This is a genomic window from Ewingella sp. AOP8-B2-18 (assembly GCF_052376015.1).
Taxonomy (GTDB): Bacteria; Pseudomonadota; Gammaproteobacteria; order Enterobacterales; family Enterobacteriaceae; genus Ewingella; species Ewingella allii.
Genome location: NZ_JBQSVB010000005.1, coordinates 285367 through 342713 on the forward strand (window position 1 = coordinate 285367; position 57347 = coordinate 342713).

53 protein-coding genes and 1 pseudogene (2 of these 54 only partly in view) are annotated in these 57347 nt (G+C 56.0%); 38 read left to right on the plus strand and 16 right to left on the minus strand.

Annotation, left to right across the window (positions count from 1 at the left end; all coding sequences use genetic code 11):
• The 11 genes and pseudogenes from pilM to trpS form a co-directional block, all read left to right on the plus strand.
• Nucleotides 1–621 carry the 3' portion of a pilus assembly protein PilM gene (gene pilM, locus ACT3RR_RS12895; RefSeq protein ID WP_353503599.1) on the plus strand. 240 nt of this gene lie to the left of the window's left edge, so only the last 621 of its 861 coding nucleotides appear in the window; the start codon falls outside the window, past its left edge; it ends in the stop codon at nt 619–621.
• Nucleotides 609–1154, plus strand: coding sequence for a PilN domain-containing protein (locus ACT3RR_RS12900; protein ID WP_496200449.1), 546 nt, complete (start codon nt 609–611; stop codon nt 1152–1154). The genes pilM and ACT3RR_RS12900 overlap by 13 nt, the downstream gene beginning before the upstream one ends.
• A 15-nt stretch (nt 1155–1169) precedes the next feature.
• Entirely contained in the window at nt 1170–2033 is an 864-nt protein-coding gene (locus ACT3RR_RS12905) for a hypothetical protein (protein WP_496200450.1), read from the plus strand.
• Nucleotides 2034–2070: 37 nt separating this feature from the next.
• The gene (gene hofQ, locus ACT3RR_RS12910; protein WP_396131881.1) at nt 2071–3342 is read left to right on the plus strand and encodes a DNA uptake porin HofQ; all 1272 of its coding nucleotides are present in this window, start codon (nt 2071–2073) and stop codon (nt 3340–3342) included.
• A gap of 344 nt (nt 3343–3686) precedes the next feature.
• Nucleotides 3687–4208: a shikimate kinase AroK gene (gene aroK, locus ACT3RR_RS12915; RefSeq protein ID WP_034793822.1), complete on the plus strand. Its 522-nt coding sequence runs from the start codon at nt 3687–3689 to the stop codon at nt 4206–4208.
• 57 nt (nt 4209–4265) lie between these two features.
• Nucleotides 4266–5348, plus strand: coding sequence for a 3-dehydroquinate synthase (aroB, locus tag ACT3RR_RS12920; RefSeq protein WP_034793819.1), 1083 nt, complete (start codon nt 4266–4268; stop codon nt 5346–5348).
• 141 nt (nt 5349–5489) lie between these two features.
• Nucleotides 5490–6530, plus strand: coding sequence for an SPOR domain-containing protein (locus tag ACT3RR_RS12925; RefSeq protein ID WP_496200451.1), 1041 nt, complete (start codon nt 5490–5492; stop codon nt 6528–6530).
• A gap of 80 nt (nt 6531–6610) precedes the next feature.
• Nucleotides 6611–7423: an adenine-specific DNA-methyltransferase gene (gene dam / locus ACT3RR_RS12930; protein ID WP_496200452.1), complete on the plus strand. Its 813-nt coding sequence runs from the start codon at nt 6611–6613 to the stop codon at nt 7421–7423.
• Between the two features lie 61 nt (nt 7424–7484).
• A complete protein-coding gene (rpe, locus tag ACT3RR_RS12935; RefSeq protein ID WP_100936412.1) occupies nt 7485–8174 on the plus strand; it encodes a ribulose-phosphate 3-epimerase in 690 nt (229 codons plus the stop codon).
• Nucleotides 8167–8879, plus strand: a pseudogene (locus ACT3RR_RS12940) (phosphoglycolate phosphatase). Before rpe ends, ACT3RR_RS12940 begins: the two are co-directional and overlap by 8 nt.
• Before the next feature lie 2 nt (nt 8880–8881).
• On the plus strand, nt 8882–9895 hold the full coding sequence (gene trpS, locus ACT3RR_RS12945; protein ID WP_496200453.1) for a tryptophan--tRNA ligase: 1014 nt from the start codon (nt 8882–8884) through the stop codon (nt 9893–9895).
• 57 nt (nt 9896–9952) lie between these two features.
• Here the strand turns inward: trpS and ACT3RR_RS12950 are convergent, their stop codons facing one another.
• From ACT3RR_RS12950 to nirB, 5 genes are all read right to left on the minus strand, one after another.
• On the minus strand, nt 9953–11665 hold the full coding sequence (locus ACT3RR_RS12950; protein WP_496200454.1) for a ShlB/FhaC/HecB family hemolysin secretion/activation protein: 1713 nt from the start codon (nt 11663–11665) through the stop codon (nt 9953–9955).
• 108 nt (nt 11666–11773) lie between these two features.
• Nucleotides 11774–12937, minus strand: a complete 1164-nt coding sequence (locus tag ACT3RR_RS12955) for a collagen-like triple helix repeat-containing protein (protein WP_496200455.1) — start codon at nt 12935–12937, stop codon at nt 11774–11776.
• A gap of 120 nt (nt 12938–13057) precedes the next feature.
• Complete coding sequence (cysG, locus tag ACT3RR_RS12960; protein ID WP_496200456.1) at nt 13058–14455, minus strand: siroheme synthase CysG; 1398 nt, start codon at nt 14453–14455, stop codon at nt 13058–13060.
• Nucleotides 14456–14469: 14 nt separating this feature from the next.
• The gene (gene nirD / locus ACT3RR_RS12965) at nt 14470–14796 is read right to left on the minus strand and encodes a nitrite reductase small subunit NirD (protein WP_278877117.1); all 327 of its coding nucleotides are present in this window, start codon (nt 14794–14796) and stop codon (nt 14470–14472) included.
• Nucleotides 14793–17345, minus strand: a complete 2553-nt coding sequence (gene nirB, locus ACT3RR_RS12970; protein ID WP_496200457.1) for a nitrite reductase large subunit NirB — start codon at nt 17343–17345, stop codon at nt 14793–14795. Before nirB ends, nirD begins: the two co-directional genes overlap by 4 nt.
• Before the next feature lie 277 nt (nt 17346–17622).
• On the opposite strand from nirB, the gene ACT3RR_RS12975 reads away from it, so the two are divergent.
• Nucleotides 17623–18906 carry a cytosine deaminase gene (locus ACT3RR_RS12975; protein WP_496200458.1) on the plus strand — a complete coding sequence of 428 codons (1284 nt, stop codon included), beginning with the start codon at nt 17623–17625 and terminating at the stop codon, nt 18904–18906.
• Here ACT3RR_RS12975 and ACT3RR_RS12980 read toward each other — a convergent pair.
• From ACT3RR_RS12980 to ACT3RR_RS12990, 3 genes are read right to left on the minus strand one after another with little or no spacing between them, the layout of a single operon-like run.
• Nucleotides 18903–19913: a LacI family DNA-binding transcriptional regulator gene (locus tag ACT3RR_RS12980; protein WP_496200459.1), complete on the minus strand. Its 1011-nt coding sequence runs from the start codon at nt 19911–19913 to the stop codon at nt 18903–18905. The genes ACT3RR_RS12975 and ACT3RR_RS12980 overlap by 4 nt on opposite strands.
• Before the next feature lie 38 nt (nt 19914–19951).
• A complete protein-coding gene (locus tag ACT3RR_RS12985; protein WP_496200460.1) occupies nt 19952–21259 on the minus strand; it encodes a 6-phospho-beta-glucosidase in 1308 nt (435 codons plus the stop codon).
• Nucleotides 21246–21569 carry a PTS sugar transporter subunit IIB gene (locus ACT3RR_RS12990; protein WP_485903054.1) on the minus strand — a complete coding sequence of 108 codons (324 nt, stop codon included), beginning with the start codon at nt 21567–21569 and terminating at the stop codon, nt 21246–21248. The genes ACT3RR_RS12985 and ACT3RR_RS12990 overlap by 14 nt, the downstream gene beginning before the upstream one ends.
• A gap of 332 nt (nt 21570–21901) precedes the next feature.
• Between ACT3RR_RS12990 and ppiA the strand changes: the two genes are divergently transcribed.
• The 10 genes from ppiA (at nt 21902) to argD (ending at nt 32030) form a co-directional block, all read left to right on the plus strand.
• Entirely contained in the window at nt 21902–22471 is a 570-nt protein-coding gene (gene ppiA, locus ACT3RR_RS12995; RefSeq protein WP_034793783.1) for a peptidylprolyl isomerase A, read from the plus strand.
• 141 nt (nt 22472–22612) lie between these two features.
• Nucleotides 22613–24136 (plus strand): helicase HerA-like domain-containing protein, encoded by a 1524-nt coding sequence (locus ACT3RR_RS13000; RefSeq protein WP_496200461.1) that lies wholly within the window; start codon nt 22613–22615, stop codon nt 24134–24136.
• A 134-nt stretch (nt 24137–24270) separates the two neighbouring features.
• On the plus strand, nt 24271–24441 hold the full coding sequence (locus ACT3RR_RS13005) for a YhfG family protein (protein ID WP_353503586.1): 171 nt from the start codon (nt 24271–24273) through the stop codon (nt 24439–24441).
• Complete coding sequence (locus tag ACT3RR_RS13010) at nt 24431–25033, plus strand: putative adenosine monophosphate-protein transferase Fic (protein ID WP_496200462.1); 603 nt, start codon at nt 24431–24433, stop codon at nt 25031–25033. Before ACT3RR_RS13005 ends, ACT3RR_RS13010 begins: the two co-directional genes overlap by 11 nt.
• Nucleotides 25034–25448: 415 nt before the next feature.
• Nucleotides 25449–25682 (plus strand): hypothetical protein, encoded by a 234-nt coding sequence (locus ACT3RR_RS13015; protein WP_353503584.1) that lies wholly within the window; start codon nt 25449–25451, stop codon nt 25680–25682.
• 39 nt (nt 25683–25721) lie between these two features.
• Entirely contained in the window at nt 25722–25958 is a 237-nt protein-coding gene (locus ACT3RR_RS13020; protein ID WP_353503583.1) for a hypothetical protein, read from the plus strand.
• A gap of 523 nt (nt 25959–26481) precedes the next feature.
• Nucleotides 26482–27777 carry an HlyD family secretion protein gene (locus ACT3RR_RS13025; protein WP_496200463.1) on the plus strand — a complete coding sequence of 432 codons (1296 nt, stop codon included), beginning with the start codon at nt 26482–26484 and terminating at the stop codon, nt 27775–27777.
• On the plus strand, nt 27767–29884 hold the full coding sequence (locus tag ACT3RR_RS13030) for a peptidase domain-containing ABC transporter (protein WP_496200464.1): 2118 nt from the start codon (nt 27767–27769) through the stop codon (nt 29882–29884). Before ACT3RR_RS13025 ends, ACT3RR_RS13030 begins: the two co-directional genes overlap by 11 nt.
• 175 nt (nt 29885–30059) lie before the next feature.
• Entirely contained in the window at nt 30060–30635 is a 576-nt protein-coding gene (locus ACT3RR_RS13035; protein ID WP_496200465.1) for an aminodeoxychorismate synthase component II, read from the plus strand.
• 177 nt (nt 30636–30812) lie between these two features.
• Nucleotides 30813–32030 carry a bifunctional acetylornithine/succinyldiaminopimelate transaminase gene (gene argD, locus ACT3RR_RS13040; RefSeq protein ID WP_437342043.1) on the plus strand — a complete coding sequence of 406 codons (1218 nt, stop codon included), beginning with the start codon at nt 30813–30815 and terminating at the stop codon, nt 32028–32030.
• A gap of 419 nt (nt 32031–32449) precedes the next feature.
• Here argD and ACT3RR_RS13045 read toward each other — a convergent pair whose 3' ends face one another.
• A complete protein-coding gene (locus tag ACT3RR_RS13045) occupies nt 32450–34528 on the minus strand; it encodes a YccS/YhfK family putative transporter (RefSeq protein WP_496200488.1) in 2079 nt (692 codons plus the stop codon).
• A gap of 97 nt (nt 34529–34625) precedes the next feature.
• Nucleotides 34626–35258 carry a cAMP-activated global transcriptional regulator CRP gene (gene crp, locus ACT3RR_RS13050; protein WP_034793770.1) on the minus strand — a complete coding sequence of 211 codons (633 nt, stop codon included), beginning with the start codon at nt 35256–35258 and terminating at the stop codon, nt 34626–34628.
• A 364-nt stretch (nt 35259–35622) separates the two neighbouring features.
• Between crp and ACT3RR_RS13055 the strand changes: the two genes are divergently transcribed.
• Nucleotides 35623–36030 carry an OsmC family protein gene (locus ACT3RR_RS13055; protein WP_185689089.1) on the plus strand — a complete coding sequence of 136 codons (408 nt, stop codon included), beginning with the start codon at nt 35623–35625 and terminating at the stop codon, nt 36028–36030.
• A gap of 3 nt (nt 36031–36033) precedes the next feature.
• On the opposite strand, the gene ACT3RR_RS13060 is transcribed toward ACT3RR_RS13055, so the two are convergent.
• Nucleotides 36034–36939 carry a LysR substrate-binding domain-containing protein gene (locus tag ACT3RR_RS13060; protein ID WP_496200466.1) on the minus strand — a complete coding sequence of 302 codons (906 nt, stop codon included), beginning with the start codon at nt 36937–36939 and terminating at the stop codon, nt 36034–36036.
• 192 nt (nt 36940–37131) lie between these two features.
• Here ACT3RR_RS13060 and ACT3RR_RS13065 point away from each other — a divergent pair, with 192 nt between their 5' ends.
• Together ACT3RR_RS13065 and ACT3RR_RS13070 are read left to right on the plus strand one after the other, a co-directional pair.
• Entirely contained in the window at nt 37132–38328 is a 1197-nt protein-coding gene (locus tag ACT3RR_RS13065; RefSeq protein WP_496200467.1) for an MFS transporter, read from the plus strand.
• 21 nt (nt 38329–38349) lie between these two features.
• Complete coding sequence (locus ACT3RR_RS13070; protein WP_496200468.1) at nt 38350–39537, plus strand: amidohydrolase; 1188 nt, start codon at nt 38350–38352, stop codon at nt 39535–39537.
• Between the two features lie 6 nt (nt 39538–39543).
• Here ACT3RR_RS13070 and ACT3RR_RS13075 read toward each other — a convergent pair whose 3' ends face one another.
• Nucleotides 39544–40413 (minus strand): phosphoribulokinase, encoded by an 870-nt coding sequence (locus tag ACT3RR_RS13075; protein WP_034793756.1) that lies wholly within the window; start codon nt 40411–40413, stop codon nt 39544–39546.
• Nucleotides 40414–40705: 292 nt separating this feature from the next.
• On the opposite strand from ACT3RR_RS13075, the gene ACT3RR_RS13080 reads away from it, so the two are divergent.
• Nucleotides 40706–41524: a creatininase family protein gene (locus ACT3RR_RS13080; RefSeq protein WP_496200469.1), complete on the plus strand. Its 819-nt coding sequence runs from the start codon at nt 40706–40708 to the stop codon at nt 41522–41524.
• Nucleotides 41525–41552: 28 nt separating this feature from the next.
• Here the strand turns inward: ACT3RR_RS13080 and ACT3RR_RS13085 are convergent, their stop codons facing one another.
• Nucleotides 41553–42452, minus strand: coding sequence for a LysR family transcriptional regulator (locus ACT3RR_RS13085; RefSeq protein WP_100936390.1), 900 nt, complete (start codon nt 42450–42452; stop codon nt 41553–41555).
• A gap of 120 nt (nt 42453–42572) precedes the next feature.
• Here ACT3RR_RS13085 and ACT3RR_RS13090 point away from each other — a divergent pair, with 120 nt between their 5' ends.
• The 7 genes from ACT3RR_RS13090 to ACT3RR_RS13120 are packed head-to-tail and all read left to right on the plus strand — an operon-like array spanning nt 42573 to nt 49866.
• The gene (locus ACT3RR_RS13090) at nt 42573–43595 is read left to right on the plus strand and encodes a BMP family protein (RefSeq protein WP_496200470.1); all 1023 of its coding nucleotides are present in this window, start codon (nt 42573–42575) and stop codon (nt 43593–43595) included.
• A 17-nt stretch (nt 43596–43612) separates the two neighbouring features.
• Nucleotides 43613–45181 (plus strand): ABC transporter ATP-binding protein, encoded by a 1569-nt coding sequence (locus tag ACT3RR_RS13095; protein ID WP_496200471.1) that lies wholly within the window; start codon nt 43613–43615, stop codon nt 45179–45181.
• The gene (locus tag ACT3RR_RS13100) at nt 45178–46296 is read left to right on the plus strand and encodes an ABC transporter permease (protein ID WP_496200472.1); all 1119 of its coding nucleotides are present in this window, start codon (nt 45178–45180) and stop codon (nt 46294–46296) included. The genes ACT3RR_RS13095 and ACT3RR_RS13100 overlap by 4 nt, the downstream gene beginning before the upstream one ends.
• Entirely contained in the window at nt 46293–47231 is a 939-nt protein-coding gene (locus tag ACT3RR_RS13105; RefSeq protein WP_486031577.1) for an ABC transporter permease, read from the plus strand. Before ACT3RR_RS13100 ends, ACT3RR_RS13105 begins: the two co-directional genes overlap by 4 nt.
• Nucleotides 47232–47236: 5 nt before the next feature.
• A complete protein-coding gene (locus tag ACT3RR_RS13110; protein ID WP_496200473.1) occupies nt 47237–47680 on the plus strand; it encodes a cupin domain-containing protein in 444 nt (147 codons plus the stop codon).
• Nucleotides 47677–48459, plus strand: coding sequence for a cysteine hydrolase family protein (locus ACT3RR_RS13115; RefSeq protein ID WP_353503569.1), 783 nt, complete (start codon nt 47677–47679; stop codon nt 48457–48459). Before ACT3RR_RS13110 ends, ACT3RR_RS13115 begins: the two co-directional genes overlap by 4 nt.
• A gap of 15 nt (nt 48460–48474) precedes the next feature.
• On the plus strand, nt 48475–49866 hold the full coding sequence (locus ACT3RR_RS13120) for an amidohydrolase family protein (protein ID WP_496200474.1): 1392 nt from the start codon (nt 48475–48477) through the stop codon (nt 49864–49866).
• Between the two features lie 5 nt (nt 49867–49871).
• On the opposite strand, the gene ACT3RR_RS13125 is transcribed toward ACT3RR_RS13120, so the two are convergent.
• Together ACT3RR_RS13125 and ACT3RR_RS13130 are read right to left on the minus strand one after the other, a co-directional pair.
• Nucleotides 49872–50120, minus strand: a complete 249-nt coding sequence (locus ACT3RR_RS13125; RefSeq protein ID WP_185689099.1) for a YheU family protein — start codon at nt 50118–50120, stop codon at nt 49872–49874.
• A 17-nt stretch (nt 50121–50137) separates the two neighbouring features.
• Entirely contained in the window at nt 50138–51145 is a 1008-nt protein-coding gene (locus ACT3RR_RS13130) for a hydrolase (protein ID WP_496200475.1), read from the minus strand.
• A gap of 101 nt (nt 51146–51246) precedes the next feature.
• Between ACT3RR_RS13130 and ACT3RR_RS13135 the strand changes: the two genes are divergently transcribed.
• The 5 genes from ACT3RR_RS13135 (at nt 51247) to tauD (ending at nt 55494) form a co-directional block, all read left to right on the plus strand.
• The gene (locus ACT3RR_RS13135) at nt 51247–51849 is read left to right on the plus strand and encodes a LysE family translocator (protein ID WP_496200476.1); all 603 of its coding nucleotides are present in this window, start codon (nt 51247–51249) and stop codon (nt 51847–51849) included.
• A gap of 184 nt (nt 51850–52033) precedes the next feature.
• A complete protein-coding gene (gene tauA / locus ACT3RR_RS13140; protein WP_496200477.1) occupies nt 52034–53035 on the plus strand; it encodes a taurine ABC transporter substrate-binding protein in 1002 nt (333 codons plus the stop codon).
• A 10-nt stretch (nt 53036–53045) separates the two neighbouring features.
• The gene (tauB, locus tag ACT3RR_RS13145; protein ID WP_496200478.1) at nt 53046–53813 is read left to right on the plus strand and encodes a taurine ABC transporter ATP-binding subunit; all 768 of its coding nucleotides are present in this window, start codon (nt 53046–53048) and stop codon (nt 53811–53813) included.
• Entirely contained in the window at nt 53810–54649 is an 840-nt protein-coding gene (tauC, locus tag ACT3RR_RS13150) for a taurine ABC transporter permease TauC (protein ID WP_353503563.1), read from the plus strand. Before tauB ends, tauC begins: the two co-directional genes overlap by 4 nt.
• The gene (gene tauD / locus ACT3RR_RS13155; RefSeq protein ID WP_496200479.1) at nt 54646–55494 is read left to right on the plus strand and encodes a taurine dioxygenase; all 849 of its coding nucleotides are present in this window, start codon (nt 54646–54648) and stop codon (nt 55492–55494) included. Before tauC ends, tauD begins: the two co-directional genes overlap by 4 nt.
• 74 nt (nt 55495–55568) lie before the next feature.
• Here the strand turns inward: tauD and ACT3RR_RS13160 are convergent, their stop codons facing one another.
• Nucleotides 55569–57347: the 3' portion of an ABC transporter ATP-binding protein gene (locus ACT3RR_RS13160; protein ID WP_496200480.1), read on the minus strand. The gene runs 141 nt beyond the window's last position; only the last 1779 of its 1920 coding nucleotides appear in the window; the start codon falls outside the window, past its right edge; it ends in the stop codon at nt 55569–55571.

A 57347-nucleotide genomic window follows, 5' to 3' on the forward strand; every position in this document is an offset into this window, starting at 1 on the left:
GTTATGCAGCACAGCCTCCCCCAGCCTGATGTCCGGCTGTCTGGCGCCGCACGCAGCGCTTTTATCTTTGCCAGTGGAGCAAAACACTTCCCGCTCAGCGTTGAGCAACTGGTGATGGACTACCGCGCCGCGCCGATGGACGCGCAAAACATCATTGTCACGGCGGCCCGCCGCGAAGAGCTGCAGCAGTGGCAGCGTTTTCTGGCTGCATCTCATCTCACGCCGGAAGTGGTGGAGCTGGCGCCCTGTGCTCTGCAATTGGCGGCAAGCGTCGCGGGGGAAAGCGCGGAAAAACTGCTGCTGCACCGGCTTGATGAAGGCTGGCTGTGGGCGTCGCCACACGGGCTGCCTTTCCAATTTGGCGTGTTTGACGCGCAGGAAGTCAAAGATATCAGCCAACTCGCTAGTCTGGCAAAAGAGCAGTACCGGGCCGCAAAACTCTGCGATGAACAGCTGCTGTTCAGCAGTCCGAGGGTTGAAGAGTTGCCGCAAGGTGTCGGCTCTTGGTCGCCTTTTCGCGCATTGACCCAGTTTTCCCCGCCGCTGCCCGCTAATCCTGCGGCATTCGCGCTGGCGATGGGCTTAGCCCTTAGAGCGAGGGATAACGGATGTTGCAGGTAAATTTACTGCCCTGGCGCGCCCAACAGAGGCAACAGCAACAACGCTTTTGGCTCTTCCTCACGGTGCTGACCCTGATGTTGACTCTGCTGGTGGCGGCAGTGGGGTGGTGGCTTGTCCAGCGTGATCTGGCTGAGCAGAGGGTGGCGGCGCAACAGTTGAGTGAGTGGCAAAAACGTTTAGGCACCCAGCTTAAGAAGGTGGATGTGGCCCGGCTGCAATTACAGTCGCTACAGCTAACCGCCAGCCAGCGCCAGCAGCGCTACGAGAAGAATGCCTCTTATCTGCAACTGCTCGGGCTATTGTCGCAGCATATTCCCGACGGCCTGTGGCTCACTCAGCTTAACGAGGGCGCGAGCGGCGTGCTCAGACTACAAGGCGAGTCAAGGGTTTATCACAGCGTGATGGCTTTCTCTCAGGCATTGAGGGAGGAGCTGCTACTCGCCGATGTCCGGCTGCTGGATATGCAGCGCCAGCCCAATCACAACCTGCAGTTCTTGATGCAGCTGCGCCTTGCGGTTCCGCAACGCGACTAAATAAAGGAGAAGGTGATGAACCACGCCTTACTCAGTGCCTTTGACCGCGCGCTGGACCAGCCGGTTTGGAATCGAATACTTATGCTGGCCCTGCTCAGCGGCGCGTGCGGCGCACTCCTCTACTTCTTGCTGTTGAGCTCCTCTTTGCAGCAACGCCAGGAAGGGCAACAGCAAAACGCTGACTTACAGCAGGCAATCTTACAGCAACAGACCAACTTGCTGACTCAGCCCGCGCTGGCGGTGCTTTTGCAGCAACAAAGGCCGCTTCTTGCCAGCCGCGAGTTTCAACCTATTACCCTGTTAGAGCAGATAACCGCGCCACTGCGCGAGTCGAAAAGCATCTTAGTTAAATGGCTGCCAGAGGAGAGTGGCGTTTCCCCCCCGCAAGATGAACCCGAAGCGGAGCGGGGCAGTTTGTCGGTAAAGGCCAGCTTTAACGACCTAATGAGGCTGATGAGTGAGCTGGCCGATGGTCCAAACTCGCCGAGCTTAGATCAGTTAAATCTGCAGGCAGGGAGCGGGCAACTGGATGTCAGGTTCTCTTTAACCGCAGAAAGTTTTAAACCCAAGGCGCTAACAGGGATGAAGAGCTGGGAGAACATCGTTCGCGATCCCTTCGCTGCCGCGACATCAGCCTCCTGCCTGGACCCGGTTCACAGCTTTAAGGGGGTGCTGCTGGCGGGGATTATCGGCAGCGGCGAGCAGCGCCAGGGATGGCTGATGTGGCCGGGCGCGGGTTGGCAAAAGGCTTCGCCCGGATGGCGCGACGGCGCGTCGGGCTGGCAGGTGGATGCTGTCACGCCGGGCAGCGTGCTGTTTGATTTAGACCATCCGCCCTGCGCCACACAACGATTTAAGCTTCAGTTAGGCAGCCAGTAAAGCTGCCGCTCATTCTATGCCAAGGAAAGGAATAATAATGAATCGAGTAAAAGGCGTTCTTGGAATGACATTCCTCTGTTTCGCGCTATTTATCAGTTTGTGGAGCCGGGCGAGCGCCGCTGCGCCCATTACGCTGGAATTTCAAAACGCACCGCTGACCGTCATCCTGCAAGCGTTGGCAGATCATCAGCAAATGAACCTGGTCACTGCGCCGGGTGTGCAGGGGAATTTAAGCGTCAGGCTGGCCGACGTCCCCTGGCAGCAGGCGCTGGATATTATTTTGCAGATGGGCAAGGTCAGCAGCCATCGGCAGGGAAACGTGTTGATGGTTACACCTACTCCCGATCCCGCGCTGCTGCGCCTCAAGAGGGAAGAAGAGAGCGAAAATGAGCTGCGCCAAAGGCCGCTCATCAGCATGACGCTGCCTCTACATTATGCCGACGCGACGGAGACGGCGGCGAGCCTGAATGCGCAGAAAGGCTCGCTGCTCTCAGAAAGGGGGCGGGCATCGGCGGATATTCGCACCAACACGATTTTGATTCGCGACACCCAGCAAGCGCTGGACACCGTCGCACCCTGGGTCAGGGAGATGGATTTGCCTTTGCAGCAGGTGCAGTTGGCGGCGCACATTGTCACCATGAACAGCGAAAGCCTGCGCGAACTCGGGGTGCGCTGGGGGTTTAGCGGCGACGCTGCCGTCACCAAGTCGGTCAGGATGAATAGCTTCAATATGGGGTTGCCGGTGGATAATCCGGCCTTTACTGCGGGGTTCAATCTGGCGCACATCAGCGGCCGGATACTGGATTTGGAGCTGACCGCGCTGGAGCAGGAAAATCAGGTGGATATCATCGCCAGCCCGCGCCTGCTGACAGCCCACATGCAAACCGCCAGCATCAAGCAGGGAAGTGAGATCCCATACCAAGTCTCCAGCGGCGGCCGGGGGCGCACGTCTATTGAATTCAAAGAGGCCGTGTTGGGCATGGAGGTGACGCCTAAAATTCAGCGCAACGGCAATATCACCCTGGCCTTACACATCAGCCAAAATATGCCGGGCAAAACGGTGAAACAGGCCGAGGGCGAGGCGCTGGCCATTGATAAACAAGAGATAAAAACTCAAGTCACTGTTAAAGACGGCGAAACCGTGGTGCTGGGGGGCATTTTCCAACGACACAATCAGAGCGCGCAAAACAAAGTTCCTCTGCTTGGCGACATCCCGGTGGTGGGATCTTTATTCAAACATCAGGCAAAAAACCAGAAACGACGCGAACTGGTGATTTTTATTACTCCCACCTTAATTAACAGCCAATAGGTACCCGTTGCTATAATAAAAACAGAGAAATAGTGCTGAGCTTATACAACTTTTTGCGTCCTGAAAGGCTTCTGAGTTTGACGCTGCCGTCGATTTAGCTTACAAGGGTTACCGAATTGAGCACCGTGATTTTTAATGACTGCTGACACGCCGATAAAAAACGTACGGTTTCCCTCCCGCGGCGCGCGATGCGATTTATTCGGTTGCCAAACTACCAAGAGTGTTGAGATAATTTTTGTCTGATCTCGCACTATCGCTCATGAGGTTTCAGTTTAGGTCCCGCCGCTAATTTGATTGGCGGGGCGGGTTATCATCAACGAATTGTCTTAGTAATACCGAAAAACATGGCAGAGAAACGCAATATCTTTCTGGTTGGGCCTATGGGTGCCGGCAAAAGCACTATTGGTCGACAGTTAGCTCAGCAACTCAATATGGAGTTTTTCGACTCCGATCACGAAATTGAGCGACGTACCGGGGCTGATGTAGGCTGGGTATTTGATTTAGAAGGCGAAGACGGATTCCGCGACCGCGAAGAAAAAGTGATCAACGAACTCACAGAAAAACAAGGCATCGTTCTGGCGACCGGTGGGGGTTCTGTTAAATCACGCGAAACCCGCAACCGTTTATCAGCGCGTGGCGTTGTCGTCTATCTTGAAACTACCATCGAAAAACAATTGGCGCGTACACAACGCGACAAAAAACGTCCATTGTTACAGGTGAGTTCACCTCCACGCGAAGTGCTTGAAGCACTGGCGAAAGAACGTAACCCACTGTACGAAGAAATTGCGGATGTGACTATCCGTACTGATGATCAAAGCGCCAAGGTCGTTGCTAACCAAATCATTAACATGTTGGAAAGCAATTAATTTTTGGCATTCTGTTATTGCCTGAAGGTGTAAGTTAAGAAGGTCACTGAGCGCGAAATGGAGAGGATTACCGTAACCTTAGGGGAGCGTAGCTACCCAATTACGATTGCTGCCGGATTGTTCCACGATCCGGCTTCTTTTATGCCTGTAAAGGCAGGTGATCAGGTCATGCTGGTGACAAACCAGACTCTGGCACCTCTCTATCTGGACTCTGTTCGTTCAGTGCTGGAGCAGGCAGGCGTTCGTGTTGATCAGGTGATACTGCCTGATGGTGAACAATACAAATCCCTGTCTGTTCTTAATGATGTTTTCTCAGCCCTGCTGGAAAAACCTCATGGTCGCGATACCACGCTTATTGCCCTTGGTGGCGGCGTGGTGGGCGACTTGACCGGCTTTGCTGCCGCCAGTTATCAGCGTGGGGTACGCTTTATTCAGGTGCCTACCACGTTGCTATCTCAGGTCGATTCTTCCGTTGGTGGCAAAACTGCCGTCAACCATCCGCTGGGCAAAAACATGATCGGCGCGTTCTATCAACCCGCTTCGGTTGTGGTCGATCTCGACTGCCTGCGTACCCTGCCTGCCCGTGAGATGTCCTCCGGTCTGGCTGAGGTCATAAAATACGGCATTATTCTTGATGCCGACTTCTTCGATTGGCTTGAAGACAATATGGATGCCCTGTTAGCGCTGGATATGAACGCGCTGGCTTACTGTATCCGTCGTTGCTGCGAGATCAAAGCTGACGTGGTTGCCGCCGACGAGCGCGAAAGTGGTATGCGCGCTTTGCTCAATCTTGGCCATACTTACGGGCATGCGATTGAAGCTGAAATGGGTTACGGCAACTGGTTGCACGGTGAAGCCGTCGCGGCTGGCATGGTCATGGCGTGTTATACCGCGCATCGTTTAGGCCAATTTACTCTGGCTGACATTGCCCGAGTGAAAAATCTGCTCGTGCGTGCCGGACTGCCGGTTACCGGTCCTCAGGAAATGCCTGCTGAAGCCTATTTGCCGCACATGATGCGCGACAAGAAAGTCTTGGCAGGTGAGCTGCGTCTGGTGTTGCCGAAAGCGATTGGTCAGTCTGAAGTTCGCTCCGGTGTGTCTCATGAAATGGTGCTGGCATCGATTGAGGATTGTCGGTAACGCCTCTGCCTGTGTGCTGCGTGTCACAGGCTTGCGCCTACCCTTTACCCCTTTGCCAGCAAAGCGTTATATTTATCAGTCAGGATAGTTGCTCCGCATAAGGTCGCATTTGCTGGCCTTTAGCCGGGTTGGAGGTTTTAGATGGATGATTTAACACCGGAAGACGATCTCAAGCCAGACACAAGCGATCGCCGCCCAACGCGCTCACGCAAACCGCCTTCTTCTGGACCTAAACTTGCCGTATCACGCCAACATGTGATGATTGGTGTCGGCATTCTGGTACTGCTGTTACTGATTGTCGGTATTGGTTCTGCCCTCAAAGCCCCAACCAAGCATGAAGCTTCGCAAGTCAATAATGGACCGAAAGACATCAACTTGTCGGGTTCAGGCAATGACGCAGCGGCGCCGACTCAGCCTACTGAGCAAGCTCAACAAAATGCAGCCTCCGCGAGCGGTGACGCACAGCCGAAAAGTATCGGCCTGCCTCCTATTTCCTCTACGCCAACTGAAGCTCAGCCTCAGCCCGATAACGGCCAGGCCAAAGAGCGTGTTGATTTGCCGGGAGATATGTCTGACGCGCTCTCTTCTCAGCAAGGTCAGGTTAACTCTGCCGCGCAGGATGGCATTAACGCCGGAGCACAGTCGCTGACTTCATTGCCGACAGCGCCAGCCACCGTTGATGGTGCTGCCAAAGGCACTGCGCCAGTCGCGCCGCGTAACACGCAGCAGCAGACTACGCACAAAGCTGCGCAGCCAAAAGCCACGCACACTGCGCCAGCCCATGCCAATAAGCCTGCGGCTAGCAAGCCAGCGGCGACTAAACCGGCAGCGACAGCGTCTCATCCGGCGAAAGAAACAACTAAACCTGTTGCCACGGCCAGTGCGCCAGCGACGGGCAGCGGCGGCGCGATTAAATCCGCACCGGGCAGCCACTTTACGTTGCAGCTGAGCGGGGCTTCACAGTCCAACTCCCTGAACGCCTTCGCTAAACAGCAGGGCCTGAAAAACTATCTGGTTTATCAGACTTCGCGTGATGGTAAGCCTTGGTATGTTCTGGTGAGCGGCAACTATGCTTCTTCTGCAGAAGCTAAGAGCGCAATTTCTCGTTTGCCAGCTGAAGTTCAAGCCAAAAAACCGTGGGTTAAGCCTGTACATCAAGTACAGCAAGACCTGAAAAAATGAATCTGATCTCAACGCGATTTGCTGTCTAAAAACAGGGTACAATCCGCGGCTGTGAATTGTATAAGTAGCTAACTGACGGCATGAAGAAAAACCGCGCTTTTTTGAAATGGGCTGGTGGCAAATACCCGCTGGTCGATGACATCAAACGTCATCTTCCAGCAGGTGATTGTTTAATAGAGCCTTTTGTTGGTGCGGGGTCGGTGTTTCTTAACACCGACTATAAATCGTACATTCTGGCTGACATCAACAGCGACCTGATTAACCTCTACAACATTGTTAAATCGCGTACCGCAGAATTCGTGCGCGATGCTCGCGTGCTTTTCTCTCCTGAATTCAACCAATCAGAACGTTTCTACGCCTTGAGAGAAGAATTCAACCTGACGAGTGATATCTACCGTCGCTCGGTGTTGTTCCTGTATCTCAACCGCCATTGTTACAACGGGCTGTGTCGCTATAATCTTAGCGGTGCGTTCAATGTGCCTTTTGGTCGTTATAAGAAGCCCTATTTCCCGGAAGCGGAACTCTACTGGTTTGCCGAAAAAGCACAGAATGCACAGTTTGTTTGCGAGCATTACCAGCCAACTCTGCTGAAGGCGGTTTCCGGATCGGTGGTGTATTGTGACCCTCCGTACGCGCCGTTATCGGCCACGGCTAATTTTACGGCTTACCATACCAACAGTTTCAGCATGGCAGATCAGCAGAATCTGGCCCGTCTGGCGCATCAGTTATCTTCAGAGCGCGACGTGCCGGTGTTGATCTCCAACCATGAAACGCCACTCACGTTGGAGTGGTACGCCGGAGCGAAGCTGCATCGGGTTTCTGCCCGCCGGACTATCAGCAGCAATGTATCGCAACGCAGTAAAGTGAATGAGCTGTTAGCGCTTTATCGCTGATCTTTCTCGTTGATATAAAACCGATTATTTCTGTAAACCTATAAGTAGTTTGGAGAAGCGGATGAAAAAGTTTTTAATTGCCCCATCTATTCTTTCGGCTGACTTTGCGCGTTTGGGCGAAGACACTGTGAAAGCACTGGAAGCTGGCGGTGACGTCGTTCACTTTGACGTCATGGATAACCACTACGTGCCTAACCTGACCATCGGACCTTTGGTCTGCCAGTCGCTGCATAATTACCTACAGAAATCCGGCATCAACGCGCCAATTGATGTTCACCTGATGGTTAAGCCAGTTGATCGCCTGATCCCTGACTTTGCCGCGGCCGGTGCCACTTATATCTCTTTCCATCCGGAAGCGTCTGAGCACGTCGACCGCACTATCCAGCTGATCAAAGAGCACGGCTGTAAAGCCGGTCTGGTGTTCAACCCGGCGACCTCTCTGAGCTACCTCGATTACGTGATGGACAAACTCGACGTGATCCTGCTGATGTCCGTCAACCCAGGCTTCGGCGGCCAGTCGTTTATTCCGGGCACCCTCGACAAACTGCGCCAGGTGCGCAAACTGATCGACGACAGCGGCTATGACATCCGTTTGGAAATTGACGGTGGCGTGAAAGCTGAAAACATTGGTGAGATTGCCGCAGCGGGCGCTGACATGTTTGTCGCCGGTTCTGCCATCTTCAACCAGCCTGACTACCGCACGGTGATTGACCATATGCGCAGCGAACTGGCGAAGGTTTCCCATGACTGATTCTCTGCCCGCAGGCGTTATGACACTTAAAGGCGCTGCTTTTGATCTCGACGGCACCTTGGTAGACAGCGCGCCGGGACTGGCAGATGCGGTAGATATGGCCCTGAAAGATATGGGTTTACCCGCTGCTGGCGTTGAGCGTATCAGCACCTGGATTGGCAACGGCGCTGATGTCATGGTGGAACGCGCCGTGCGCTGGGCCGAGGGAGATATGTCTCCTGCGGCTTTGCAGTGTGTGCGGGATAAATTCGACCACTACTACGCCGACACCGCCGCCGGTGGCAGCCGCCTCTACCCACAGGTTAAAGAGACACTGGCCGCCTTGCACGCGCAGGGCCTGCCGTTGGGTCTTATCACCAACAAGCCGACGCCGTTTGTCGCGCCACTGCTGGCATCGCTGGGCATCGAAAGCTATTTTTCGGTGGTGATCGGCGGTGATGATGTTGTACAAAAGAAACCGCACCCCGCGCCGATTTACCTGATGCTAGCGCAGCTTGGTTTACGCGCTAGCGAACTGGTTTTTGTCGGGGATTCGCGTAATGATATTCAGGCGGCTCAGGCTGCCGGTTGCCGCTGCGTTGGTTTAACGTACGGCTACAACTACGGTGAAAGCATCGCGCTGAGCAAGCCCGACAGCGTGTTGGACCATTTCGCCGACCTCTTGCCCACTTTTGGGCTGTTATCTTAAAAGATCAGGAAGCATAAAAATGAGTAAACCCATCGTATTTAGTGGTGCACAGCCCTCAGGTGAACTGACCATTGGCAACTACATGGGTGCGCTGCGTCAGTGGGTTAAGTTGCAGGACGATTACGAGTGCATCTACTGCATCGTCGACCTGCATGCGATCACCGTGCGTCAAGACCCTGCGCAGCTGCGCAAGGCGACGCTCGACACGTTAGCGCTGTACTTGGCCTGCGGCATTGACCCGCAAAAAAGTACCATTTTTGTGCAATCCCACGTTCCTGAACATACGCAGCTGAGTTGGGCACTCAACTGCTATACCTACTTCGGTGAACTGGGTCGTATGACTCAATTTAAAGATAAATCAACCCGTTATGAGAATGAAAATGCCAGTATCACGGCAGGTTTATTCGATTATCCGGTGTTGATGGCCGCCGATATCCTGTTGTACCAGACCAATCAGGTGCCAGTAGGGGAAGACCAGAAACAGCATCTGGAGCTGAGCCGCGATATTGCCAACCGTTTTAACGCGCTGTACGGCGACGTGTTCACCGTTCCAGAACCGTTTATTCCTAAGTCCGGCGCGCGCGTGATGTCTCTGCAAGAGCCGACCAAGAAGATGTCCAAGTCTGACGATAACCGCAACAACGTTATCGGCCTGCTGGAAGATCCAAAAGCGGTAACCAAAAAAATCAAACGCGCGATGACGGACTCCGAAGAGCCGCCTGTCGTGCGTTATGACCTGACGACGAAAGCGGGTGTTTCTAACCTGCTGGATATCCTCTCTGGCGTGACCGGCAAAAGCATCCCAGAGCTGGAAGCTGAGTTCGAAGGCCAGATGTATGGTCATCTGAAAGGCGCGGTGGCTGAAGCCGTTTCAGGTATGCTGACCGAGCTGCAAGAGCGTTATCACCGTTTCCGTAATGACGAAGCCTTGTTGCAGCAAATCATGCGTGACGGTGCTGAAAAAGCCCGCGCCCGAGCCAAGTCTACGCTGGCAAAAGTGTATGAAGCCATTGGCTTTGTTGCCGCGCCGTAAGCATTAGGCTCGAGCAATAAAAAACCACGCCTCGGCGTGGTTTTTTATGTCTGTGCATCAAGAGCCCGAGTTGAAATTGTAGGTGAATGTCGCGTTGTAGCGCCATGCGCGCTGGTCGCTGTCTATCGGTGTATCGCCAATCGGTCGCGCCGCTTCGACTGAAATCGAGTAGTGGCGGTTATCGCTAAAAGTCACGCCGAGGGCGTAAGACGACAGCTTTTGCTTGGCGATGCCAGCCTGATTAAACCCGGCGCGTGCGGCGTCCACTACCGCGTAAGGCTGGATGGTTTTCAGCCATTTCCCCTGTTCGAGATTGTGCATGTAGCGCATCTCCACCTGCCCGCCGACGCCGTAATCGCCGGAGGCATCACTGTCCGGATAGCCCCGACCATAATGTGTCGCCCCGAAGTTGACGCGCTCCGGCTCCGGCAAATCATTATCTGTCCAGTCACCCTCCACCGAGGCACTCAGTCGCCATTTCTGGTCGAATAGATAGGCCGTGTCGCCGTTAAATTTCCAGCGAGTAAAGCCGAGATCGGCATTCGGCGTATTGTTGCTGGCCCCTAAGGCGTCGATGCCTTGGCGTACATTGAAGCGCGCATTCCAGTAAGCCTTATCGTATTCGCGGTAGCCGGTGAGGGTGAGATCCGCCGCCGGGTAGCGGACGTGCTGATTGACATCAGGGAGCTGGATTTGCTGGCCCGCGCGCATCGCCCACAGGTCGTAGTCATATTTCTTGTCGAGATAATCCAGCCCGCCGCTGAGGGTCCACTGCCGTTTGCGGGTTAATTCCAGCGGATAGCTGAATACCACGCCGCCATTATATTGGGTTTGCTTATTCTTCGCGCCAATACTGATGTCGTCCGGCAGGGTAAATAAAGTGCTGTAATTCTTATCTTTCTGCTGATAGTAGCTGCCTTTGAGCTGCATCAGCAGGCCGTCGTCACCGAGATACTGCTGGTAGTTCAGGCCGAGATAGGTTTTGCGCGTGTCACCGCCGAGCGGCACCAGCGTTGCCACGCCAAGCTGCTCGCCGTAGGGGGTTAAGCCGCTGAGGGTCGCGTTAACGATAGCCAGATTTTGGCCTTTGCGTGTGTCGGCGCTGGTGATGACATTCCAGTTGTGGGGGCGCTGGGCGTCCACATTGAGCGTGGTGGCGCCGTAGATATTGTTGGGGTTATTGGCCGACGCGCTGACCTTAGTGTCCGGCGTGCGGTTCATCAGCAGGGTGTAGCGTTCGAAAGTGTCCTGCGTGAGCGGCTTTTCCGCCATCATTGGCTGCGCTAGTTTGCTCAGCCAGCGACCGATTTGCACATTGTCACTGCGGATCTGCGTCGAGGCGATGTAGCCCTCCACCAGCCCGACTTTCACCGTGCCGTCGTGGAAATTGTCCACCGGTAAATAGGCGTAAGAGAGCACGTAGCCATCGTGTTTATAGCGCTGAGTGATGGTGTCGGCGGCGGCCAGCAGCTGTGACAGCGGCACCTTTTCGCCAATATAAGGGGCGAAAGGCTTGCTGAGGGAGTCCAGCGCGTAGCGCGTGCCGCCGACAAACTGAATATGCTTCACCTCCACCAGCGTTTGCGGCGTGAAAGAAGGCGTCGGGCTGGGTGTCGTGACGCTAATTTTTTGCGATTTTACCGGAGCTTGGGACAGAGGGCGCGCGAGTTTGGCTGGGTTATTCGGGTCGATAAGCGTGGGGAGCATGTCAGCCGAGGTATAGCCGATGACAGTGCCGAATAACACCACTATGCAGGATTTTGTTTTCATAAACATTCCTTTGGTCGCATAGATTGAAAGGTAAACGCTGTGCTTTAGCTCACTCCCTGTGGTGCACAGGGAGTGTTTTTATGATGTCGAAATGAATGAAGTGAGTGATTATTTCTTAGTATCGAGTTTGGCGGTCAGGCCGGAAGTCAGGCCGCCCACCGTGGTGCTGACGTTGGTCAGCAGGCCACCAGATTGGGATGCCGACGCTGACGCGCCCGCTGAGATCCCCCCGGAGCTGGTCGTGCTGTTACTGGCCGGAACCACCAGCGCGCCGGTGCCAGAAACGGCTTTACCGGTATCTTGTACCGCCGTCCCCAAGCCAGATAACGCCGGAGTATTCGCCGAGAGTTGGGTGCCCGCTGAGGTTACCGCGCCACCCACCTGAGTCACCAATCCGTTGACCGGTGTGCCGAGGCCGGTTGCGCCGCCGACGTTCTGGGTAACTCCCTGAACATTCGCCACCACCGGGGTAACTATGCCCGTCGTGGCGGTGGTGACATTAGACAGTGCGCCCGTTTGCAAATTGCTCGCCAGCCCGTTGCCGGTATTGGTGGTCAACTTGCCGACGTCATTCACCAAACCACCGGCCGTGCCCGTTACTCCACCTATAGGCGTTGACGCGCCGTTGGTCGCCAGCGAAGTGCCTAAGCCGCTCACGCCAGTGCCCAGATCGGCCACGGCTTTTGGAATGCCTGCGGCGGTGGTGCCGATGGCATTAGGATTGGTGCCTAACTGGCCGACGCCATTTTGAATACCGCCGCCGACGTCGGAGACGGCCTTGCCGGTGCTATCGACAATAGTGACCACACCAGAGCCGACCAACGGCACGTTGCCGACAGGGGCTTGGCTGGCGATACTGCTAACTTGAGTGCCGAGGCCGCTCACCGCGCCGCCGGCATTACTGAGGATGGTGCCAGTGGTCAGGGTGGTGGACGGCGTTCCGCTACCTGAACCACTTCCAGAGCCAGAGCCAGAGCCTGATCCGCTGCCGTTTCCATTACCCGAGCCGTTACCCGCCGTAACCCCGCCGTCGCCGGTGGTGGTTGTCCCTGTTCCTGTGCCACTCCCTGTGGTGGTCGATCCATTACCCGCCGTTGTTCCATCACTTCCTGACGTTGAACCATCACCGGTCGTTGCTGCGCCCGTGGTGGAGGTTTTTGCAGTGGTTGATGAACCGCCTCCGCCACTTCCGCTGCATGCAGCGAGGGACAGGGCGACCAGAATAGCTAATGCGATCTTGCTGACATTACCGACGTGAATATATGGGCGCATGGTTGGCCCCTCCACAGAGAAGACGCCAGAGTTGGCGTACTTAAAGTTTAAGTGGAAGGTGCTGAATATTCCATTTGGTGAAGGGTTAAATTTTATACAGACGCGACACAGATCTAAAATTCAGTCCATATATTCTGTGATGGGTGTTTCGCTGGCAAACCAATTCAATTGGTTACGCAAACTGACCACTGAGCCAACGATAATTAAACTTGGACTTTCCACCTGCTTGGCAAGCTGGCTGAGGGAGGACAATTCGCCGGTGATCACCCGTTGGCGCTGGGTGGTGCCATTTTCCACCAGCGCGACCGGCGTGGTGGCCGCGAGGCCGTTTTTCAGCAGGTTGGCCTGAATATCTGCCGCCTGCGTCAGCCCCATATAGAACACCAGCGTCTGCTGGCCCTGCGCCAGACAGGCCCAGTCGAGCTTGCCATCCTGCTTGGCGTGACCGGTTATTAGCCGGACACTTTGCGCGTGGTCACGGTGAGTCAGCGGAATACCGCTGTAGGCCGAACAGCCGGAGGCCGCCGTAATGCCTGGGACTACCGAGAAGGCGATGCCTTCGGCTTTCAGTGCCTCCAGCTCTTCACCGCCGCGCCCGAAGATAAACGGGTCACCGCCTTTTAGCCGCACCACGCGTTTACCCAGCCTGGCCTGCTCGAGCAAAATATCGTTGATTCTCTCTTGCGGCACGCAGTGGTGCCCGGCGCGCTTGCCGACAAAAATCCGCTCGGCGTCGCGGCGTACCAGATTCAGCACGGCGTCAGACACCAGCCGGTCATACACCACCACGTCGGCCAGCTGCATCTGTTGCAAACCTTTTAGCGTCAGTAAACCGGCGTCTCCCGGCCCCGCGCCTACCAGCACCACTTCGCCATGATGCTCCACCGGCTGGCTAAATAGCTCTTCGATGTAGGCGTCGCTCTGCTGGGCATCATTGTTAGCCAGCGACTGTGCCAGGCGATGATGATTAAACAGCTTTTCCCACCAGCGGCGGCGCTGCGACATATCCTGAAAATGCGTTTTGACCCGCTGGCGCAGCTGCCCGGCTGTGTTTGCCAGTTTGCCGAGATGCTGAGGAAGAATCGCCTCCAGCCGTTCGCGCAGCAGGCGGGCCAACACGGGAGCATTGCCGCCGGAGGAGACGGCAATCATCAGCGGAGAACGGTCGATGATCGACGGCATGATGAAGCTGGCGCTTTCCGGCGCGTCCACCACGTTGCAGAACACTCGGCGCTGTTCTGCGGCTTGGCTCACTTGCTGATTAACCGCTTCGGAATCCGTCGCGGCGATCACCAGCCACTTTTCATCCACCAGCAGCGGCGAGAAAGGCCCGCGCAGCAGGCGCACTTTCCCTTCAGCTTGCCAGACGTCGAACTGCGCGCTAAAGCTCGTGGCGTTCACCCACAGGTCAGCCCCGGCGTCGAGCAGCAGACGCGCCTTGCGCTCCGCGACGTCTCCCGCCCCCACCAGCAGACAGGCTTTGTTGTGTAACTGGCAAAACAGCGGGAAATAGTCCATCGCGCGCGGCGCTCCTAAAGATTAATTTGCACGTTGCCGTCGCGGACTCGCGTCGGATAGGCGGTGATAGAATGGCTTTCATCTTCCATGCACAGCCCGTCCGTCAGGCGGAAGTGTTGCTTTTTCAGCGGGCTGGCGACCCACAGCTCGCCCTGATGCTCGGCGATGATGCCGCGCGACAATACGCTGGCTTGGGCGAAAGGGTCAATATTCGATAAAGCAAAAACCTGCTCATCGGCGCGCGGGCGGAATAGCGCCACTTGCTGTTCACCGGCCAGCGCACAAACGCCGCAGCCCGGCAGAATTTGTTCAACAGAACAGAGGGTTAGCCACTGGCTCATAATACTTCCTCCCCGGCGTCAATCAGGTTAACGGGAATACGTTCTTCAGGCCGCGCAGGGCGGTGTTGCTGGCGCTCGCCGACGAACTGCACGTTCGGGTCACGCTGCGCGCTATTGATGAAGTGGGCAAAGCGCGTCTGCGCCGCCGGGTCATTCAGCGTTTCCTGCCATTCGCAGACCGCCGAGTCGCGCAGGCGGGCGAGTTCCGCCTCCAGTTGCTCATTCAGGCCAAGCTTGTCGTCAATGATCACTTTGCGCAGGTAATCAATGCCGCCTTCGAGGCTCTCCAGCCAAACCGAGGTGCGTTGCAGCTTATCGGCGGTGCGGATGTAGAACATCATGAAGCGGTCGAGGTATTGCAGCAGTTGATCATTGTCTAAATCGGCTGCCAGCAAATCGCCGTGACGTGGCTTCATGCCGCCGTTGCCGCAGACATACAGGTTCCAGCCGTTTTCGGTGGCGATGATCCCCACGTCTTTGCCCTGAGCTTCTGAGCATTCACGGGTACAGCCCGAAACGCCGAATTTCATTTTGTGCGGGGTGCGGATGCCCTTGTAGCGGTTTTCCAGACTGATGCCGAAGCCCAAGCTGTCACCGACGCCAAATCGACACCAGGTGCTTCCTACGCAGGTTTTCGCCATGCGTAGTGCCTTGGCGTAGGCCTGGCCGGTTTCGAATCCGGCATTAATCAGCTTCTGCCAAATTGCCGGTAAATCGTCTTTCTGCGCGCCGAACATGCCGATGCGCTGTGAGCCGGTGATTTTGGTATAGAGGTTATATTCCGCGGCAATCTCGCCAATGGCTTGCAGGCCCTGCGGGGTAATTTCGCCGCCCGGCGAGCGCGGAATAACGGAGTAAGTGCCGTCTTTCTGCATGTTGGCGAGGAACACGTCGTTGGTGTCCTGAAGAGGCGCGTGCTGCGGTTTGAGCACGTAATCATTCCAGCAGGAGGCCAGCAGCGAGCCGACGGTCGGTTTACAAACTTCGCAGCCGTAGCCCTGACCATATTTCGCCAGCAGCTGCTCGAAGGACTTAATGCCTTCGACGCGGATCAGGTGGTAAAGCTCCTGACGCGAATAGGCGAAGTGCTCGCACAGGTGATGATTCACCTCTATGCCTTGCTTGCTCAGCTCGGCGTTCAGCACTTGGGTCACCAGCGGAATGCAGCCGCCGCAGCCGGTGCCGGCTTTGGTGGTGGATTTCAGCTCCGCCACCGTGTGGCAACCGCCCTGAACCGCTTTGATAATGTCGCCCTTGGTCACGTCGAAGCAGGAGCAGATTTGCGCGCTTTCCGGCAGGGCGTCGGTACCAATCACCGCGCCGCCGCTGCCCGCGTGGGCTGGCAGGATCAGCGCGTCCGGATTTTCCGGCAGTGGAATGCTGTTGAGCACCAATTGCAGCAGATTGCCGTAATCGCTGGTGTCGCCGACCAACACCGCGCCGAGCAGGGTTTTGTTATCTTCGCTGACCACCAGACGCTTGTATAAGGCTTTGCTTTCATCGAGATAGACGTAACTGCGTGCGCCCTCGGTGCGGGCATGGGCGTCGCCGATACCCGCCACGTCAACGCCCAGCAGCTTGAGCTTGGCGCTCATATCCGCGCCGGTGAACTGGTTTTCGCGGCCTAACAGATGGTCGGCGGTGACCTGAGCCATTTTATAGCCCGGCGCAACCAAGCCGAAGGTGCGCTGGTTCCACGAGGCGCATTCGCCGATGGCGTAGACATCCGCGTCGCTGGTCTGGCACTGGTCGTTGATCACAATGCCGCCGCGCGGCGCAATCTCTAAATCACACTGGCGCGCCAGCTTGTCCTGCGGGCGGATACCGGTGGAGAAGACGATGAAATCCACTTCCAGCGAGCTGCCGTCGGCGAAAGCCATGGTTTTGCGGGCGAACTGGCCGCCTTGGGAGATCTCTTTGGTGTTCTTCGCGGTATGAACTTGCACGCCCATGCTTTCGATTTTCTGCCGCAGCTGGTTGCCGCCCATCACGTCGAGCTGTTCGGCCATCAGGCCGGGGGCGAATTCAATTACATGGGTTTCGACGCCCAGATTTTTCAGCGCGCCTGCGGCTTCCAGCCCCAACAGGCCGCCGCCGACCACCGCGCCGCGCTTGCTGCGACGGGCGCAGGCTTCAATGGCGTGCAGGTCTTCAATGGTGCGATAGACGAAGCAGTCCTGGCCGTCAGACCCGGCAATCGGCGGCACCCACGGGTAGGAGCCGGTGGCGATCACCAGTTTGTCGTAATAGAGGGTGCGGCCGCTGCTGGAGTGAATCACCTTTTCGGCACGGTTCAGCGTGATAGCTCGCTCGCCGATCAGCACCTTAACGCCGTGCTTCTCGTAGAAGCCTTCGCGCACCAGAGATAACTCTTCGGCGGTGTGGTGGGAAAAATAGGAGGAAAGATGAACGCGGTCGTAGGCGACGCGCGGCTCTTCACAAAATACCGTGATATCGAACTGGCCCGGCTCGGCTTTATCCAATAAATCTTCAATAAAGCGATGGCCGACCATGCCGTTACCAATAATCGCCAGTCTGACTTTGCTCATGTTTGCCTCGGAATTGATTTCTATAGGCTCAACATAACGCGCGTGAAGTCGGGCACCTTGACGCAAATCAAGCCGCCTCCAATATACTCCCTAGGTGGTATTTTACTGATTTATATTGGTTTTTATGTAAGTGGACGATTTTAAATAGGTTTGTTGCCCGTGAAGCTCGGGGCGAGGGTTGGGTGAAATTTGCGCACTTGCTCAAGCAATAAGATTCCTAACCCGCAGGTTTGGGCTATTGTGGGCGAAGAACATCAAAATCTCAGCGAGGTAACAGGTGACTCAGACCAGTTTGCAGACTATCAAAAACGTTCGACTGCCTTACGCCGACGGGTTGTGGCAGATTCAAATCGAAGGCGGGCGCATTCGCCAAATCACCAGTCAGCCGCAGGGGACTGGGCAGACCGAGGGCGTGCTGGATGCTCAGGGCGGGCTGGCGATCCCGCCGTTTGTCGAACCGCATATTCATCTCGATACCACCCAGACTGCCGGGCAACCTGCTTGGAACCAGTCCGGCACCTTGTTCGAAGGCATTGAACGATGGGCCGAGCGCAAGGCGCAGCTGACTCACGAAGACGTTAAAGCGCGTGCGTGGCAGACCCTCAAGTGGCAGATTGCCAACGGCATTCAGCACGTGCGAACTCACGTGGATGTCTCTGACCCGACGCTGACCGCGCTGAAAGCCATGTTGGAAGTGAAGGCCGAAGTCGCGCCTTGGGTCGACGTACAGATTGTCGCTTTCCCACAGGAAGGCATCATGTCCTATCCCAATGGCGAAGCCTTGCTGGAAGAGGCGCTGAGGCTGGGGGCCGACGTGGTGGGGGCAATTCCGCACTTTGAATTCACCCGCGAGTATGGCGTGGAGTCGCTGCACAAGACCTTCGCGCTGGCGCAAAAGTACCACAAGCTGGTCGATGTGCACTGCGATGAAATCGATGACGAGCAGTCGCGCTTTGTGGAAACCGTCGCGGCTCTTGCCCTGCGCGAAAATATGGGCTCGCGTGTTACCGCCAGCCACACCACCGCGATGCACTCTTACAACGGGGCTTACACCTCGCGGCTGTTCCGCCTGCTGAAGATGTCCGGCATTAACTTTGTTGCCAACCCGCTGGTGAATATTCATCTGCAAGGGCGCTTTGACACTTACCCGAAACGTCGCGGCGTGACGCGGGTGAAAGAGATGCTCGACGCCGGGATTAACGTCTGTTTCGGCCACGATGACGTGTTCGACCCGTGGTATCCGCTGGGCACCGCTAACATGCTGCAAGTGCTGCACATGGGGCTGCATGTCTGCCAACTGATGGGCTACCAGCAGATTGACGATGGCCTGAAGTTAATCACCACTTACAGCGCCAAAACCCTGAATCTTCAAGGCTATAACTTGAAAAGTGGCAATGAAGCCAATCTGGTGATTCTCCCGGCTGAGAGCGGATTCGACGCGGTGCGCCGCCAGACGCCAGTGCGCTACTCCATCCGTCGCGGGGTGGTGATTGCCGAGACGCAGCCCGCGCAGACGGTGATCCATTTGCAGAAAACCGAGTCGGTCAACTTCAACAGTTAGACGGCCTGCGCGTCAGTGCGCGGTGGCGCGATAGAGTCGCGGCTGACGATTTTCGGTGGGAACTGCTGGTGGATGATATCGCCCTCGAGCGACAGTTCATCCAGCAGTAGCCGCGTGGCGAACTGCGCCATGTCGGTTATCGGGAAGTGCACGCTGGTCAGCGCCGGGCGCACAAACTCGGCGCGCTCGCCGCTGTCATAGCAAATCAGTGAAATATCTTCTGGCACCCGCAGGCGGTGTTCGCTGATCGCCAGCAGGGCGCCAATCGCCATATCCTCATTGCAGCAGTAAATCGCCGTTGGCTTCACCGGCTGGCGTAACAAGGTGTCGGTGTGGCGGAAGCCGCTGTCCAGTTTGTAATCCCCCTCCAACGTCGCTAAAGGCGCAATCCCCGCCTGCTGCATGGCGTCGGCGAAGCCTTGCCAGCGCAATTTGGCGGAGTGGCGCAGCAGCGGCCCACTGATGCAGGCTATTTGCCGATGACCGGCGTCGAGCAGCATCTGGGTGGCGATGCTGCTGGCGAGGGCGTGGTCGAAGCTGATGCAGCGAGATTCCAGTCCGGGCACCAGACGGTCGAGCAGCACGAAAGGATTGTTGTCGTGGGCCAGCTGTTTCAGGCGTTCATCGCTGATGTGGCGCACGTGCAGGATCAGGCCGTCACAGCGTAAGCCGAACAGCCGCGCAATGGCCTGCTGTTCGTTCTCCTCGCTATCACGCCCTTGAGTGACGACTAACTGCTTCCCCTGCGACTCGGCTTCGGTTTGCACCACGTCCATCAGTGCGCCAAAAAACGCACCGCGATAGGAGGTGGTGACTAACCCCAGTGTATGGCTTTGGCTCGACGCCAGCGCACGGGCCGCCGGATGCGGGCTGTAGCCCAACATCGCGATAGCCCGAACCACGATTTCACGCGTGGCTGCTTTGACCTTTTGGTCGCCATTCACCACCCGAGAAACGGTGGCCCGGGACACTCCGGCATAGGCTGCGACGTCTTCCAATGTCACCATACTGGCTCCTGTAGCCCCGCCAGTCAGGGGCAGGGAAATTATCTAAATTGAGGTAAATACGGCGCGTTGAGCTGTAAAACCTCATCGAAGAGTTGTTGTGCCAGCGCGGCGTCGCCGACCAACGGGTTGGTCATCAGCGCCAGCAGGCCGCTTTGTCGGTCGCCGTGCACCGCGCAGTCGATGGTCAGGCGCTCAAAGGTTTTCACCTGATCCGCCAGCGTATGCAGTACCGGCGCTAAGCGCCCGAACACCAGCGGCGTCGCGCCGTGGGCGTCGATAATACAGTTGGTTTCTACCACGGCGTCATCCGGTAAGCCATGAATAGCGCCGTGATTTGATGTATTTACCACCATTTGCGTGCCGAGATTATTATGGATTGAGCGAATCAGTTCCAGTGCCACTTCCGAATAGAAGGAGCCGCCGCGGAAACTCAGCTGCTCCGGCTTGGTATTCAGATTCGGATCGGCGTACAGCGCGAACAGCTCTTTCTCCACCTGCATCACTTTTTCGGCACGGGTTCCGCCGTCCGCCGCCTGTTTAATCTCATCTTCCAGCATGGCGCGCGGCAGATAGAAATAGCGGTGATATGGGCAAGGGATCACCCCCAGCGCCCGCAGCAGCTCAGGCTTCCACGGCTGATCCTTGATGTTGTTCATGGTCAACGTCGCGCCGTCGCACAGCAGATCCAGCGTTTTTTGCGTCACGTCTTTGCCCTTCTCCAACACGCGATGCACCCACACCATGTGGTTCAGCCCGGCGAATTGCAGATGAATATCTTCATCTTTCGCGCCAAGCATTTTAGAGATCATGTGATGCATGGTGATGGGCACGTTGCACAGGCCGATGATTTTGGCTTTGCTGTGGCGGGCCACGGCTTCGGTGACGATACCGGCCGGGTTGGTGAAGTTGATGATGAAGGCGTCTGGCGCTAATTCTTCAACTTTTCGAGCAATTTCCAGCAGCACCGGGATGGTACGCAGTGCTTTGGCAAAGCCGCCTACGCCAGTGGTTTCTTGGCCGATCAGGCCATACTTCAAGCCGAGGCGCTCGTCGGCGGCGCGGGCAGGGAGCTGGCCGACGCGCAGCTGGGTGAGCACGAATTTGGCGTCGCGAATGGCGTCATCCAGCTGGAAATGCACGCTAACTTTGACGTGCTCCAGCCCGGCTTTCGCCAGCATGCGGCGGGTCAGCTCGGAGATAATGGTGACTTTTTCGCGGCCCGCTTCGACATCCACTAAGGCCAGTTCGGTGACCGGCAGCTCGTTAAAGCGTAGGATCAAGCCTTCGACCAGCTCCGGCGTATAGCTGCTGCCCCCGCCGACGATGGTGATTTTAAACTGACTCATGGGCACCTCCGATAAGCTCCAGCGCCGTCGCCAGCACTTTGTCGCCGCGCATGGTGCCGTAATCCATCATATCTATTACCGCGACTTTTTTGCCGAGCGGGGTGGCGAGGTCAGAGAGACGGGCCAGTTCATAGCGTACCTGCGGGCCGAGTAGCACCACGTCGGCTTCGCCAATAATGTGTTCAAACTCGGCCACCGGCACGGCGCGCACGTCGACGTCCAGCTCGCGGGTTTTCGCCTCACTCAGCATTCGCTGAACCAACATACTGGTCGACATTCCTGCGGCACAGCAAAGGACAATTTTTTTCATATTCGACTCCTGCCTTTTTGAAAGTGTGATTCAGTGATAGGTGATTAAAATTGAAGAATGAGAGCGCTCTCATTTTTATATCTTAGCCGGATAGCGTTGTCAAAAAACCCCCCATGTCACAAAGCGAGAGATGACCGACAAAACTTTTTTTTACTTGGCAGGTCATAGCTATACGTAAATAAAAGTAAAGCTCTGGCACTGTAGGTATAGGCTCTTTAGAATCAATGGGTTTATCCCGTTAGATTTCGAGCTGAAGCCGCGCGGGCTGCCGCCTAGCTGCATCTTGAAATCTATCGGGTACAGTTGTTTGTATTTTGGATAAAGGAATCGTCATGTTTAAACGTACTTTAGTGACCGTCACTGCGCTGCTCTCCCTCACCGCGCTGTCACCTGCTGCACTCGCTGCCGCACAGCAACACGTACTGCTGACGACCTCCGCAGGTAATATCGAAGTCGAACTCGACAGTGCTAAAGCACCGGTTTCTGTGAAGAATTTCGTCGATTACGCGCAAAGTGGTTACTACAACAACACCATTTTCCACCGCGTTATTCCAGGCTTCATGATTCAGGGTGGCGGTTTCACCACTGACATGCAGCAGAAGCAGACCAAAGCGCCAATCAAAAACGAAGCTGACAATGGCTTGCGTAACCTGCGCGGCACCATCGCCATGGCGCGTACTTCTGAGAAAGACAGCGCGACCAGCCAGTTCTTCTTCAACGTGGCTGACAACGCCTTCCTCGACCACGGCCAGCGTGACTTCGGTTATGCGGTATTTGGTAAAGTTATCAAGGGGATGGACGTCGTAGATAAAATCGCTCAGGTGAAAACCGATAACGTAGGCCCATACCAGAACGTGCCAACCACGCCGGTGGTTATCCTTTCTGCCAAAGTCCTGCCATAATTTTAGCCAGTAGCAAGCATGCGAAAGCCTCCTATCCGGAGGCTTTTTTTATGCCAAAAATTCGGATTTCTTGACGCCTATTCATCTGCCTTATAGGTTTTAATCAGTGCCAGAACCCACCCCTGTTCAAAGGATAATGAAATGAGTGAACCCCGCCTGATCGCGATTGCCATGCAGGATGGCAAACCCGTGCAAAACTTGACGCTGCTGCCTGCGCTGGCTAACCGCCACGGTTTAATCACCGGCGCGACCGGCACGGGTAAAACCGTGACCCTTCAACGCATGGCCGAGCAATTTTCGCGTATCGGCGTGCCGGTATTTTTGGCCGATGTGAAAGGTGATTTGTCAGGGATTGGCGCACCGGGCGTGGCGTCGGACAAGCTGAATGCGCGGCTTCAGGGCATTGGTGTGACTGACTGGCAGCCGCGGGCTTGCACCATTATTCCATGGGATATTTTTGCCGAGAAAGGCCATCCGATCCGCGCCACGGTGTCGGATCTTGGTCCACTGCTGCTCGCCCGCTTGCTCGACCTGAATGAAGTGCAAACCGGCGTGCTCAATCTGGTGTTTAAGATTGCCGATGACAGCGGCATGCTGCTGCTCGACATGAAAGACCTGCGCGCAATGGTGCAAGTGGTCGGCGACAACGCCAAACAGTTCCAGACCCAGTACGGCAACATTTCGTCGGCTTCCATTGGCGCAATTCAGCGCGGGCTGCTGACGCTGGAAGGACAGGGCGCCAACCAGTTCTTCGGCGAACCTATGTTGGATATCAAGGACTTGATGAAAACTGACGCCAACGGGCAGGGCATTATTAACCTGCTGGCGGCGGATAAACTGATTAACCAGCCTAAGCTGTATGCCGTGTTCTTACTGTGGCTGCTGGCGGAGCTGTTCGAGCATCTGCCCGAAGTCGGCGACCCCGAGCAGCCAAAACTGGTGTTCTTCTTCGACGAAGCGCACCTGCTGTTCACCGACGCTCCCGCCGCGCTGTTGACCAAGATTGAGCAGGTTGTTCGCCTGATTCGCTCGAAAGGGGTGGGTATCTACTTCGTCACCCAGAACCCGCTGGATATTCCTGACAGCGTGCTCGGCCAACTGGGAAATCGCGTGCAGCACGCCCTGCGAGCTTTCACGCCGCGTGACCAGAAGGCGGTGAAAGCGGCGGCGCAGACCCTGCGCGCTAACCCGAAATTTGATGCTGAAATGGCAATTTCCGAGCTGGGCGTCGGCGAAGCGCTGGTCTCCTTCCTTGATGAGAAGGGGCGCCCGAACGTGGTCGAGCGGGCGATGGTTATCGCGCCAGAATCCAAAATGGGCATGCTCGGCGATGAGGGGATGAATAGCGCGCTGAACAAATCGCCACTCTATGGCCGGTATGAAGATGCCATTGACCGCGAGTCGGCGTATGAAAAGATTCAGGCTCAGGGCTTTGGCACCGTGGCACAGCCTGCTGGCACGGCGGCGCAAAAGCCGGCTGCAACGCAGGCTGAGGGTGGCGGCTTGATGGGCAGCTTGAATGAGATCCTCTTCGGCTCTACCGGCCCGCGTGGCGGGAAAAAAGACGGGGTGGTGCAGGTCGCAGCCAAAAGCATGGCGCGCGACTTAGGTCGGCAGATCCTGCGCGGCGTGCTTGGCTCTATTATGGGTGGTCGCAAGAAGTAGCGCAAAGTAAGCCCTATCCCGCCGTTTTCTAAGAATGCCCTGCAAATGCCGGGCATTTTTTTTGCCCTCACTTTCCCTGACTATACTTACCTCAGAAATACGCTAGCGAGCGTACCCACGCTAAGGAGTCCGAGATGAGTACCAAGCTGACCGCGAAACAGAAAGAGAAGTTGTTCAAAGAGCGCCAAAATCGCAATTTCCAAGCCAGTTCACTGTTGGATGGTTTGCACATCGAGCTTGTGAACCTCACCCCAGAGCAAGTTGCCCAGCGACTGGATGACTTAAGGGGGCACTATGAACGATAAGCTGAATGCAGGCGTCGACCCCTATCTCTATCCCGGTATCCAGGTGCTAGAAAATAAACTAGGTATTCACGAGGCGAATCGATTAGCGCAGGCGGAAATGGCCTTTACTGCGCTGCGGGCCGCTACCCTCTCCCTTGGGCAACCCGAGATGGGCTTGCCGCACCTTTGCGCCATTCACCAAACGCTGTTTCAGGACATTTATCCTTGGGCTGGTAAATTTCGTGAAATGGATATCTACAAAGAAGACACGCCTTTCTGCCACTTCGCCTATATCGAGAAAGAGGGCAATGCGCTGATGCAGGAGCTGGAAGATGAGGGTTATCTGGTTGATCTTCCTCACAAAGATTTCTGCAAGAAATTGGCTCATTACTATACGGGTATCAATCTGCTGCATCCGTTCCGCGACGGCAATGGACGGGCGCAACGCATCTTCTTCGAGCAACTGATTATTCACGCTGGTTACGACGTTGATTGGAAAAATATCGACCGTGAAAGCTGGTTAGACGCCAATAAAAAGGCGGTATTTGGTGATGAAAAGCCGCTCACTGCCCTCTTTAAACAGGCTGTCCTTGAAATAGAAGACACTAAGTAAAATCTGCCTTCTTCTCACCCGGTTCTGAAGTCAGGGCCGGGAAAGCCCCCCTCGCTGATAGCTTCTTCCACTTTATTTACTGACCAGAAAACTAAACGGCTGTTTATATTAAATTTTTAATTATAAATAAGTTGCGCTGTATTGATCGAAATTATTTTCATTAATGTCTAGTGAATTTCTTAGATATATATAAGACAGGGTGAGCTTTTTTTTAAATGAGTTTACTCCTGAAAAGTTGTTCTGTTAGTCTCATGTCGGTGGCAAACGCTTCGTTATTATTGCTAATTTAGCAGAGCATTTGCATTGCTTATAAATGATGAATGCCATCAGGGATTATCACTATTATGTACTATAGATGATAATTTATATAAAACTTCGATGAATATTTATGATCGAAAAATAATAAGGATATTATATGAAAGAGTTATCTGTTATAGAAATGAATGCAGTATCGGGTGCTGGCTGGGGTTTTTGGGCGGGGGCAGGGGTTGGGGCTTTGGCTGGGATTGTTGCGACCTATAGCCTTATGATCTTGAATAAAGAAACGTTTCATGATGTAACTCCAGAAAAAAATGAACTCAATCAGCATCTTATTGCTGCTTCTACTCTATTGGGCGCACTTTCTGGCGCAATCGCCGAAGCGCGTTAATAGCAATCACTGACTCAATAAAATTAATAAGGAAATTATATGAAAGAGTTATCTGTCGTAGAAATGAATGCAGTATCTGGTGCTGGTTGGGGTCTTTGGGCTGGTGCTGGCGTTGGTTTAATGTCAGGTTTTTTGTCTGGAATTTTAATTAGCAAGATGCGGGGTGAATCGCATATTCCTAAAAACGAAGAGCAGGCAGAATTAAACCGATTGATTGTTTCAGCATCGACAGTTCTAGGTGCACTTTCTGGCGCAATCGCCGAAGCGCGTTCATAATCTAGGCAGTAAAGTCAATTATTTTCACAATGCATATTAGAATAATGGCTGTTCACCGTGAGAATGATTGAATTAATACCGTGGTGACTTCACCACGGTATTATCCGAAGTTTCTTAAATGAAAGTGATGGCAGAGTTAACTTTTTCATACCCCCATTCACTTGCCGTGCGAAGGCGCTGATTTAGGCTGTAGATGCAGAGAGTTAATGATTAGAAACGATTAAATGTTAACGAAATGTCACTAAAGTGGCCTGTTCTGGATATGTTGTGTTGTTAAGATCTAAGAAAATACTTATGTCAGAACAGCCAATTTACTCGGGATGAATAATGTCTATTATTACTCACGCAGTCTACTGTGTGGGTCAAGGATTTTGACCTAACAAAATCAAAATTTAATAAGGATATTATATGAAGATTAGTAGTAAAAATTATTGACTTAGTGCTGGGATGACTATCATCGCGGCAGTATGGCTATTACAGAAGAATACATGGATGCATTTTTGCGCTGACATTAAGGGATGTAATGAACAGGAAAGGAATCTTTCGACAAGAAGCCTTAGAAAATAAGAAGCAGCAATGGGAAGGTAAAGCCTTGTTGCTCGCAGGGGCCTCTCCATGGTTAATCAGTCTTATTTCATTAGCATTTATCATTTTTATTTGCGGATTTCTCTATTTTTGTGAGTATTCACGAAGAATTGATGTCAGTGGTGAAGTGATCACGCTGCCCCATTCCGTCAACATTTATGCGCCACAACAGGGATACATCACCAAGACTTATGTCAAAGTGGGAGATGAAATCAAAAAAGGCGACCCTATCTACGCCATTGATCTCTCTCATACCACCTCATCAGGCAATGTTAGCGCTGAAACTAAAATTGCTCTTGAAAAACAGGTCGTTAATCTTGAAGCAATTACTGCGCATTTGAAGCAAAACCGACATGTTACCGCCGAGAACTTAAAAAGCCAGCTGAAAAAATATACCGAATCTAATAAAGAAACCCGCAGATTAGTCGAAAGCTCGCGCCGGGGCGTAGAAAACATGCGTCAAGGTCTGAAAAGTTATGAAGAATATTTGACTCGCGGTTTAATCAATAAAGATCAACTTAATAACCACCGCAGTCAGTTTTACCAGCAGCAAAGCACTTATCAAAATTTAAACAGTCAGGCAATTCAGGAAGAGCTGCAAGTGGCTAAAATAGAGAGCGACCTGTTAACGCAGATAGCTGACATTGATAACCAAATTTCGCAAAACGAATTTCAATTAAACGATCTGCGCCGAAAGATGATTGAATCTGATGCCGGCGAAAGCGTGATTGTCAGTGCAAAATCAGCGGGCATCGTGGAATCGCTAAGCGTGACGACCGGGCAAATGGTCAGTTCAGGTAACAGTCTGGCGCAAATAATGCCGGTTAAAGATATTAAATATTATCTTCTCCTTTGGTTGCCAAGCAGCAGTCTGCCTTATATTAAAACTGGTGACGGAATTAATATCCGCTATGACGCATTTCCATCAGAAAAATTTGGGCAGTTCCCCGGCACCATTGATCTTATTTCTAAATTGCCCGCATCCAAACAGGAGTTGGGTCAATACAGTACTGCATTGACGGACCCCAAAGGGGAGCTGACGGATAATTATTATAAAGTTTTGGTTTCCATCAATAGAACCGATTTTAGCGATAAAGGCAAGATGATGTATTTATCCCATGGTTTAAAAGCCAGAGCGATTGTCTTCCTCGAAAAACGGCCTTTATATCAGTGGATGTTCACCCCTTTCTATAATATTAAAGACAGCGTAACTGGCCCAGTCGATGAAAAATAATACATTTAACTACATCATCCAAAAGCTGAACTTTGGGATGAAAAGAAAGGTTCCGCATATTCTGCAAACAGAAATGTCGGAATGCGGTTTGGCCTGTCTGGCGATGGTTTGCGGCTATTATGGCCTGAATATCGACATGTTTAATTTCCGCCAGAAATTTTCAGTTTCCAGCCAGGGTGCGACCTTAAATGCGATTGTCCAGTCAGCGACGGCGGTGAATTTAAAAAGCCGCTCGCTGGCGCTTGATATGGATGAAATTAAACAGCTTAAACTGCCATGCGTATTGCACTGGGATATGAATCACTTCGTGGTATTGGTGGCAGTGAAACGCTCTGGCTATGTGGTTCACGACCCGGCTTTTGGTAAGCGGGTTATCTCCCATCAGGATATGTCTAAGCATTTTACCGGCGTAGCCCTGGAATTATGGCCCGACAGTAAGTTTCAAAAAGAGACGCTGAAAACCCGCGTCAAGCTGCTGGATTTAGCAAGAAGCGTCGTCGGTTTGAAGGGCGCGTTAACCAAGATATTCTTCCTCTCAATTGTGATTGAAGCCATCAACCTACTGACGCCAGTGGGCACCCAGCTGGTGATGGACCATGTGATTCAGGCCAAGGACCTCGGCCTGCTTTCGGTTATCTGTATCGGCTTGCTCACGGCCATTATTTTTAGCTCCTTTGTCAGCATGCTGCGCGGCTGGGTGTCGCTGGTTATCGGCTCGCTGATTGATGTGCAATGGAAAAACTCCTTCTTCGATCACCTGATTCGCCTGCCACTCTCTTTCTTTGAGAAGCGCCATCTTGGCGATATTCAATCACGCTTTAGCTCGCTGGATACCATCCGCAGCACTTTCACCAACAGCATTATCGGTGGGGTGATTGATGGCATCATGACTATTGGCCTGATTGGGATGATGGTGGCCTACGGCGGCTGGCTATGTTGGGTCGTCGTCGGCTTTACCGCCCTATACGCCATCATGCGTCTGGCGACGTATGATTTTTACCGTCGGCTGTCGGAGGAGAAAATTGTCAAAGACGCCAAGGCGGGTTCCCACTTTATGGAAACCCTCTACGGGGTGGCCACCATTAAGGCGCTGGGGCTGAACCACAAACGTTCGCGTTTTTGGCTGAATCTGAATATTGATGCCACCAATACCGGCATCCGCCTCAACCGATTCACCATGCTGTTTGGCGGTATTAATACCTTTATTACCGCCATTGATCAGGTAGCTATTCTCTGGCTCGGTGCCGCGATGGTGGTGGATAATGCCATGACGTTGGGGATGTTTATGGCGTTCAATGCCTACCGTGGGCAGTTCTCCGGTCGCGCTTCCAACCTTATTGACCTGTTCCTACAGCTGCGCATGTTATCGCTACATAACGACAGGATCTCCGACATTGTCTTTACTGAGGCTGAGCAAGAGGCGCCGGCGCGTCAGGTCTTCCCGCCAAACAAGCCCATCTCTTTTGAAGTTAAAGGACTCGGTTTTCAGTATGACGATTTATCTCGCCCGGTATTCAGTGAGTTGAGTTTCAACATTGAACCCGGTGATAGCGTGGCGATTGTCGGCCCGTCCGGGGTAGGTAAAACCACCTTACTGAAGGTGATGACCGGCTTATTGCCTCCAAGTCAGGGGACGGTGCTGGCCGACGGACTCGACATTAATAAGATTGGCGTGAACAACTACCGGGAAAGCATTTCCTGCGTGTTACAGGAAGATAAGCTGTTTTCCGGCTCCATTGCCGACAATATCGTCAGTTTTGATGTGGAACCGGACAGTGAACTGATGCTGGCTTGCGCGGTATATTGCAATATTCATAATGAAATTATGCAGATGTCGATGGGCTATGAGACGTTGATTGGCGAGCTGGGCAACGGGCTGTCGGGCGGGCAGAAGCAGAGGCTGTTAATTGCCCGCGCACTGTATCGCAAGCCGAATATCATCTTTATGGATGAAGCGACCAGCCATCTTGATTTGGACAACGAGGAGATCATCAACAAATCGATTTCCCAGTTGCAAATCACCCGCATTATTGTGGCGCACCGGCCATCGACGATTGCTTCCGCCAATCGAGTGATCACCTTGGGGGGAGCCATTCCCGCGCCCTAGTCGAATAATCTGACGCGAAGCGGCCTGGCTGGTTTCACAATACCTTCTGCTTGTGCAAGAATGCCCGCACTTGTTTAGGTAAAAGCCAGGTCGAAAATGAATTGCGTAGAATGCTGTCGATATCTGAGTGTAGATGAAGCTGAATGTTTTTACTTATCAGTAGGATACCTCTGACATGCTGCTGCTTATCGACAACTACGACTCCTTTACCTACAACCTGTATCAATATTTTTGCGAGCTGGGTGCCGACGTTTTAGTTAAGCGTAACGATCAACTCAGCCTCGCCGACATTGAGCAGTTGGCTCCTTCCCACTTGGTTATCTCGCCCGGCCCTTGTACCCCGGACGACGCGGGCATCTCCCTCGCCGCCATCACCCATTTCGCCGATAAGCTGCCGATCCTTGGCGTCTGCCTCGGGCATCAGGCCATGGCGCAGGCCTTTGGCGGCCGCGTGGTGCGTGCCCGAAAGGCGGTGCACGGCAAAACTTCGCCAATTCGCCACAGCGGCGAAAGCGTTTTTCGTGGTTTAAACAACCCGCTGACCGTCACCCGCTATCACTCACTGATTGTTACCCCTGAAAGCCTGCCGGACTGTTTTACCCTGACGGCGTGGACCGAGCGCGATGGTCATCCCGATGAGATCATGGGCATCGCCCATAAGCAGCTTCCTCTTCACGGGGTGCAGTTCCATCCCGAAAGCATCCTCAGCGAGCAGGGCCACCAGCTGTTGGATAATTTTCTTAAGATTTAATAGCTTAACTTCCCCGAGACAATTTCTTATCCGCCAGAGCAGATTTCCGTTTGCTTGTGGGTGATTTATTATGCATATTTTATGATTATATTTTCACATCCTGTGCGGCTGTGAATCTCTTTGCATCATGCTGATACGCAACAAGTGATATCGGGCAACGTCTTGAAGGGGATGTAAATAATGGCGGAAAAATCAGCGGTAACGCGTCAAGATCACGATCGGACTATTTTGCCGGTTTATGCACCAGCGCAGTTCATTCCGGTGAAAGGGAAAGGCAGCCGCGTTTGGGATCAGCAGGGCACCGAGTATGTTGATTTTGCGGGCGGTATTGCGGTCACCGCGCTGGGGCATTGCCATCCGGCGTTAGTGAAAGCGTTGCATGAGCAGGGTGAAACCCTGTGGCATGTGAGTAACGTCTTCACCAATGAACCGGCATTACGACTGGCGCAGAAGCTGATCGACGCGACCTTTGCCGATCGCGTATTTTTTGCTAACTCTGGCGCCGAGGCCAACGAGGCCGCCTTTAAGCTGGCACGCTACTACGCCGCGCATCGCCACAGCCCTTATAAAAGCAAAATCATTGCCTTCCACAACGCCTTCCACGGCCGCACTTTCTTTACCGTTACCGTGGGCGGGCAGCCGAAATACTCCGACGGCTTTGGTCCAAAACCTGCCGACATAGTCCATGTGCCTTTCAACGATCTCGACGCCGTTAAAGCCGTGATTGATGACCACACCTGCGCCATCGTAGTCGAGCCGGTACAGGGCGAAGGCGGTGTTACGCCTGCCACGCAAGAGTTCATGCAAGGTCTGCGCGAACTGTGCGATAAGCATCAAGCCTTGTTGGTGCTCGACGAAGTTCAAACCGGCATGGGCCGTTCCGGCAAGCTGTTCAGCTATATGCATTACGGCGTGAAGCCGGACATTATCACCACCGCAAAAGCGCTGGGCGGCGGTTTCCCAGTCAGCGCGATGCTGGCAACGGAAGAAGTGGCGTCAGTCATGGAGCCGGGCAAGCACGGCACCACCTACGGCGGCAACCCACTGGCCTGCGCCGTGGCCGGTGCCGCGCTAGACATTATCAACACGCCAGAGGTGTTGTCGGGCGTGGCGGAGCGCCGCGAGAAATTCATTCAGGCGCTGGAAGCGATTAATGAAGAGTTCGGCCTGTTCAAATCTCTGCGCGGGCAGGGGCTGCTGATTGGCGCCGAGCTTGCCGACACCTATAAAAACCGCGCCGGTGATTTCCACAAAGCCGCCGCCGAGTTCGGACTCATGATGCTAATCGCAGGCCCGAACGTGATCCGCTTCGCACCATCGCTGGTGATTGAGTTTGCGGATATTAGCGAGGGGATGGAGCGCTTTAAGCAGGCCATTAGGAAGGTGCTGGCTTAAGGTCAAGACCTTGCGTTGCCACGCAAACTGGCCTCAAGGGGCGCCTATCGCCACGCCCCTTAAGAATCCCCGGCTCTTTACTGCGCGCTCCGCTCGCTAGGCGGACGTGTTTCAGGTACTTCCGTTATCCACCGCCCTCCCTATCAATAAAGAATGTCGCCGCTTAGGCGGTGCCTTCGCTTCAGGCTTCGAGCCATAGGTCTCGAACCATTCGCTCAGCGCCATTTTTGACTGCGGTTTTGAGGCATTTAGACCGTGCCGTTTCAGTGTGTTTTGCCTTGCTCCCTTTCCTTTTTAAGGAGAGGGCAGGGGTGAGGTTTGCTGCATAGAGCACGATTCAAACCACTCCTCATCCCAACCTTCTCCTCTGAGAGGAGAAGGAGCTAAACCCAACCGTGGCCGTTTCAGTGGTTTCGACTTTAAAGGCGTGCTTTGACGCGCCTCGTCAACCAAACCCCATGATGAGGGCGCTGCTTCCACGCGAGTGAAGAAATCGTGTGCATCACGCTGAGGTGCGACAGCACGCGGCGCAGGTGGCGTTCCATCTCGGTTATCGGCATGTCAGGGTGCAACTCGGGCGCGGCGAATAGGCTGTTTTCACTGCTTGGGCCATCGTAGGTCAGGCGCTGTTGACAGCTTTGCAGCGCGATTTCGCAACGCTGTAGATAATCCATCGCCAACTGCGGGGTCAGCATATAGTGTTCGCGGGCCAGAATGGTCATGGCGTTGATATGCTCGACGATAAACTGGCTGTGGGTCACCCACAGACGCATATCGGCCAGATAGCGCGAGTTAAAGCCCGGCTCCTGCATGGCCTGATTTAATGAGGTAAACAGCGCGTTGTGCGCCTGATTGACCTTCATGCGTGCGTAGGCCAGTTTCTCCGGCTCGGGATCTTCTTCAAGTAGTAGGCGGATGGCGGTTTGGTCGCTCTCCAGCGCCTGATAGGCATTTTGCCGCAACATCCCGCTCTGCCACTGTGGCCATAGCCACAGGGTGCCGCCGAAGGCCAGCGCGCAGCCAATCAGGGTGTCGATGAGCCTTGGCACGAGGAAGTGCGCGCCGTTCATCGCCAGCAGTTGCAGGGTATACACTGCCGTGACCGTAATACCAATGGTCGCCAGCCCGTAGTTCTTGCGCAGCACGGTGTAAGACACCACGGTGATCACCAGCATGCTCAGTAGGGTAACGCTTTCGGGAAGCTCCAACTGCAATAGCCCTGATGCGACGAGCAAACCAACCAGCGTGCCGAGCGCACGGTGCTGGATCCGCACCCGCGTGGCGTTGTAGCCGTTTTGGCTGACCAACATCACCGTCATCAAAATCCAATAGGGCTTCGGCAAATTGAAAAACAGCCCGAGACTGCTGCCAATAGCCAGCATCACGCCCAGCCGGGCGGCATTGCGCAGCGCGGCGGATTTAAAAGAGAGATAGCTTTTCAGCGCAGGCCAGAACGGCAGGCGGTTTTGCGTCTGCATTAGGTCGCGGCGGTAGAGTGGGCGCTGAGTGCGCAGCAAGCGAGCAATCCGGCTAAAGTGGTAATAGCAGAACTGGCCGACCGGGTTATCGCGATAGCGCGAGGCAATTTTCTCCAGCGCCGCGAGTTCATTGGTCATGTTGAAACGGTCTGAGCGGCGGTGATAGAGAATGTCATCGGCGATCACTCGCAGACGGGTGGCGATCACCTGCGCATTGCGGCGAATCACCGCCTCGGCGTGGCTCTCTTCCACCAGCTTCTGCACTTCTTCTGGCAAATGCAGGCTGACGGCGATGTGCTCCTGTAAGTCGAGCGCCACCTGAAAACGCTGAAATAGCCTCTTGTGCTGGTGATGCCCCTGCTGCGGCAGCATGTGCAATTGCTGGTAGAGCAGGGCGATCAGGTCGATCACCTGCTGCTGGCGTTTCAGCAGCGGCGGCAGCGCGGTTTCCGGATCGGTGTGTTGGGTGAGCAGGCTGTATTTGGCTTCGAAATAGTCGGCCAGCTGGATATAAAGCTGGCTGAGGGTTTCGCGCATTGGTTGCTCTTTAGAGAGGCGAAACCAGACCCAGTTAAACAGTCCGTACCACGCGGTGCCGACGATATACAGCAGCGGCGCGTGCCAGATGGGCACCAGCCCGGCCATGCTCAGGGTGAAAATGGTGGCCACCAGCGCACCCGGCAGTAAACGCGCGTGCAGGGGGCCAATCTCGCCGGTCACGCCAATAATCAGCGCCAGCGATAACATGATAAGGGGCAGGGGAATATGCCAGTCGACCAGCATCAGTTGCAGCATGACGCTGCCGAATGCAAACAGAGAGCCGCCGACAATCAGGCGTTTGAAAAAGCGTTTGTGGGGAGTATCCAGACCAGAAATGTTGCAGCAGGCGGGCACCAGCGAGAACAGCAGGCCCATTTGCAACTGGCCGAACATCCAGCCGATAGCGACCGGAATTGCCAGTACCAGCGTCTGGCGTAGCGCGTAGTTGACCTCGGGATGATAGAAAAACCGACGCCACAATCTCATGCGTTGCTGCTTAACACGCACTATCAATCAGTCTCCCTAGGCTCCAATAAAAACGGCGCGACAGTTGCCTGCCGCGCCGTTTCTCAGGGAATTAACGTGTGCCGTAAACGACAATCGTTTTACCGTGAGCGGAGATCAGGCTCTGATCTTCCAGCATTTTTAGAATTCGACCAACGGTTTCGCGGGAGCAACCCACGATCTGGCCAATTTCCTGACGAGTGATTTTGATCTGCATCCCGTCTGGGTGAGTCATCGCATCCGGTTGTTTTGCCAGATTCAGCAAGGTCTGCGCGATACGGCCGGTAACGTCGAGGAAGGCCAGGTTACCGACTTTCTCAGAGGTTACTTGCAGGCGTGTCGCCATCTGAGCGGATAAGCGCATCAGAATGTCCGGATTAACCTGAATCAACTGGCGGAATTTTTTATAGGAAATTTCAGCCACTTCGCAGGCAGTTTTTGCACGAACCCAAGCACTACGTTCCTGACCTTCTTCGAAGAGTCCCAGCTCGCCGATGAAGTCACCTTGATTCAGGTAGGACAGTATCATCTCTTTGCCTTCTTCATCTTTAATCAGGACGGCAACCGACCCTTTCACGATGTAGTAAAGCGTTTCGGCCTTTTCACCTTGGTGAATCAGCGTACTTTTAGAAGGATACTTATGTATATGACAGTGAGACAGGAACCATTCGAGAGTAGGGTCTGTTTGTGGCTTGCCGAGAACCATTTGCTATTATCCTCTGTTGTTATCGCTGCCCAAAATCACAGGGCTCAGAGTTCCCTGTACGGCGTCTTTAAATACGCGCCCTTTTAGCATATGAACTGTCCAGCAATGCTGCAAGCGGGAGTCGGAGTGAAACAAGAATCTGAATATTTCTGTTAACACCGTGGCTTCAGAGTGAAAACCACAAACCCATCACCGCAATTTACTGAAACAGTGTGTAACGGCTTTGTTTGTAGCACAGGTTTGCGCGGGTGTCTTCTGTTGTCTCGCTTCAGCATGATGGCGATCGGGTTACGTTGCCGGTTTTTTTCTAAAAGAGTAGTCTGAAGGAAATTTCTGCTTCATAAACGCATCAGGAGTATGGCACATGCAGGCACGGGTAAAATGGGTTGAAGGGCTGACATTTTTGGGTGAATCCGCCTCTGGACATCAGGTTCTGATGGACGGCAATGCGGGCGACAAGGCCCCAAGCCCGATGGAAATGTTGCTGATGTCTGCGGGAGGTTGCAGCGCCATCGACGTGGTGTCGATTCTGCAAAAAGGTCGCAACGAGGTGCACAATTGCGAAGTGAAACTGACCTCAGAACGCCGCGAAGAAGCACCGCGCCTGTTCACGCGCATCAACCTGCATTTTATTGTCAGCGGCAAAGATTTGACTGACAAAGTGGTCGAGCGCGCCGTGGCGCTGTCTGCCGAGAAATACTGTTCTGTTTCATTGATGCTGGGCAAAGCCGCCACCATCACCCACAGCTTTGAAATCGTCGAAGCGGAATAAGCGTTACCAAGGGTACTGCTGACACTTCAGCCGCAATAACTCTAAGAATCGCCGCGCCGCAAAGGTTAGCGGCGATTTTTGCGAATAGAATACGCAGTATTCCGCCTCCGGCAGAGTATCAATGTCCAGCAAGCAGAGTTTGTCCTCCAGGTGGAAAGGGGCGTACATCGCGCGCGCCACGATGGTCAGATAATCCGACTGCAACACCATATTCAGCCCGCAAACCACGGAATCCGTGCGCAACGGTGCCGGGCCAGCCTGATAAAACGCCGCCATGGTCAACTGTAGCTGTCGGTAATAGCCCATATCCGTTTCAGGAAAGACCCAGCGCGCGCCCTGTAGCTCATCTAAGGTTTTCGCCTGTGTCAGAGGGTGCCCGCGCCGCGCCAGCACGCCAAAGGGGGCGCGAAACAGCGGCTCACGAATCAAATCCTCCAGCGGCAATCCCGGCCCGGCGCTGCCGACGGCAAAGTCGAGACGCCCCTCGCGCAGGGCGGGAAGCAACATGGAAAGCTGCCCCTCTTTCACCAGCAGCTTGGTCTGTGGGAACTGCTCGGTAAAGCTGTCGGCCAGAGGCGGAAAAACCGTTAGGGCCAGCAGCGACGAGCAGCCCATGGCTACCGAACCTTGCGAAAAGTGATTCATCTGCTGAATCTCGGCGGCGGCCCGCTCCAGCTCCTCCAGAATAAACTGCATGCGCTGGGCAAAGGCGCGACCCGTTTCCGTCAGCATCATCCCCTGATTGCCGCGCACGATAAGCTGGGTGTCCAGCACCTGCTCCAGCTCGCGCAGTGAGCGGCTTAACGCCGGTTGGGATTGATTCATCGCCCGCGCCGCGCCGCGAATACTGCCGCTGCGGATCACCTGCTGGAAGGTTCTCAACTGCTGTAATTTCGGAAGATATTTCATCCCTGGCCCCCTATGCCGAAAAAGCATCACACTGCTGAAAATTGCATCTTATGGCAAAAGAATAAAGCTGATAGGTTCTGGAAGAAGCATCTAACTTACTGTTATTTATTTAAAAAGTGACGCGCGTCGCATTTATGAGCTTTCACGTATCGTGATAAGTGCCTCATGGCTATAACAAAAAGGATATCAGCTATGAAAAATCGTTCTTTAATGATTTTCTTGCTGTTTATAGGTTATGTGTTGGTTTATATCGACAAAACCGTTATTGGTTTTGCGCTATTGCCAATCGAAAAGGAATTCAATCTTCAGCCCGAACAACTGGGGTATATCACCGGCATCTTCTTTCTGGCTTATTCTCTGTTCCAAATTCCTGCGGGCTGGCTCAACGACCGTATCGGCTTTAAAAAGGTACTGATCCTCTCCCTGTTTATGCTCGGCGGCTTCGCGCTGTGCTTTGGCCTGCTCGGGTTTGGCCTCGGGCTGCTGATTTGCTTCCGCTTTCTGGCGGGCGTGGGTCATTCGGGTTACCCAACGTCATGTGCCAAAGCCGTGGTGGCGAATTTCGCCCTCGAGCAGCGCACCTTTGCGCAATCCATCCTGCTCTCCTCCGCCGGGCTGGCGATGACCGCCGGGCCGCTGATCGCGGTCTATAGTCTGGACTCACTGGGCTGGCGCGGCTCATTTTCCGTATTGGGCCTGCTGGCGTTTGCGGTGGCGATCTGCATCGTGATTTTTGTGCCGAAGGCCGAACAGGCGGTCAGCTCGGCGCGAAATAAGGCGCAGGGCAGTTATCGCGCCTTGCTCAAAAATCCCATCGTCGTGCTGCTGTTTATCTCCATCTTCTGTATCAACATTCCCTCTTACGGCCTGATGGCGTGGCTGCCGAAATATCTGGTGCAGCATCGCGGCATGTCGCTGGAAACCTCCGGCTTTGTGGTCGCTACCGGCGGGCTGGGCATCTGGATCTCCTCGCTGGCCACCGGCTGGCTGGTGGGGCGTTATATGCAGGGCAAAGAGCCGAAGGTGGTGTTTAGCTGCTCCATGCTCAGCGCGCTGTGCATCTGGCTGGTATACACCACCTCGTCGGCGATGACCGCCGGGCTGTTTTTATTCCTCGGCTACATCTTCCTGATGGCGTCATTCGTCACCGTGTTTACCCTGCCAATGAAACGCCTGCCGACGGACGTCATGGGCGCCGCCATGGGCATCATCAATACCGGCGGCACGCTGGGCGGCTTCGTCGCCCCGATAGTCATGGGATATCTGATAACCGTGACCCAAAGTTACCTTTCACCCTTTATTTTTCTCTCCGTGGCGATGGTCGTTGCGGGCGTGGTGATCCTGCCGCTAGCCAAGGCCACGCGCCCGTTGGTTAGCGATGCGGCTTAACGACAACATTTAAGGAAAGAGATGATGACGATCCATTTTGAAAGCCTGCTGGAAGAAGTAAAACCGAAAGTTATCGCCTGGCGTCGGCATATCCATGCCCACCCTGAGCTATCGTTTCAGGAGCAGGCCACGGCGGATTACATCGCCAATGAGCTGGCGACCTTCGGGCATCTCGAGCTGAGAAGGCTGACGCCAAACAGCGTGGTGGCGGAGCTGCGCGGGGCGTATCCCGGCCCGACTTATGCCCTGCGTGCCGACATCGACGCTTTGCCGATTCAGGAGGAAACCGACGAGCCGTTCTGCTCCACCGTGCCTGGCGTGATGCACGCCTGCGGCCATGACGCCCACTCGGCCATGCTGCTGGGGGCGGCATGGGTGTTGAGCCAGTGCCAGTCCGAGCTGCGCGGCTCGGTGCGTTTCATCTTCCAGCATGCCGAAGAGCTACCGCCGGGCGGCGCGCAGGAGCTGATAGATCTGGGTGTATTGGACGGCGTGAGCCAGATTTTCGGCCTGCACGTCATGCCCAATTACCCGACGGGGGAGGTCGGCCTGAAAGAGGGCGTGTTCTGCGCCTCCAGCGACAACTTCGACATTGTGATCCACGGCAAGGGCGGGCACGGCTCGATGCCGCAGCTGTGCATTGATCCGGTGGTGATTGGCGCGGAAGTGGTGATGGCGCTGCAAACGCTAGTATCGCGCAGGCTCGATCCGCTGCGCGTGCCGGTGCTGACGGTTGCTACTTTTCAGGGCGGCGAAAGCTACAACGTGATCCCCGAGCGGGCGCGGCTGGCCGGAACCTTGCGTACCCACGACAGCAGCGTGCGTCAGGTGGTGCCGGGGTTAATGGAGCAGACCATCGCGGGCATCGTCTCGGCCTATGGCGCGAAACATGAAATTCGCTGGACGCCCGGCTATGTCAATGGCGATAACCACCCGGACGCCTGCGCGGTAGCGCGGCAGGTGATTACCAACACGCTGGGTCAAGAGGCACTAAGAGAGCTTGAACACCCGCTGTTTGGTGGCGAAGATTTCTCTTCTTATCAGCAGGTTGTGCCGGGCTGCTTCCTGTTTATCGGCAGCGGCAATGAGGCTATCGGGGCGACGTACAATGTACATCACCCGCGATTTAAACTGGATGAAGAGGTGCTGCAGATTGGCGTTAAACTGCACGTCGGCTTTATCCGCCATCTGCTGATCAATCAGGACTAAGCCCGGCTACTCGATTTTCTTACCTTCCATCAGGCGCTGCACCAGCGGCGCCATGATTAACTCCATCGCCAGCCCCATCTTGCCGCCCGGCACCACCAACGTATTGATGTGCGAAATGAATGAGCCTTGCAGCATCGCCAGCAGGTAAGGGAAATCAATGTCGTCCAGCCCGCGGAAGTGGATCACCACGAAACTCTCATCCAGCGACGGAATAGCTTTCGCCGCGAACGGGTTGGAGGTATCCACCGTTGGCACGCGCTGGAAGTTAATATGGGTGCGGGAGAACTGCGGGGTGATGTAGTTAATGTAGTCATCCATCGAACGCACTACAGAGTCCATCACGGCTTCGCGCGAATGGCCGCGTTCGCCGGTGTCGCGTACCAGTTTCTGGATCCACTCAAGGTTAACAATCGGCACTACGCCAACCAGCAAATCAACCTGCGCCGCCACGTCGATTTTGTCGGCGACGACGCCACCGTGCAGCCCCTCGTAGAACAGCACGTCGGTCGGTTCGGCCAGCGCCTGCCACGGCGTGAAGGTGCCCGGCACCTGATTGTAAGGAACGGCTTCGTCATAAGTATGCAAATACTTGCGCGAGCGCCCGCTGCCCGAGCGGCCATATTCAATAAAGCTTTGCTCGAGCAGGGCGAAGTCATTGGCCTCTGGCCCGAAGTAGCTGATGTGGCGGCCCTGATCGCGCGCCTTACGAATGGCGGCGTCCATCTCCGGGCGGGTAAAACGGTGAAAACTGTCCCCTTCCAGCTCGGCGGAACGCAGCCCAAGCTGTTGGAAAATCTTGCGAAACGCCAAACTGGTGGTGGTGGTTCCTGCACCGCTGGAGCCGGTCACGGCAATAACTGGGTGTTTAGCTGACATGTGCGCTTTTCTCCGTAAAGGTGATGCTGGCAGACGTGCGTCGGTCTATTCTCAGATGCAAACCTTGCGTCAACGCTGCGCATAATTAATCCCATTGTTACCATGTTTATGCGTTTAGCGACAAGTTTCCCGCCGACAATCTTTGATCAAACGGCGGCTGCCCAAAAGGCGGCGCTTTCTTGCCCAGTGATGCCCTAAACGCAACGCAATGACACTTTTTTGATGCTTTAATCTCAACTGTTTTGCTCTAGACTGAACTAATAATTTGCCGCTTTTTCGGAGTGCATTCCCTATGAACATGCCGTCATCCCGCTGGTGGTGGGACCTCTCCACGCTGGAATTCAGCCAGCTTGATATGCAAAATTTGGTGGCGATCCTGCCGATTGGCGCGGTGGAGCAGCACGGGCCGCATCTGCCGGTGCGCGTGGATGCCGCGATCAATGCCGGAATTGTCTCCCGCGCGGTCGAGCTGCTGCCCGCTGACCTGCCGGTGCTGGTGCTGCCCGCGCTGCCGATTGGCAAATCCGACGAGCATCTTGAATACCCCGGCACCTTAAGCCTGCCTTACGAGGTGCTGGGGAAAGTATGGTTTGAAGTGGCAAAAAGCGCATGGCGCGCCGGGGTGCGAAAGCTGATTTTTTGGAATTCCCACGGCGGCCAGCCGCAGCTGATGGAAATCGTCTGCCGCCAGTTGCGCATTGAGTTAGGAATGTTCGCCGTGGGTGCCAGTTGGTTCGCCACCCTCGACAGTTCTGACTTATACAGCCCCGGCGAGCGTGCCTTCGGCATTCACGGTGGCGAGTCAGAAACCAGCGTCATGCTGCACCTGCACCCCGACTTAGTGGCGATGGACAAGGCCGAAAACTTTACCTCGGCGGCCGAAGCGCTGGCGGCGCGGGGCGGCATTCTGACTCCAGAGGGCGGTGTCAGCTTTGGCTGGCAGGCGCAGGATTTACACCCGGCAGGGGTCACCGGCAATGCCGCAGCCGCCGACGCCCAGCGCGGCGAGATTGAAGTAGAACGCGCCGCGCAGGCCTTGGTGCGACTGGCGCAAGAGGTGTATGACTATCCCCTCAGCGCCGTGACGCAGGCGACGCGCTTCAAGCCATAACCTTTCTCTTTTTGATGGCGCAGCCCCGTCAGGCGGTTTGCGTCATCATGCTTTTCACCGTTTCCGCCAGCACGCTGCCAATGGCGCTGGTGCCGCGATCGTGACCTATCAGCATCAATTTTTGCGTCTGCTGGCCTAGCTCACGCACCGGAATGTACATCAGCCGCCCGGCGCGCAGGTCGAACTCAATATCAAAAGGCGTGAGGAAGGTCAGACCTTGGTCTTCCATGGCGGCGTGGCGCATCACTTCGATCGAATTGGTTTCAATCACCGGGTGCGCCGTCACCAGCGCCTTGGCGAACACGTCATTCAGGTAAGGGCGTATCACCGTGGTTTTGTCTGCGATAACAATCGGATAGGCAATGCAGTCGCTGATGCGCAAACTGGTTTTATCCGCCAGCGGATGGCCCGGCGCGACCACCGCGCCCAGTCGGCCGACGGCGCTGGAGAGCACTCGCAGCGTCGGCGGCAACACGAAATCAAAGCCCAGGCCGAGGTCAGCCTCGCCCGATTCCACCGCTGACATAATGTCATCGCCGCTGGTCAGCTGGCGCAGGATCAGTTTCACCCGTGGGTTGGCGCGGCGAAACTCGCTGGCCATGCGCGGGATCAGGTTGGCCGCCAACCCGCTCATCATCGCCACCGTCACCTCGCCACGGCGTAACCCCTTCAGCTCCTCGATTTTCACCTGCGCCCACTCCAGCTCTTTAAAGGTCTGGCGAACGTGATGGATCAGCACCTCTCCGGCGGCGGTCAGTACCATTTTGCGCGGCAGACGCTGGAATAGCGGGGTGCCCAGCTCATCTTCTAACGCCAGTATCTGGCGGTTAATTGCCGACGCCGAAATATGCAAACGGGCCGCCGCTTTGCGAATAGACCCGGCGCGCGCCACCTGATCGAGATACATCAACAGCCGGTGCTGCAACATAAGAACTTCTCCGTCGAAGAGCGTTGCTTTAAAGGCATCGCAGAGTGCGAAAAACTGTGCTTTTAAGGTAACGAATTAAGCGGCATAAATGAAGGACTGTTATCGGGGGGAGTAAAGGCTATGTCTGGTTTATCGCGCCGTAATTTTGCCAAAGCGCTGGCAAGCATGATGTTGATTCCGTTGGCTGCACCACTGATGTCCCGCAAGGCGTTTGCTGCGGGTGAAACCATAAAAGTTGCTCTGTTATTACCGGGTTCCGTGGCCGACGGCGGCTGGAGCCAGCTGGCTTATCAGGGTTTGCAGAACCTGAAAGCGCAGGGATTCAACGTCGCCAGCAGCGAAAGCGTGCCGCAGGCGCAGATGGAGCAGGTGATCCGGGGTTATGCCGATGACGGCTACACCCTGATCATCGGCCACAGCTTCGAATATGGCTCGGCATTCAATGAAATTGCGCCGGAATATCCAGACACCTACTTCTTCGCCACCACCTTTAAGCCGTCGGAAAAAGCGCCGAACAACGTGGAATTCGTTGATCTGGCCTACTTGAACGCGGCCTATGGCGCAGGGGCGCTGGCGGCGCTGATTTCCGAAAAAGGCAAAGCCGTGGGCTATGTCGGTGGCGGGGATAACCCAACCCAGCAGGGCATGATGCGCGCCTTTATTGCCGGAGCAGAGAAAACCCGTCCGGGGATCAAAGGTTTGGGCATCGTCACCGGCGATTACGACAACGCCGCCAAGGGCCGCGAAGCTGCCAGCACCATGATTGGCAACGGCGCGGACGTCATTTGGCACAGCGCGGATGTCACTGGCTTAGGTGCGATTCAGGGCGCGGCGGCGGCCAAGGTGAAAGCTATCGGCTGCTATTCGGACCAGAAAAGCATCGCGCCCGATTTCGTCGCCACCAGCTTCGAAACCAACCTGCCGTGGGTGGTTGAACAAGTGGCGCACAGCGTGCGTGACAAGAAATTCCTCGGCGGGCAGGAGTGGAAACCAAAAGTCTCTGACGCCTGGCTGCCGCTGTACGGCAGTGACAAATACAACAGCAAGTTAGTTAGCGCGGCGGCTTGGGCGACGTTTCAGGATATCTGGGCGCAGCTCGCCAGCGGCAGTATTGATGTTGCCAGTTTGATTAAAGCGAAATAAAAGCCTGAGGAAGTTGCATGACGTTATCCACCTCCGTTACTGACGCGGTCGTCGAACTGCGCGGTATCTGTAAACAGTTCGGCAAGGTTCGGGCCAACGATAAGGTCGATATGACCATTGCGGCCGGTGAAATTGTCGCCCTGCTCGGGGAAAACGGCGCAGGCAAAAGTACATTGATGCAAATTTTGTACGGCTTATATCAGGCCGACACCGGGGATATTTTGGTAGAAGGCCGTCGGGTCAGCATTAAGGACCCCGGCGACGCGATTCGGCTGGGCATCGGCATGGTTCACCAAGAATTCATGCTGGTTCAGCCGATGAGCGTGGTGGAAAACGTAATTTTAGGGCTGAAAGAGACGCGCAGCGGCTATCTGGATCTGCACGCCGCCGCCAGGCGTCTGCAACAGATTTCGGACAAACACGGGCTGGCGGTTGACCCCTGGGCCAAGATCCAACATCTGCCGATTGGCGTTCAGCAGCGGGTGGAGATCCTTAAGTTGCTGTACCGCGATGCCAAGGTGCTCATTCTCGACGAACCCACGGCGGTACTGACGCCGCGCGAAAAAGAGGGGCTGTTTGCCACGCTGGACTCGCTGCGTGCCGAAGGCCGCTCGGTGGTGATCGTCACCCATAAACTCTATGAAATCATGGCGGTGGCCGACCGCGTTTGCGTGATGCGCAGCGGGAAAATGGTCGAAAGCGTCGCCGTAACAGAGACGTCAGAAACCGATTTAGCCCGCCGCATGGTGGGGCGCGACGTGCTGCTGCGGGTGGAAAAGCCCCAGCAGACACCGGGCGAAGAGGTGCTGCATATCGACAACATCGCCATGCGCGATGAAGCCGGAAACCAGAAAATTTGGCGCGTGGCGCTGAAAGTCCGCGCCGGAGAGATCCTCGGCATCGCCGGGGTTGACGGCAACGGGCAGTCAGAACTGGCGGACGCCTTGCTCAACCTGCGGCCCATCGAGGCCGGGCGCATTGTACTGGGCGGCGTCGATATCTCCGATTTCACGCCCGCCCAGCGGCGCGGCGCGGGCATCGGTTTTATTCCCGCAGACCGCCGTGGCGTCGGCTCTGTCACTTCCATGTCGATCAGTGATAACGCCATTCTCGGCGCCCCCCGGCAACATGCGCGGGCGCGCGGCTGGCTGTTCAGCAAAAAATCCATCGCCGCCAAGGCGCAGGAGATTGTGAACCACTTCCGCGTAGTGACGCCGGATCTCGATTTTGAAGCTGGAAAGCTCTCCGGCGGCAACCTGCAAAAACTGATTTTAGGCCGTGAAGTGCTGCGTCGCCCACGGCTGCTGGTGGTTGAGCAGCCGACGCGCGGGCTGGACGTCGGCGCAGTGGAGGCCGTGTGGCAAGGCTTGCTGGAAGCACGTCAGCAGGGCTGTGCGATTGTGATGATCTCCGCCGAACTGGAAGAAATTATGAATTTATCCGACCGCATCGCGGTGATGTACGCCGGGCAAATCGCCGGGGTGCTGGACGCCGCCGAGGCGACCACTGAACAAATTGGCGAGCTGATGGCCGGTGGCAAGCTTAAGAATCTCAAGCCGGGCAGCAGTCTGCAGGAGGCATCATGAAAGCGTTGTTAGCGCGCCGCCATGCGCCGGTGGATTCCACCCTCTCGCTGGTGCTCACCACGGCTCTGGCGCTAGTCGCCGCCTTCGTGCTGGCCGGTTTACTGTTTATTCCCTTTGGCGCCAGCCCGCTGACCGCCTTTGGTTCGCTGTTCGCCGAGGCTTTTGGCTCGCTGCGCGGCTTTAGCCAGACGCTGGTACAGGCCACGCCGCTGATTTTGATTGCTCAGGCCACCATCGTGATTTGGCGCGGCGGGCTGGGTTATATCGGCTTTGAAGGCTGCTTCTTGGTGGGCGCGGCGGCGGCCTCTTATGTCGCGCTGGGGGGCACGCCGCAGGGCATGTCCTTCATGCTGCCCGCGTGGGCCTTCTGGCCGGTGGTGATTGTCGCGGCCTTTGCGGCCGGGGCGATTTGGGCGGGCATCGTCGGCATTATGCGCGTGCGTTTCGGCGGCAATGACGTGCTTATCTCGCTGATGGCTAACTACGTGGCGGCCTTCCTAATCCAATACTTAGTCTCTGGCCCGATGCGCGCGCCGGGCGACTTACCCCAGACTCCGCGTCTGCCGGTGGAAAGCTGGTTGCCGATGATTTTACCCGGCGTTCGGGCACACATGGGCTTATTGATTGCGCTGGCCTGCTCGGTGCTGGTGTGGGTGCTGATCCGCGCCACGCCGGTCGGCTACGAAATGATTGTCAGCGGCCTGAACCCGAAAGCCGCGCGCTATGGCGGTATCAACGTGGTGCGCCGCCAGATGCTGGCGGTGTTCCTCGGCGGCGGCATGGCCGCGCTGGCCGGGCTGTGCGCGGTGCTTGGCGTGCAGCATCGGCTGATGGACGGATTAGCCGGCGGCGTCGGCTTTGTCGGCGTGGTCGTGGCCCTGTTGGCGCGGCTCAATCCGCTGGTGGTGATCCCGACGGCCATTTTATACGGCGGGTTGGAAGTGGGTGGCAGCGCGATGCAGCGCCAGAGCGGCCTGCCGACCTCGGTGATTTTCATTCTGGAAAGCCTCGTGGTGCTGTTGATCCTCGCCGGAGACATTCTGCGCTATTACCGAATTAATTGGCCGGGGCGGGCAGAAACCCCGCTGGCCGCCGCCACGGAGAACAAATCATGAGTCTGTGGGCGCATCTGGACACTGCATTTTTCATCACGTGGTTAGCCGCGGCGGTTCGCCTCGCCGGGCCGGTCCTGCTGGCTTCTCTGGGGGAAATCTACGCCGAACGCTCCGGGGTGCTGAATATCGGCATTGAAGGCACGGTGCTGATGGGCGCGCTGTCGAGCTATCTGGTGGCGGTGTGGTCTGGCTCCACCGTGCTCGGCTTCTTCGCCGGTGGCGTGGGTGGCTTAATCGTCGGGCTGTTTCTGGCGTTCCTCTACCTGCGGGCGCTCGCCAGTCAGGTGGTGGTCGGCATCGTGTTCAACATTCTGGCGGCGGGCATTGCCACCTATGTCTACAGTCTGGTGATGGGCAACGCCACCTCGCCGACCATCGACATGTTCAACGCCTTGCCGATCCCCGGCCTGTCGCAGCTGCCGGTGGTGGGGAAAATCTTCTTTAATCAGCCCTGGCCGCTCTATCTGACGCTGATTCTGGTGGCCGTGGCGCAGATTGGCCTGTTCCACACGCGCTTTGGTTTAACGCTGCGCGCCGTCGGCGAGAACCCACGCGCCGCCCACGCCGCCGGGCTAAATGTCCAGCGGGTCAGAACCTACGGCGTGATGCTCTCCTGCCTTGGCGCAGGGCTGGCGGGAGGCTATCTGGTCACCGCGCAGATTGGCCTGTTTCGCGACAACATTGTCAGCGGGCAGGGATTTATCGCGCTGGCGATTGTGATTTTCGGTCGCTGGAGCCCGGTTAAAGCCCTGCTGGCGGCCTTTATTTTCGGCGCTGCCGACGCGCTGCAGCTCTCTTTGCAGCTGTTCGACAACGCGCTTCCGGCGCAGGTGCTGCTGGCCCTGCCTTACTTACTTACCATTCTGGCGATGTCCGGCATCGTCGGCAAAACCGTTCAGCCGGGCGCACTGACCCAGCCCTATCACAAGGAGTAGTCACTATGTTGCACAGTTTCCGTGGTACCAACGTCAAGTCTGCACAGGCTTTTCGTATCAGCCCGAAAGATACCAACTACTTCGCCATCCTGTTCGACCATGAGCAGGATCAGATTGAAAACATCTTCGTGATTGAGATTTTTAAAGTCGGTGGCGCGACGCCGCCGAACGAGCACGCCACCGCCCACGAGTTTTTCTACGTGCTGCACGGCGAAGGTATTGCGCGCTGCGACGGCAAAGAGATGGCGCTGAAGCAGGGCGACGCGCTGCTGCTCGCGCCGGGCAATGAGCATCTGATTCAAAATACCGGTAGCTCGAAGCTCTATACCCTGACGGTGATGACTCCGAATGAAGGCTTTGCCGAGCTGATTCGCGGCGGCGAGCCGGTCGAGCTGGACGAAGAAGACCTGCGCGTTCTGAGCGGGGCGGCGGGGAGCGAGGCGGCATGAGTTCACGGCAGTCTGATTTAATTCCTTTAGGGGCCAGCCCGCGCAACCAGTGGCACGTCTCCGCGCAGCAGGTGGATTTAGTGCGCGACGCCGTGCCGCCGCAGACCATCACGGTGGCTGACGGCGACCGGCAGATTCGGCTCGACGTGCAGCGTACCGCGCTGATTGTCATCGATATGCAAAATGACTTTTGCCATCCCGACGGCTGGCTGGGGCATATTGGCGTCGACGTCACCCCCGCGCGTGGCCCGATTGCGCCTTTGCAGCGCCTGCTGCCGGTGGCGCGCCAGTCGGATATTCCGGTGATTTGGCTCAACTGGGGCAACCGCGCCGACAAGCTGAACCTCAGCCCGGCCGTGCTGCACGTCTACAAGCCGACGGGAGAAGGCGTGGGGCTGGGCGATCCGCTGCCGGTTTCCGGTGCGCCGGTGCTGCAACACGCCAGCTGGGCCGCCGCCGTGGTGGACGAGCTGCCCAAGCAGGCCGGGGATATCAGCGTGGATAAATATCGCATGTCCGGCTTCAAAGACACCGAGCTGGACAGCATTCTGCGCAATCTCAACGTCACTACGCTGCTGTTCGCCGGAGTGAATGCCGACCAGTGCGTGCTTTGCACCTTGCAGGACGCCAACTTCCAGGGCTACGACTGCCTGCTGTTGGAGGACTGCTGCGCCACTACCTCGCCGCAATACTGTCTGGACGCCACCTTGTACAACGTTCGCCAGTGCTTTGGTTTTGTTACCGATTCTGACCAGCTGCTTACCCAGCTTTCGGCTTAATCGGCAGGAGAGTAAATGTCTTATATTTTGGCCGATGGCTGGCTGGTCACCATGAACCCGCAGCGCGATGTGTTGGAGCAGGCCAGCCTGTTGATTGAAGGTGACAGAATTCGGGCGATTGGCACGCGCCAGCAACTGGTCGCCAGCCATCCTGAGTCTGAAGTGCTGGACTGCCGCGACGCCATCATCATTCCCGGCATGGTCAACACCCATACCCATCTGTTCCAGACCCTGTTGAAAGGGCTGGGCGATGATATGGTGCTGAAAAAGTGGTTCACCTGCATGACCGGGCCGAGCGCGGTGGAGCTGACGGAAGAGGACGTGTTCGCCGCCGCCATGCACGGCTGCGTGGAGTCGCTGCGTTCCGGCGTCACCTCGCTGGTGGATTTCATGTATGCCCATCCGCGCCCCGGCTTGACCGCCAAAGTGGTGGAAGCCTTTGAACTGACGGGCATTCGTGGTCGCGTCTGTCGCGGGTTTATCACGGCGGGGGCCGAACACGGCATTCCCACCGAGCTAATCGAAATCCCCGAGGCGGCGCTGGCCGACGCCCGCCAGCTGATTTATCACTACAACCGCGAAGGCGGCAGGGTGAAGGTCGGCATTGCGCCAAGCATGATTTGGGCGCTTGACGAAAAAGTGCTGCGCGGCACCCGCGAGCTGGCGAATGAAACTGGCGCGCTGATCACCACCCACGTGGCGGAAACCGATTTTGAGATTGCCCAGTCGCAGCTGCGTTTTCAAAGCACGGATACCGAGTTTCTCAGCGACATCGGCTTCCTCGGGCCCGACGTGCTGGCGGTACACTGCGTGCAGTGCAGCAGCCGCGACATCCGCACGTTGAAGCATTACGACGTGCGGGTTTCGCACAACCCGTGCAGCAACATGTACTTAGCTTCCGGCGTCGCGCCGATTCCTGAGATGCTGGCGGCGGGTTTGACCGTCGGCTTAGGCTCCGACGGCCCGGCCAGCAGCAACAACCACAGCCTGTTTCATGCGATGAAAATGGCGGCGCTGGTGCAAAAGGGCGTGCATCGCGACCCCACTATCATGACTGCCGAAAAGGTGCTGGAGATGGCGACCATAGACGGCGCGCGGGCAATTGGCCTTGAGCATGAAATCGGCTCGCTGGAAGTCGGCAAAAAGGCGGATGTGGTAGTGATTGGCACTAACCACCCGGCGATGACGCCGGTGCATCATCCGGTTTCGGCGCTGGTTTACTCGGCGCTGGGCCACGAAGTCACCGACGTGTTTGTCGACGGCCAGCCAGTTTTGCGTAACGGCCAGCTGACGCGGGTCAATGAGCGGGAAGTGATGGTGCGCTCGCAGCAGGCGGCGAACAGCCTGGCCGCAAGGGCAGGAAGTGACAAATTTAAACGCCGTCCGTGGCGCTCAAGCAGTTTCTGATTTCGCTAGTTCCATTCATCCTGACGCTCTTCATCCCCCGCGCGGAATTGGCCGCGCGGCATGATGTTCAACGTTTCGTGCAGTTCTGACCACACCAGCACTACCTCGCCGCTTTTTAGCTGGCGGCGCACATCTTCGACTTTCTGCTCCAGCGTGCGCTCTTGCTCGCCGTAGTCGGTACCCTCACGCAGCACAAAGGCTTCAATCACGTTGGTGAGGATCTCTGCGTCCAGTTCTTTCCACGGAATAATCACGGGTTACTTTCCTAAAGCTACTTGCCAATAAACAGGGAGGACTTTGCATCAAAGTCAGTTAAATAGGGAGCGATCCACGCCGGAATACGCTGCTCCAGCCACATTTGCGGGTTGCGCAGGCTGCCGGACACAAAGCCGACGTGGCCACCGTGCTCGGTCAGTTGGTACTCGACGCCCGGCGGCAGGTCGGCCAGCGGGGGGATCACCTCCGGCGTCATAAAGGGGTCGTCTTTGGCATGAATGATCAGCAGCGGAATGCGCACCTGCGACAGCAACGGCATGCCGCTGCAACGGCGATAATAGTCCAGCGCGTCGGCGAAGCCGTGGGCCTTGGAGGTAATGGCGTCATCGAATTCGCGCAGGCGCTTAATGGATTTCAGCTGTTGCAACGTAACCGGCAGGGTGCCGGGGTACTTCGCCAGTTTGCGCGAGGCGTTCAGTTTGAGCTGCTCCAGCAGATAGCGCTGGTAAAAGCGCGAAGCGCCGCGCTCCAGCCTTAGCGCGCAGGGTTCCAGCATCAGCGGCGCTGATACCACCACCGCGGCTTTCAGATGGCAGCGAATCCCTTCTTGCCCGAGATAACAGGCCAGCATATTGCCGCCGAGCGAGACGCCGACCGCGCCGGTTGGCACGTCGCCATGAGTTTCCCGCAGCCAGTTGAGGAAGAAGCGCGCGTCCTCGGTTTCGCCAGAATGGTAGATGCGCTGCTGCTTATTCGGCTCGCCGCTACAGCCGCGAAAATGCATTACCACCCCCAGCCAGCCCTGCTCGCGCCACGCGTGCAGTAGCCCGTGGGCATAAGGGCTGTAGAAATTACCTTCCAACCCGTGGAACAGCACCATGCGCGGCTTATCTTGCGCCAGCGCCGGGTCTTCACTCCAGGCTAAATCAATGAAATCGCCATCCGGCGTGTCCAGTCGCTGCCAGTGTGGTTCAAGCTGCACGCGGCGTCGAACCAACCGGGGCAGGATGGTTTGCAGGTGCGGGTTTGCGGCCCCACGAATAGGCTGGAACGATTCATACATAAGATATAAGGTTTTTTGATAAGTAATGATTGTGCGAGCTAAATCACACTGATAGCTTTTAATCCTAACGCATATTCTTCAGGGTGGAGTACCCAAACTTAATGGAACCTAGTTTATTCTTTTCAATGCTTGGCTTTTTGTGGGTCGCTGCTATTACACCCGGTCCGAACAATATGTTGTTGACCACCTCTGGCGCTAATTTCGGGTTCTTCCGCTCAATTTGGCTGTTAATTGGCATCATGCTTGGCATGCAAAGCGTGGTGCTGCTGGTGGCGTTTGGCGTCGGCAGCTTGATTATGGTTTACCCCGCGTTGCACCTGTTCCTGAAAATCGCCGGGAGCCTCTATTTGCTCTGGCTGGCGTGGAAAATCGCGACTTCAGCTTATGAAAGATTAGAAGTGGGTGCCGCGCCGCCGAAGCCGCTCTACTGGTATCAGGGCTGGCTGCTGCAATTTCTCAACCCAAAAGCCTGGCTGATGGGGCTGGGCGCAGTCGCCAGTTTTAGCCTGGCTGGCGCGCAGTATAACCACTCAATCGCGGCCATCAGCGTCGGGATTTTCATCGTGAATCTGGTGTCAGGCGTTATCTGGCTGGGATTCGGCACCGTAATTGGCCGCCTGCTCAGCACCCGCCGCGCCTGGTACACCTTCAACGTCGCCATGGGTGTATTGACTGCGGCCTGCGTGTTGTTGATTTGGCATTAAAAAAACCTCTGGCTCGTCAAAGGCTTCCCACGAGAGGCCTTTTTAAATCCTTCTTATATTCCATAAAGTAATTAAAGATAATTTCTAATTACTTTCTATCCTTTTGCGGCTCCGCTAAAACTGTCTGACAAACCGCCAAAACGGTCTGATAACCCCCTTTAAATCCTGTGCGGAGCAATTTCTTATGGCGAGCAAAACCTTTGGTTATTTCAAGTTACACGGCGTGGCGCTGGCTTTGAGTCTTGCGGCTTTTGGCGCACAGGCGGCGGATGTCACCGTGGCCTACCAAACCTCGGCGGAGCCGGCGAAAGTCGCGCAGGCGGAAAACAGTTTTGGCAAAGAATCCGGCGCGCAGGTTGACTGGCGCAAGTTCGACAGCGGCTCAAGCGTGCTGCGTGCGCTGGCGTCCGGCGATGTGCAGATTGGCAATATCGGCTCCAGCCCGTTGGCGGTGGCCGCCAGCCAGAAGCTGCCTATTGAAGTGTTTTTGATCGCCTCTGAGCTGGGTAGCTCGGAAGCGCTGGTGGTAAAGAAAGAGATTAAAGATCCGAAAGACTTGGTCGGCAAGCGCATCGCGGTGCCTTTCATCTCCACCACCCATTACAGCCTGCTGTCGGCACTCAAACATTGGGATATCGACCCTAAACAGGTCACCATCGTGAATCTTCAGCCACCGGCCATCGCCGCCGCCTGGGCGCGGGGTGATATTGACGGCGCTTATGTTTGGGCTCCGGCGGTGAATGAATTGGAGAAAACCGGCAAGGTGCTGACGGACTCCTCGCAGGTCGGCAAATGGGGTTCGCCAACTCTCGACGTGTGGGTAGTGCGCAAGGACTTCGCCAAAGCGCATCCTGAGATTGTCACCGCGTTTGCCCGCAGTGCGTTGAAAGCGCAGGGAGATTACCTGCAACAGCCAGAGAAGTGGCTACAGGACAAAGGCAATCTTGACGCCCTATCGCGCCTGAGTGGCGTTCCGGCCGAGCAAGTGCCTGATTTAGTGAAAGGTAACCGTTATTTGCCAGTGGACGAGCAGGTCACCCAGCTGGGTAAGCCGGTGGATAAAGCCATTAAAGACACCGCGGCGTTCCTCAAAGAGCAGGGCAAAGTGCAGCAGGTGGACGACGACTACAGCGATTACGTGACCAACCAGTTCGTCAAAGCCGTTCAGGCTAGCCCGAAATCCTGAGGAGAACGCCATGCTTAACGTCTCGCACCTTTCGGCGGAATATCAGGGCCGCCCGGCCCTGAAAGATATCTCCTTGCATATTGCCAGCGGCGAACTGGTGGTGGTGCTCGGCCCGTCGGGCTGTGGCAAAACCACCTTACTCAACCTGATTGCCGGATTTTTGCCTGCATCGAGCGGCTCTATCACCCTCGACGGCGTGCCGGTCAGCGGGCCGGGTGCCGATCGCGGCGTGGTGTTCCAGCATGAGGGATTACTGCCGTGGCGCGACGTGGTGAGCAACGTGGAGTTCGGCCTGCAATTGGCGGGCATCAACAAGAGCCAGCGCCGGGAAACCGCGCTGCGCATGCTTAATAAAGTCGGGCTGAAAGGCTACGAGCAGCACTTCATCTGGCAGCTTTCCGGCGGGATGCGTCAGAGAGTGGGTATTGCTCGCGCGCTGGCCGCCGACCCGCGCCTGCTGCTGTTAGATGAGCCTTTCGGCGCACTCGACGCCTTTACCCGCGAACAGATGCAGGAGCTTCTGCTGACTATTTGGCGCGACACCGGCAAACAAATTTTGCTCATTACCCATGACATTGAGGAGGCGGTGTTCCTCGCCAGCGAGCTGTTGCTGCTCTCGCCAGGGCCGGGGCAGGTGGTAGAACGCCTGAAGCTCGACTTCGGCCAGCGTTACGCCAACGGCGAGCCGTGCCGCGCCATTAAGTCAGACCCGCAGTTTATTGCTCAGCGTGAATACGTGCTGAGTAAAGTCTTCCAGCAGCGCGAGGTGTTGATATGAGTCTGGATTCTGCGCTCAACAATCAAACCACCGTGGCCGCCACTCGGCGCTCATGGCTGGCGCGCATTCCGCGCAACGTGCGGCTGAGCATTGCCACGCTGCTGGTGCTAGTGGTGGTGTGGTGGGCGGTGACCGCGCTGAAACTCATCAGCCCGCTGTTTCTCCCCGCGCCGCAGCAGGTGCTGCATCAGCTGTATGTCATCGCCAGCCCGCAAGGCTTTATGGACGCCACGCTGTGGCAGCATTTGGCGGCCAGCCTGACGCGCATTTTGATCGCGCTGCTGGCGGCGGTGGTGATTGGCGTGCCGGTGGGCATTGCTATGGGGCTGAATGATACGGTGCGCGGCATTTTGGACCCGCTGATTGAGTTGTATCGCCCGGTGCCGCCGTTGGCGTACCTGCCGCTGATGGTGATCTGGTTTGGTATCGGCGAAACCTCGAAAATTCTGCTGATCTATCTGGCGATTTTCGCCCCGGTGGCGCTCTCCGCCGTGGCGGGCGTGCGCAGCGTTTCTCAGGTGCGAGTCCGCGCCGCGCAGGCCCTCGGCGCCAGTAAGTTACAGGTACTGCGCTATGTGGTGCTGCCGAGCGCGCTGCCGGAAATTCTGACCGGCATTCGGATTGGCCTCGGCGTCGGCTGGTCCACGCTGGTGGCCGCCGAGCTGATTGCCGCCACGCGCGGTTTGGGTTTTATGGTGCAGTCCGCCGGTGAGTTTTTGGCGACTGATGTGGTTATTGCGGGCATCAGCGTGATCGCGCTGATCGCCTTTAGTCTTGAAATCGGCCTGCGCGCCTTACAGCGCAAACTCACCCCGTGGCACGGAGAACAGCAATGAACGAACGTTTGATTATCACGCCGTTAGGCCCGTATATCGGCGCGCAGGTTGAGAATATCGACCTGACTCGCCCCCTGTCTGACGCGCAGTTTGAGCAGTTCTACCACGCTTTGCTCAAGCATCAGGTGCTGTTTGCCCGCAATCAGCCGATCACTCCGGCGCAGCAGCGAGCGCTGGCCGCGCGGTTCGGCGATTTGCACATTCATCCGGTTTACCCGCACGCGCCGGATGTCGAAGAGATCATCGTGCTCGACACCCACGACGACAACCCGCCGGACAATGACAACTGGCACACCGATGTCACCTTTATCGAAACGCCTCCGGCGATTGCGGTGTTGGCGTCAAAGCACCTGCCGACCACCGGCGGCGACACGCTGTGGGCCAGCGGCATTGCGGCCTACGAGGCGCTGTCCGAGCCTTTCCGCCAGTTGCTGACGGGTCTGCAGGCCGAGCACGACTTCACCAAGTCATTCCAGGAATTCAAATATCGCAAGACGCCGGAAGAGCATCAGCAGTGGCAGAAAGCCAAAGAGAAGAACCTGCCGTTGCTGCACCCGGTGATTCGAACTCACCCCGTGAGCGGCAAGCAGGCGCTCTTTGTGAACGAAGGTTTTACCACGCGAATTGTTGGCCTGAGCGAGAAGGAGAGTGCGGCGATCCTGACTTTCCTGTTTAACCACGTGACCAAACCCGAGTTTCAGGTGCGCTGGCGCTGGCAGCAGGATGATATCGCGATCTGGGATAACCGCGTGACGCAGCATTACGCGAATGCGGATTATCTGCCGCAGCGGCGGATTATGCATCGGGCGACGGTGCTGGGTGATAAGCCTTTTTATAAAGGGTGACGCGTGGTTGTGCGGGGCTGCGACGGCGTTTAAGGTTTTGCTCCTCCCCTTTCCAGGGGAGGGGGCTAGCCAAATCAACTCTCTACATCAAACGCCTTCGACATCTCTTCGAGCTGTTCTTGGGCGTCGAGCCAGGTCATTTCGGTCTCTTCCAGCGCGCCTTTGGTTTTGGTTTGCTGTTGCAGACACTCGGTGAGCTCGGCTTTGCGGCTGATGTCGTAAATGGCGGAATCGGCGAGCTTCTCTTCAATAGCCGCCAGTTCACTGCTCAGCTTTTCCATCTGCGTTTCCAGCTTGGTTATCTGCTTGCGTAGCGGCTGGGTCTGGTTGCGAAAATCGGCTTCGCGGCGCTTCTGGTCTTTGCGCGATTGCGCGCTGTTTACGCCGCCGTCTTTGGCCGGAGCTTCTTGCTGGCTCTCCTGACGCTGAATCTCCACCAGCCACTGCTGGTAATCTTCCAAATCGCCGTCGAACTGCTCGACTTTGCCGCCGTGAACCAGATAGAGGTCGTCGGTGGTGGAGCGCAGTAAGTGACGGTCGTGCGACACCACCACCATCGCGCCTTCGAAATCGATCAATGCTTCGGTCAGCGCCTGACGCATATCGAGATCCAAGTGGTTGGTTGGTTCGTCGAGCAGCAGCAGGTTAGGGCGCTGCCAGACGATCAGGGCCAGCACCAGACGCGCTTTTTCGCCACCGGAGAAACGGCCGGTCGGGTCTGTCACTTTATCGCCGTGGAAGCCGAAACCGCCGAGATAGTCGCGCAGTTGCTGCTCAGTCTCTTTACTCGCCAGACGCACTAAGTGCTGCAACGGCGAGTCTTCGGCGCGCAGGAACTCCAACTGATGCTGGGCGAAGTAGCCCAGTTTGACCCCTTTCGACAGGCCAATATCTCCCTGCAAAGGCGCCATAGTGCCCGCTAACAGCTTGATCAACGTGGATTTACCGGCGCCGTTTCTGCCCAGCAGCCCGATGCGCGAACCCGGCACCAGATTCAGCTTGATGGAGTCCAGAATGGTGGTGTCGCCATAGCCCGCGCTGACTTTTTCCATGCGCAGCAGCGGGTCGGGCAAACTTTCTGGCGAACGGAAGCTAAAATGAAAAGGATTATCCACGTGCGCCGGGGCGATCAGCTCCATGCGTTCCAGCATCTTGATACGGCTCTGCGCCTGCTTGGCCTTGGTGGCCTGTGCGCGGAAACGGTCAATATAGCTCTGCAAGTGGGCGACTTTCTCTTGCTGGCTCTCAAACAGCGACTGCTGCTGCGCCAGTTTAGTGGCCCGTTGGCGCTCGAAAGAGGAGTAGTTGCCGGTGTATTCGTTCAGCGTTTGCTGCTCGATATGCAGGATTTTATCGACAATCGGGTCGAGGAAATCGCGGTCATGGGAAATCAGCACCAGCGTGCCGGTGTAGCTTTTCAGCCACTTTTCAAGCCAGATCACCGCGTCTAAATCAAGGTGGTTGGTCGGTTCGTCGAGCAGCAGTAAGTCTGAGCGACAAATCAGCGCCTGCGCCAAGTTGAGGCGCATGCGCCAGCCGCCCGAGAAGGATTTCACCGGCTGCTGCAATTGGCTTTGGCTAAAGCCCAGCCCGCTGAGCAGGCTGGCGGCGCGCGCCGGAATGGTCCACGCCTGAATGGCGTCGAGCTTGCCGTGGGCGTGAGCGATGGCGTTGCCGTCGTCGCGCTCGTTGGCGGCGTGCAATTCAGATTCTAACTGACGAAACTCGCGGTCGCCGTCGATAACATACTCTATGGCTGGCACGTCAAGCGCGGGCGTTTCCTGATTAACCCAGGCCAAAGCCCAGTTATTCGGGAAAGTCATGTTGCCCGCGTCGGCGCTCATTTCGTTTTT

Coding starts and splice junctions, on each gene's coding strand:
- ACT3RR_RS12900 (WP_496200449.1), top strand. CDS start 609: ATGTTGCAGGTAAATTTACTGCCCTGGCGCGCCCAACAGAGGCAACAG.
- ACT3RR_RS12905 (WP_496200450.1), top strand. CDS start 1,170: ATGAACCACGCCTTACTCAGTGCCTTTGACCGCGCGCTGGACCAGCCG.
- hofQ (WP_396131881.1), top strand. CDS start 2,071: ATGAATCGAGTAAAAGGCGTTCTTGGAATGACATTCCTCTGTTTCGCG.
- aroK (WP_034793822.1), top strand. CDS start 3,687: ATGGCAGAGAAACGCAATATCTTTCTGGTTGGGCCTATGGGTGCCGGC.
- aroB (WP_034793819.1), top strand. CDS start 4,266: ATGGAGAGGATTACCGTAACCTTAGGGGAGCGTAGCTACCCAATTACG.
- ACT3RR_RS12925 (WP_496200451.1), top strand. CDS start 5,490: ATGGATGATTTAACACCGGAAGACGATCTCAAGCCAGACACAAGCGAT.
- dam (WP_496200452.1), top strand. CDS start 6,611: ATGAAGAAAAACCGCGCTTTTTTGAAATGGGCTGGTGGCAAATACCCG.
- rpe (WP_100936412.1), top strand. CDS start 7,485: ATGAAAAAGTTTTTAATTGCCCCATCTATTCTTTCGGCTGACTTTGCG.
- trpS (WP_496200453.1), top strand. CDS start 8,882: ATGAGTAAACCCATCGTATTTAGTGGTGCACAGCCCTCAGGTGAACTG.
- ACT3RR_RS12950 (WP_496200454.1), bottom strand. CDS start 11,665: ATGAAAACAAAATCCTGCATAGTGGTGTTATTCGGCACTGTCATCGGC.
- ACT3RR_RS12955 (WP_496200455.1), bottom strand. CDS start 12,937: ATGCGCCCATATATTCACGTCGGTAATGTCAGCAAGATCGCATTAGCT.
- cysG (WP_496200456.1), bottom strand. CDS start 14,455: ATGGACTATTTCCCGCTGTTTTGCCAGTTACACAACAAAGCCTGTCTG.
- nirD (WP_278877117.1), bottom strand. CDS start 14,796: ATGAGCCAGTGGCTAACCCTCTGTTCTGTTGAACAAATTCTGCCGGGC.
- nirB (WP_496200457.1), bottom strand. CDS start 17,345: ATGAGCAAAGTCAGACTGGCGATTATTGGTAACGGCATGGTCGGCCAT.
- ACT3RR_RS12980 (WP_496200459.1), bottom strand. CDS start 19,913: ATGGTGACATTGGAAGACGTCGCAGCCTATGCCGGAGTGTCCCGGGCC.
- ACT3RR_RS12985 (WP_496200460.1), bottom strand. CDS start 21,259: ATGAGTCAGTTTAAAATCACCATCGTCGGCGGGGGCAGCAGCTATACG.
- ACT3RR_RS12990 (WP_485903054.1), bottom strand. CDS start 21,569: ATGAAAAAAATTGTCCTTTGCTGTGCCGCAGGAATGTCGACCAGTATG.
- ppiA (WP_034793783.1), top strand. CDS start 21,902: ATGTTTAAACGTACTTTAGTGACCGTCACTGCGCTGCTCTCCCTCACC.
- ACT3RR_RS13000 (WP_496200461.1), top strand. CDS start 22,613: ATGAGTGAACCCCGCCTGATCGCGATTGCCATGCAGGATGGCAAACCC.
- ACT3RR_RS13005 (WP_353503586.1), top strand. CDS start 24,271: ATGAGTACCAAGCTGACCGCGAAACAGAAAGAGAAGTTGTTCAAAGAG.
- ACT3RR_RS13010 (WP_496200462.1), top strand. CDS start 24,431: ATGAACGATAAGCTGAATGCAGGCGTCGACCCCTATCTCTATCCCGGT.
- ACT3RR_RS13015 (WP_353503584.1), top strand. CDS start 25,449: ATGAAAGAGTTATCTGTTATAGAAATGAATGCAGTATCGGGTGCTGGC.
- ACT3RR_RS13020 (WP_353503583.1), top strand. CDS start 25,722: ATGAAAGAGTTATCTGTCGTAGAAATGAATGCAGTATCTGGTGCTGGT.
- ACT3RR_RS13025 (WP_496200463.1), top strand. CDS start 26,482: ATGAACAGGAAAGGAATCTTTCGACAAGAAGCCTTAGAAAATAAGAAG.
- ACT3RR_RS13030 (WP_496200464.1), top strand. CDS start 27,767: ATGAAAAATAATACATTTAACTACATCATCCAAAAGCTGAACTTTGGG.
- ACT3RR_RS13035 (WP_496200465.1), top strand. CDS start 30,060: ATGCTGCTGCTTATCGACAACTACGACTCCTTTACCTACAACCTGTAT.
- crp (WP_034793770.1), bottom strand. CDS start 35,258: ATGGTTCTCGGCAAGCCACAAACAGACCCTACTCTCGAATGGTTCCTG.
- ACT3RR_RS13055 (WP_185689089.1), top strand. CDS start 35,623: ATGCAGGCACGGGTAAAATGGGTTGAAGGGCTGACATTTTTGGGTGAA.
- ACT3RR_RS13060 (WP_496200466.1), bottom strand. CDS start 36,939: ATGAAATATCTTCCGAAATTACAGCAGTTGAGAACCTTCCAGCAGGTG.
- ACT3RR_RS13065 (WP_496200467.1), top strand. CDS start 37,132: ATGAAAAATCGTTCTTTAATGATTTTCTTGCTGTTTATAGGTTATGTG.
- ACT3RR_RS13070 (WP_496200468.1), top strand. CDS start 38,350: ATGATGACGATCCATTTTGAAAGCCTGCTGGAAGAAGTAAAACCGAAA.
- ACT3RR_RS13075 (WP_034793756.1), bottom strand. CDS start 40,413: ATGTCAGCTAAACACCCAGTTATTGCCGTGACCGGCTCCAGCGGTGCA.
- ACT3RR_RS13080 (WP_496200469.1), top strand. CDS start 40,706: ATGAACATGCCGTCATCCCGCTGGTGGTGGGACCTCTCCACGCTGGAA.
- ACT3RR_RS13085 (WP_100936390.1), bottom strand. CDS start 42,452: ATGTTGCAGCACCGGCTGTTGATGTATCTCGATCAGGTGGCGCGCGCC.
- ACT3RR_RS13090 (WP_496200470.1), top strand. CDS start 42,573: ATGTCTGGTTTATCGCGCCGTAATTTTGCCAAAGCGCTGGCAAGCATG.
- ACT3RR_RS13095 (WP_496200471.1), top strand. CDS start 43,613: ATGACGTTATCCACCTCCGTTACTGACGCGGTCGTCGAACTGCGCGGT.
- ACT3RR_RS13100 (WP_496200472.1), top strand. CDS start 45,178: ATGAAAGCGTTGTTAGCGCGCCGCCATGCGCCGGTGGATTCCACCCTC.
- ACT3RR_RS13105 (WP_486031577.1), top strand. CDS start 46,293: ATGAGTCTGTGGGCGCATCTGGACACTGCATTTTTCATCACGTGGTTA.
- ACT3RR_RS13110 (WP_496200473.1), top strand. CDS start 47,237: ATGTTGCACAGTTTCCGTGGTACCAACGTCAAGTCTGCACAGGCTTTT.
- ACT3RR_RS13115 (WP_353503569.1), top strand. CDS start 47,677: ATGAGTTCACGGCAGTCTGATTTAATTCCTTTAGGGGCCAGCCCGCGC.
- ACT3RR_RS13120 (WP_496200474.1), top strand. CDS start 48,475: ATGTCTTATATTTTGGCCGATGGCTGGCTGGTCACCATGAACCCGCAG.
- ACT3RR_RS13130 (WP_496200475.1), bottom strand. CDS start 51,145: ATGTATGAATCGTTCCAGCCTATTCGTGGGGCCGCAAACCCGCACCTG.
- ACT3RR_RS13135 (WP_496200476.1), top strand. CDS start 51,247: ATGGAACCTAGTTTATTCTTTTCAATGCTTGGCTTTTTGTGGGTCGCT.
- tauA (WP_496200477.1), top strand. CDS start 52,034: ATGGCGAGCAAAACCTTTGGTTATTTCAAGTTACACGGCGTGGCGCTG.
- tauB (WP_496200478.1), top strand. CDS start 53,046: ATGCTTAACGTCTCGCACCTTTCGGCGGAATATCAGGGCCGCCCGGCC.
- tauC (WP_353503563.1), top strand. CDS start 53,810: ATGAGTCTGGATTCTGCGCTCAACAATCAAACCACCGTGGCCGCCACT.
- tauD (WP_496200479.1), top strand. CDS start 54,646: ATGAACGAACGTTTGATTATCACGCCGTTAGGCCCGTATATCGGCGCG.